This is a genomic window from Vibrio sp. Y20_XG_PY13 (genome assembly GCF_024181925.1).
Taxonomy (GTDB): domain Bacteria; phylum Pseudomonadota; class Gammaproteobacteria; order Enterobacterales; family Vibrionaceae; genus Vibrio; species Vibrio parahaemolyticus.
In genome coordinates this window covers 57,672-115,342 of sequence record NZ_JAMZAL010000008.1, presented here as the reverse complement: position 1 = coordinate 115,342, position 57,671 = coordinate 57,672, and the positions used below count along the sequence as shown (strand labels likewise).

Annotated in this window: 42 protein-coding genes and 1 other annotated feature (1 of these 43 only partly in view); of the genes, 24 read left to right on the top strand and 18 right to left on the bottom strand. The window is 45.1% G+C overall.

The genetic code is table 11. The features are described 5' to 3' along the window. From ftsA to lpxC, 3 genes are all read left to right on the top strand, one after another. Positions 1 to 739: the 3' portion of a cell division protein FtsA gene (ftsA, locus tag NL646_RS18065; RefSeq protein WP_005458184.1), read on the top strand. The gene continues 524 nt to the left of window position 1, outside the view; only the last 739 of its 1,263 coding nucleotides appear in the window; its start codon lies beyond the left edge, outside the window; the stop codon is at positions 737 to 739. A gap of 30 nt (positions 740 to 769) precedes the next feature. Continuing rightward, the gene (gene ftsZ, locus NL646_RS18060; RefSeq protein WP_005497096.1) at positions 770 to 1,999 is read left to right on the top strand and encodes a cell division protein FtsZ; all 1,230 of its coding nucleotides are present in this window, start codon (positions 770 to 772) and stop codon (positions 1,997 to 1,999) included. 101 nt (positions 2,000 to 2,100) lie between these two features. Further along, positions 2,101 to 3,018, top strand: a complete 918-nt coding sequence (gene lpxC / locus NL646_RS18055; protein WP_005461213.1) for a UDP-3-O-acyl-N-acetylglucosamine deacetylase — start codon at positions 2,101 to 2,103, stop codon at positions 3,016 to 3,018. A gap of 90 nt (positions 3,019 to 3,108) precedes the next feature. Here the strand turns inward: lpxC and NL646_RS18050 are convergent, their stop codons facing one another. Then, complete coding sequence (locus NL646_RS18050) at positions 3,109 to 3,564, bottom strand: DUF721 domain-containing protein (protein WP_005497100.1); 456 nt, start codon at positions 3,562 to 3,564, stop codon at positions 3,109 to 3,111. A gap of 412 nt (positions 3,565 to 3,976) precedes the next feature. Between NL646_RS18050 and secA the strand changes: the two genes are divergently transcribed. The 5 genes from secA to carB all read left to right on the top strand — a co-directional run bounded on the left by secA (position 3,977) and on the right by carB (position 12,967). Next, positions 3,977 to 6,703: a preprotein translocase subunit SecA gene (gene secA, locus NL646_RS18045; RefSeq protein ID WP_005461206.1), complete on the top strand. Its 2,727-nt coding sequence runs from the start codon at positions 3,977 to 3,979 to the stop codon at positions 6,701 to 6,703. A 75-nt stretch (positions 6,704 to 6,778) separates the two neighbouring features. After that, the gene (gene mutT / locus NL646_RS18040) at positions 6,779 to 7,177 is read left to right on the top strand and encodes an 8-oxo-dGTP diphosphatase MutT (protein WP_005461225.1); all 399 of its coding nucleotides are present in this window, start codon (positions 6,779 to 6,781) and stop codon (positions 7,175 to 7,177) included. 109 nt (positions 7,178 to 7,286) lie between these two features. After that, the gene (gene dapB / locus NL646_RS18035) at positions 7,287 to 8,096 is read left to right on the top strand and encodes a 4-hydroxy-tetrahydrodipicolinate reductase (RefSeq protein WP_015296233.1); all 810 of its coding nucleotides are present in this window, start codon (positions 7,287 to 7,289) and stop codon (positions 8,094 to 8,096) included. A 481-nt stretch (positions 8,097 to 8,577) separates the two neighbouring features. After that, a complete protein-coding gene (carA, locus tag NL646_RS18030; RefSeq protein WP_011105665.1) occupies positions 8,578 to 9,717 on the top strand; it encodes a glutamine-hydrolyzing carbamoyl-phosphate synthase small subunit in 1,140 nt (379 codons plus the stop codon). 16 nt (positions 9,718 to 9,733) lie between these two features. Beyond that, entirely contained in the window at positions 9,734 to 12,967 is a 3,234-nt protein-coding gene (gene carB / locus NL646_RS18025) for a carbamoyl-phosphate synthase large subunit (protein WP_253664505.1), read from the top strand. Between the two features lie 556 nt (positions 12,968 to 13,523). Here carB and NL646_RS18020 read toward each other — a convergent pair. After that, positions 13,524 to 13,946, bottom strand: coding sequence for a hypothetical protein (locus NL646_RS18020; RefSeq protein WP_140138313.1), 423 nt, complete (start codon positions 13,944 to 13,946; stop codon positions 13,524 to 13,526). A 1,011-nt stretch (positions 13,947 to 14,957) separates the two neighbouring features. On the opposite strand from NL646_RS18020, the gene NL646_RS18015 reads away from it, so the two are divergent. Continuing rightward, a complete protein-coding gene (locus NL646_RS18015) occupies positions 14,958 to 15,737 on the top strand; it encodes a TSUP family transporter (RefSeq protein WP_140344380.1) in 780 nt (259 codons plus the stop codon). On the opposite strand, the gene NL646_RS18010 is transcribed toward NL646_RS18015, so the two are convergent. From NL646_RS18010 to gltB (NL646_RS17965), 10 genes are all read right to left on the bottom strand, one after another. After that, the gene (locus NL646_RS18010) at positions 15,673 to 16,533 is read right to left on the bottom strand and encodes a LysR family transcriptional regulator (RefSeq protein WP_025637266.1); all 861 of its coding nucleotides are present in this window, start codon (positions 16,531 to 16,533) and stop codon (positions 15,673 to 15,675) included. The genes NL646_RS18015 and NL646_RS18010 overlap by 65 nt on opposite strands. Positions 16,534 to 16,665: 132 nt before the next feature. Continuing rightward, positions 16,666 to 17,286: a TRIC cation channel family protein gene (locus tag NL646_RS18005; protein ID WP_140344381.1), complete on the bottom strand. Its 621-nt coding sequence runs from the start codon at positions 17,284 to 17,286 to the stop codon at positions 16,666 to 16,668. Positions 17,287 to 17,357: 71 nt separating this feature from the next. After that, positions 17,358 to 18,182, bottom strand: a complete 825-nt coding sequence (gene btuF / locus NL646_RS18000) for a vitamin B12 ABC transporter substrate-binding protein BtuF (RefSeq protein WP_005497118.1) — start codon at positions 18,180 to 18,182, stop codon at positions 17,358 to 17,360. Beyond that, entirely contained in the window at positions 18,182 to 19,135 is a 954-nt protein-coding gene (locus tag NL646_RS17995; RefSeq protein WP_140344382.1) for a cobalamin biosynthesis family protein, read from the bottom strand. The genes btuF and NL646_RS17995 overlap by 1 nt, the downstream gene beginning before the upstream one ends. A gap of 12 nt (positions 19,136 to 19,147) precedes the next feature. Then, entirely contained in the window at positions 19,148 to 19,843 is a 696-nt protein-coding gene (gene mtnN, locus NL646_RS17990; protein ID WP_005461186.1) for a 5'-methylthioadenosine/S-adenosylhomocysteine nucleosidase, read from the bottom strand. Between the two features lie 62 nt (positions 19,844 to 19,905). Next, positions 19,906 to 20,334: a DUF1499 domain-containing protein gene (locus tag NL646_RS17985; protein ID WP_005480841.1), complete on the bottom strand. Its 429-nt coding sequence runs from the start codon at positions 20,332 to 20,334 to the stop codon at positions 19,906 to 19,908. Positions 20,335 to 20,425: 91 nt separating this feature from the next. Further along, positions 20,426 to 21,838, bottom strand: a complete 1,413-nt coding sequence (locus NL646_RS17980) for an FAD-dependent oxidoreductase (protein WP_025610599.1) — start codon at positions 21,836 to 21,838, stop codon at positions 20,426 to 20,428. A 21-nt stretch (positions 21,839 to 21,859) separates the two neighbouring features. Continuing rightward, positions 21,860 to 26,323 carry a glutamate synthase large subunit gene (gene gltB / locus NL646_RS17975; RefSeq protein WP_253664504.1) on the bottom strand — a complete coding sequence of 1,488 codons (4,464 nt, stop codon included), beginning with the start codon at positions 26,321 to 26,323 and terminating at the stop codon, positions 21,860 to 21,862. A gap of 451 nt (positions 26,324 to 26,774) precedes the next feature. Continuing rightward, on the bottom strand, positions 26,775 to 28,244 hold the full coding sequence (locus NL646_RS17970; protein WP_062851676.1) for a glutamate synthase subunit beta: 1,470 nt from the start codon (positions 28,242 to 28,244) through the stop codon (positions 26,775 to 26,777). Further along, the gene (gene gltB / locus NL646_RS17965; RefSeq protein ID WP_253664503.1) at positions 28,244 to 32,797 is read right to left on the bottom strand and encodes a glutamate synthase large subunit; all 4,554 of its coding nucleotides are present in this window, start codon (positions 32,795 to 32,797) and stop codon (positions 28,244 to 28,246) included. The genes NL646_RS17970 and gltB (NL646_RS17965) overlap by 1 nt, the downstream gene beginning before the upstream one ends. A gap of 551 nt (positions 32,798 to 33,348) precedes the next feature. Between gltB (NL646_RS17965) and NL646_RS17960 the strand changes: the two genes are divergently transcribed. From NL646_RS17960 to NL646_RS17945, 4 genes are all read left to right on the top strand, one after another. Continuing rightward, positions 33,349 to 34,308, top strand: a complete 960-nt coding sequence (locus NL646_RS17960; RefSeq protein ID WP_021450207.1) for a TIGR01212 family radical SAM protein — start codon at positions 33,349 to 33,351, stop codon at positions 34,306 to 34,308. A 34-nt stretch (positions 34,309 to 34,342) separates the two neighbouring features. Beyond that, a complete protein-coding gene (locus NL646_RS17955; protein WP_253664502.1) occupies positions 34,343 to 36,088 on the top strand; it encodes a diguanylate cyclase in 1,746 nt (581 codons plus the stop codon). A gap of 226 nt (positions 36,089 to 36,314) precedes the next feature. Further along, positions 36,315 to 38,666: an aerobic respiration two-component sensor histidine kinase ArcB gene (arcB, locus tag NL646_RS17950; RefSeq protein WP_017449171.1), complete on the top strand. Its 2,352-nt coding sequence runs from the start codon at positions 36,315 to 36,317 to the stop codon at positions 38,664 to 38,666. A 1-nt stretch (position 38,667) separates the two neighbouring features. Next, positions 38,668 to 39,132 carry a DNA polymerase III subunit beta gene (locus tag NL646_RS17945; protein ID WP_021453752.1) on the top strand — a complete coding sequence of 155 codons (465 nt, stop codon included), beginning with the start codon at positions 38,668 to 38,670 and terminating at the stop codon, positions 39,130 to 39,132. Between the two features lie 67 nt (positions 39,133 to 39,199). Here the strand turns inward: NL646_RS17945 and arcA are convergent, their stop codons facing one another. Then, positions 39,200 to 39,916: a two-component system response regulator ArcA gene (arcA, locus tag NL646_RS17940; RefSeq protein WP_005479585.1), complete on the bottom strand. Its 717-nt coding sequence runs from the start codon at positions 39,914 to 39,916 to the stop codon at positions 39,200 to 39,202. Positions 39,917 to 40,276: 360 nt separating this feature from the next. On the opposite strand from arcA, the gene NL646_RS17935 reads away from it, so the two are divergent. Beyond that, complete coding sequence (locus NL646_RS17935; protein WP_017449170.1) at positions 40,277 to 40,684, top strand: DUF3293 domain-containing protein; 408 nt, start codon at positions 40,277 to 40,279, stop codon at positions 40,682 to 40,684. 53 nt (positions 40,685 to 40,737) lie between these two features. Beyond that, positions 40,738 to 41,220 carry a putative 4-hydroxy-4-methyl-2-oxoglutarate aldolase gene (locus NL646_RS17930; protein ID WP_253664501.1) on the top strand — a complete coding sequence of 161 codons (483 nt, stop codon included), beginning with the start codon at positions 40,738 to 40,740 and terminating at the stop codon, positions 41,218 to 41,220. On the opposite strand, the gene NL646_RS17925 is transcribed toward NL646_RS17930, so the two are convergent. Next, positions 41,217 to 41,687 (bottom strand): hypothetical protein, encoded by a 471-nt coding sequence (locus NL646_RS17925; RefSeq protein ID WP_005486998.1) that lies wholly within the window; start codon positions 41,685 to 41,687, stop codon positions 41,217 to 41,219. The two genes, NL646_RS17930 and NL646_RS17925, sit on opposite strands and share 4 nt — an antisense overlap. Positions 41,688 to 42,126: 439 nt before the next feature. Then, positions 42,127 to 42,246, top strand: a sequence feature (Thr leader region). Between the two features lie 54 nt (positions 42,247 to 42,300). Here NL646_RS17925 and thrA point away from each other — a divergent pair. From thrA to thrC, 3 genes are read left to right on the top strand one after another with little or no spacing between them, the layout of a single operon-like run. After that, complete coding sequence (gene thrA, locus NL646_RS17920; protein ID WP_025526267.1) at positions 42,301 to 44,760, top strand: bifunctional aspartate kinase/homoserine dehydrogenase I; 2,460 nt, start codon at positions 42,301 to 42,303, stop codon at positions 44,758 to 44,760. Positions 44,761 to 44,780: 20 nt separating this feature from the next. Then, positions 44,781 to 45,737 (top strand): homoserine kinase, encoded by a 957-nt coding sequence (thrB, locus tag NL646_RS17915; RefSeq protein ID WP_005479586.1) that lies wholly within the window; start codon positions 44,781 to 44,783, stop codon positions 45,735 to 45,737. Continuing rightward, entirely contained in the window at positions 45,734 to 47,014 is a 1,281-nt protein-coding gene (gene thrC, locus NL646_RS17910; RefSeq protein ID WP_029823505.1) for a threonine synthase, read from the top strand. The genes thrB and thrC overlap by 4 nt, the downstream gene beginning before the upstream one ends. A gap of 140 nt (positions 47,015 to 47,154) precedes the next feature. On the opposite strand, the gene grcA is transcribed toward thrC, so the two are convergent. Beyond that, positions 47,155 to 47,532 carry an autonomous glycyl radical cofactor GrcA gene (gene grcA / locus NL646_RS17905; RefSeq protein WP_005459053.1) on the bottom strand — a complete coding sequence of 126 codons (378 nt, stop codon included), beginning with the start codon at positions 47,530 to 47,532 and terminating at the stop codon, positions 47,155 to 47,157. A 326-nt stretch (positions 47,533 to 47,858) separates the two neighbouring features. Between grcA and nfo the strand changes: the two genes are divergently transcribed. From nfo to NL646_RS17890, 3 genes are all read left to right on the top strand, one after another. Then, complete coding sequence (nfo, locus tag NL646_RS17900; protein WP_031828137.1) at positions 47,859 to 48,746, top strand: deoxyribonuclease IV; 888 nt, start codon at positions 47,859 to 47,861, stop codon at positions 48,744 to 48,746. Positions 48,747 to 49,029: 283 nt separating this feature from the next. Next, on the top strand, positions 49,030 to 49,710 hold the full coding sequence (ung, locus tag NL646_RS17895; RefSeq protein ID WP_005465920.1) for a uracil-DNA glycosylase: 681 nt from the start codon (positions 49,030 to 49,032) through the stop codon (positions 49,708 to 49,710). 112 nt (positions 49,711 to 49,822) lie between these two features. Continuing rightward, positions 49,823 to 50,374, top strand: coding sequence for a hemerythrin domain-containing protein (locus NL646_RS17890; RefSeq protein WP_005459058.1), 552 nt, complete (start codon positions 49,823 to 49,825; stop codon positions 50,372 to 50,374). Positions 50,375 to 50,604: 230 nt separating this feature from the next. Here the strand turns inward: NL646_RS17890 and NL646_RS17885 are convergent, their stop codons facing one another. Beyond that, positions 50,605 to 50,790: a DUF3545 family protein gene (locus tag NL646_RS17885; RefSeq protein ID WP_005459060.1), complete on the bottom strand. Its 186-nt coding sequence runs from the start codon at positions 50,788 to 50,790 to the stop codon at positions 50,605 to 50,607. 721 nt (positions 50,791 to 51,511) lie between these two features. Between NL646_RS17885 and NL646_RS17880 the strand changes: the two genes are divergently transcribed. Continuing rightward, complete coding sequence (locus tag NL646_RS17880) at positions 51,512 to 52,945, top strand: sodium:alanine symporter family protein (protein ID WP_005459389.1); 1,434 nt, start codon at positions 51,512 to 51,514, stop codon at positions 52,943 to 52,945. A 107-nt stretch (positions 52,946 to 53,052) separates the two neighbouring features. Continuing rightward, entirely contained in the window at positions 53,053 to 53,829 is a 777-nt protein-coding gene (yaaA, locus tag NL646_RS17875; protein WP_017449551.1) for a peroxide stress protein YaaA, read from the top strand. Between the two features lie 105 nt (positions 53,830 to 53,934). Here the strand turns inward: yaaA and srmB are convergent, their stop codons facing one another. Together srmB and NL646_RS17865 are read right to left on the bottom strand one after the other, a co-directional pair. Next, a complete protein-coding gene (gene srmB / locus NL646_RS17870; protein WP_005479730.1) occupies positions 53,935 to 55,158 on the bottom strand; it encodes an ATP-dependent RNA helicase SrmB in 1,224 nt (407 codons plus the stop codon). Between the two features lie 107 nt (positions 55,159 to 55,265). Continuing rightward, positions 55,266 to 55,985: a tRNA1(Val) (adenine(37)-N6)-methyltransferase gene (locus NL646_RS17865; protein WP_025622206.1), complete on the bottom strand. Its 720-nt coding sequence runs from the start codon at positions 55,983 to 55,985 to the stop codon at positions 55,266 to 55,268. 331 nt (positions 55,986 to 56,316) lie between these two features. On the opposite strand from NL646_RS17865, the gene brnQ reads away from it, so the two are divergent. After that, on the top strand, positions 56,317 to 57,630 hold the full coding sequence (gene brnQ / locus NL646_RS17860; protein WP_005459396.1) for a branched-chain amino acid transport system II carrier protein: 1,314 nt from the start codon (positions 56,317 to 56,319) through the stop codon (positions 57,628 to 57,630). Positions 57,631 to 57,671: the final 41 nt, after the last annotated feature.

Sequence of the window (57,671 nt, the reverse complement as noted above, 5' to 3'; positions counted from 1 at the left end):
AGAGCGCTGCGGCCTTAAAGTAGAGCAACTTGTGTTTTCAGGGCTTGCTGCAAGTAATGCGGTAATCACCGAGGATGAAAGAGAGCTCGGAGTTTGTGTGGTAGATATTGGCGCCGGCACGATGGATGTGGCTATCTGGACTGGTGGTGCGTTACGTCACACAGAAGTATTTTCGTACGCAGGAAATGCTGTAACGAGCGATATTGCTTTTGCTTTTGGTACGCCAGTGAGCGATGCTGAAGAGATAAAAGTCAAATATGGCTGTGCTTTGAGTGAACTGGTCAGTAAGGATGACACGGTTAATGTCCCAAGCGTAGGAGGACGTCCTTCACGTAGTCTGCAGCGTCAGACTCTATCTGAAGTGATCGAGCCACGGTACTCTGAGCTTATGGGATTAGTTAACCAAACTATCGACTCTGTACAAGCGAAACTGCGCGAAGAGGGCATTAAGCACCATCTTGCTGCGGGTGTAGTTTTAACCGGCGGTGCTGCGCAAATTGACGGAGTAGTAGAATGTGCGGAGCGCGTATTCCGCAATCAAGTAAGGGTCGGCAAACCGCTCGAAGTCAGCGGACTAACTGACTATGTAAAAGAGCCGTACCATTCTACGGCAGTTGGATTACTTCATTACGCAAGAGACATGCAGTCTAGCGACGATAGCGATTATAATGAACCTAAACGCTCATCTGTTACTGGCTTTTTCGATAAATTGCGTAATTGGATACAAAAAGAGTTTTAACCTGAGTTGCAGGATAAACGGAGACAACACATGTTTGAACCGATGATGGAAATGTCTGACGATGCAGTAATCAAGGTCGTTGGAGTTGGTGGCGGCGGTGGTAACGCCGTTGAACACATGGTGCGTGAATCCATCGAAGGTGTGGAATTCATCAGCGTCAACACTGATGCGCAAGCACTTCGTAAGACAAGCGTTGGCAATGTTATTCAGATTGGTGGTGATATCACTAAAGGTCTGGGTGCAGGTGCGAATCCACAAGTTGGCCGTGAGGCAGCTCTCGAAGACAGAGACAGAATTAAAGATTCCCTAACTGGTGCCGATATGGTGTTTATCGCAGCTGGTATGGGCGGTGGTACAGGTACTGGTGCAGCACCTGTTATTGCTGAAGTGGCGAAAGAGCTAGGTATTCTGACTGTAGCGGTTGTAACAAAACCGTTCAGCTTTGAAGGCAAAAAGCGTTTAGCGTTTGCTGAGCAAGGCATCGATGAGTTATCTAAGCACGTTGACTCGTTAATTACGATTCCAAACGAGAAGCTACTTAAAGTTCTTGGTCGTGGCGTAACGTTGCTTGAAGCATTTGCGAGTGCGAATGACGTTCTTAAGAATGCAGTTCAAGGTATCGCCGAGCTAATCACTCGCCCTGGTATGATCAACGTCGACTTTGCAGACGTACGTACAGTGATGTCTGAAATGGGTCACGCGATGATGGGTAGTGGTATTGCGAAAGGTGAAGACCGAGCCGAAGAAGCGGCTGAGATGGCAATTTCTAGCCCACTTCTAGAAGATATCGATCTTGCTGGTGCTCGCGGTGTTCTTGTTAACATCACTGCTGGTCTGGACATGCGTCTTGATGAGTTTGAGACAGTTGGTAACACAGTGAAGGCATTTGCATCTGACAATGCAACCGTGGTTATCGGTACTTCTCTAGACCCAGATATGACTGATGAAATCCGTGTGACAGTAGTTGCGACAGGTATTGGCAATGAAAGAAAGCCAGATATCACGCTAGTCGCTGGTGGTAAAGCGAAAGTAGCTTCGGCTCCTCAAGCTCAGCCACAACAAGTTGCGGCAACGCAAGCTGAAGAAAAGCCGGCACAAACTTTGCAGAATCAAGTGCAAGAGAAGCCACAGGTAACTCCTCAGCCGACAAACACAGTTTCTTCTTCTCCTGCCGCGGGCCAAAGCTCAGCAGCACCAAAGCAAGAGAAAGAAAGCGGTTACTTAGATATCCCGGCATTTTTACGTCGTCAGGCTGATTAATCTTTAACCCATAAATTTGACATGGCTCAAAATTATGGTAGCATTCACGGTCGACGTTACAGGCGGCCGTGTTTTGTAGCATATTTTAGAGAGGCAAGCAGATGATCAGACAACGTACTCTGAAAGAAATAGTGAAAACTACTGGTGTGGGTCTCCACTCTGGTCGTAAAGTCACGCTTACTCTGCGCCCGGCTGCTGCAAACACAGGTATTATTTACCGTCGTACAGATGTAAATCCACCTGTAGATTTTCCAGCTGATCCAGCTTCTGTTCGTGACACTATGCTTTGTACTGCATTAGTGAACGACGAAGGTGTGCGTATTTCAACGGTTGAACACTTGAACGCTGCACTTGCAGGTATGGGCATCGACAACATTATTGTTGAAGTTGACGCACCTGAAATCCCAATTATGGATGGTAGCGCAAGCCCGTTCGTTTACCTGCTTCAGCAAGCGGGTATCGAAATGCAAAACGTTCCTAAGCGTTTTATCCGCATTAAAAAGCCAGTTCGTTTTGAAGATGGCGATAAGTGGGCAGAATTTGTCCCATTTAACGGCTTCCGTATGGACTTCGAAATTGACTTTAACCACCCTGCGATTGAATCAGACGAGCAGCGCCTGCTGTTTGATTTCTCATCTCAAGGTTTCGTTCGCGAAATTTCTCGTGCACGTACGTTTGGCTTTATGCGTGATATCGAGTACCTACAATCTCAAAACCTAGTTTTGGGTGGTAGTTTCGACAATGCTATCGTATTGGACGATTACCGAATTCTGAACGAAGAAGGTCTGCGCTTTGAGAATGAGTTTGTTACTCACAAGGTGTTAGATGCAATTGGCGACCTTTACATGTGTGGTCATCCAATTATTGGTGAATTCCGTGCTTATAAATCAGGTCACGGTTTAAACAACCAACTTCTACGCGCAGTATTGGCGGATCAAGAAGCGTGGGAATGGACAACTTTCGAAGAAGAAGTCGGTTCTCCAGTCGCTTTTGCAGAGCCAAACATGGTGCTAGCATAAGTTAGTCAAAGAATATTAAAAACCAGGTTTCGACCTGGTTTTTTTCTATCTAAATTTTACCATCACTTGATGATGGTTGATGGTTGATGGTTATTGGCCAGATTTTTCTGCCATATCTGCGAGTCTTTTTAGTCGCTCTTGGATTTTTGGTGGGGCCATATCAGCGATGGTCATCAGTGATTGAGCTGCTGACTCAGTGAGCGGCGGGCGTTTGGGCCTATCGTCTTTCTCGTATCGATTACGATAAAGTGAAGGGTTGATCCGAACGTCGACACTTATCAATTTTGCATAACCTTGTGTGCGCAGTTTGTTTAAGATCATTAGACGATCGTAGTCGATCTTCATTTTGATGGCCGCGCTAGATACGTCTATCAGAAGATGGCCATTGCGAATATTTGCAACTCGGCAATGATCTGCCGTCCCTTTTGGTAAAATCGTTTGTAGAGCTTGGTTAAGCTGCAAGATTTCTCCGGCATGTTCTTGAATTTGCTTAAATTGAGACTCAGCAATTACATCCTCTGTCGAGGTTGGTCGATGATCACGCATAGGTAAAATCTAATTTTGTTGAGATATGACTATTCTAGAGCAGCTTTCTCACTAGGTATAGTTTACATTAACGTCTTTAGCCTCAGTTTTACAATGGAGATGGATTGAACGTGGTAAAGTCCTGTTTTTGCCAAGTTTCGTCGTGTAGCTGCTAATAATATTGGCTAATCCATCACCACTTTAACTAAAAATTTCAGAGTGCTTCAAACAAATACGTCTATTTATGGTTGTATCGATGAAAAATCCTTACACTAAGCCACATTGTTTCGAAACTTAGCCTTGAAATATGAATGTTTGAACTCAATATCTTTGATAAATGATTTATCTCAGTATTCTTAGTTCCAAACTGGCAGAGACTGAAGGCATTACGAGTAGATCGGGAACGGTCTGATTAAAGAGAGATTCACGAAAAATGATAACTAAGCTACTGACAAAAGTAATTGGCAGTCGCAACGACCGAACACTGCGCCGCCTTAGAAAAATTGTAAAAGAGATCAATAACTACGAACCAACATTTGAAGCACTTTCAGATGAAGAGCTTAAAGCGAAAACTGTTGAGTTCCGTGAGCGCCTAGAGCAAGGCGAAACTCTTGATAAGCTACTTCCAGAAGCTTTTGCTACTGTTCGTGAAGCGTCTAAACGTGTATACGGTATGCGTCACTTCGACGTGCAGCTCATCGGCGGTATGGTTCTAAATGCAGGCCAAATCGCAGAGATGCGCACGGGTGAAGGTAAAACTCTAACTGCAACTCTTCCTGCTTACCTAAATGCACTTCCTGGTAAAGGCGTACACGTTGTTACGGTCAACGACTACCTCGCTAAACGTGATGCGGAGACAAACCGTCCGCTATTTGAATTCCTAGGTATGACGGTTGGTGTTAACGTACCGAACATGCCTCCTCAAGCGAAAAAAGAAGCGTACCAAGCTGATATTCTATACGGAACAAACAACGAGTTTGGTTTCGATTACTTGCGCGACAACATGGCTTTCCGCAATGAAGACCGTGTTCAGCGCGAACGTTTCTTTGCTGTGGTCGATGAGGTGGACTCAATCCTTATCGATGAAGCACGTACTCCTTTGATCATCTCTGGCCCGGCAGAAGACAGTTCAGAACTTTACACTCGAATCAACCTGCTTATCCCACACCTACAGAAGCAAGATAAAGAAGATTCTGAAGAGTATCGTGGCGATGGTCACTACACTGTTGATGAAAAATCAAAACAAGTTCACTTGACTGAAACGGGTCAAGAATACGTAGAAGAGCTATTGGTTAAAAATGGTTTGATGGAAGAAGGTGATACATTGTACTCACCTGCGAACATCAGCTTGCTTCACCACGTAAATGCTGCTCTACGAGCACATGTGCTGTTTGAGCGTAATGTGGATTACATCGTTAACGATGACGGCGAAGTTGTGATCGTTGATGAACACACTGGTCGTACAATGCCAGGTCGTCGCTGGTCAGAAGGTCTTCACCAAGCTGTCGAAGCGAAAGAAGGCGTTAAGATCCAAAACGAAAACCAAACGCTAGCCTCTATCACATTCCAGAATTACTTCCGTCTATACGAGAAACTGTCTGGTATGACTGGTACAGCGGATACTGAAGCGTTTGAGTTCCAATCTATTTATGGCTTGGAAACTGTTGTTATCCCAACCAACAAACCAATGATTCGTAACGATATGCCGGATGTGGTGTACCGTACCGAAGCTGAGAAGTTTGCTGCAATCATTGAAGATATCAAAGAGCGCGTTGCGAAAGGTCAGCCAACATTGGTTGGTACAGTATCGATTGAAAAATCAGAACTACTCTCCAACGCTTTGAAGAAAGCGAAGATCAAACACAACGTTTTGAACGCTAAGTTCCATGAGAAAGAAGCGGAAATCGTTGCTGAAGCGGGTATGCCAGGTGCGGTAACTATCGCAACAAACATGGCAGGTCGTGGTACAGATATCGTGCTAGGTGGTAGCTGGCAAGCAAAAGTTGAATCACTACAAGATCCAACGAAAGAGCAAATCGACGCAATCAAAGCTGAGTGGAAAAAAGTTCACGATCAAGTTTTAGATGCTGGTGGTCTGCACATCATCGGTACTGAGCGTCATGAATCTCGTCGTATCGATAACCAGTTACGTGGCCGTTCTGGTCGTCAAGGTGATGCGGGTTCATCTCGTTTCTACCTATCGATGGAAGACTCACTGCTGCGTATCTTCACTTCAGATCGTATGGCAAGCTTGATTCAAAGCGGTATGGAAGAAGGTGAAGCAATCGAATCTAAGATGTTGTCTCGTTCTATTGAAAAAGCACAACGCAAAGTGGAAGGTCGCAACTTCGACATCCGTAAACAGCTTCTTGAATACGATGACGTGGCGAACGATCAACGTAAAGTGGTTTACGAACTGCGTGATGAGCTCATGAACGTTGACGATATCAGCGACATGATTGAACAAAACCGTGAAGATGTGCTCACAGCGATCATCGACGAATACATTCCACCACAATCTCTAGAAGACATGTGGGATGTGGAAGGTCTTCAAGAACGTTTGAAAGCAGATTTCGATCTAGACGCGCCAATCAAGCAATGGCTTGAGGAAGACGACAAACTGTACGAAGAAGCGCTGCGCGAGAAGATTATCAGCCTAGCCGTTGAAGTATACAAAGCGAAAGAAGAAGTTGTGGGTGCACAAGTGCTTCGTAACTTCGAAAAATCAGTGATGCTTCAAACACTCGATACGCTTTGGAAAGAGCATCTGGCGGCGATGGATCATCTGCGTCAAGGTATTCACCTACGTGGCTATGCACAAAAGAACCCGAAACAAGAGTACAAACGTGAATCGTTTGAATTGTTTGAAGGTTTACTTGAAGCGCTGAAGACTGACGTTATTACTGTTCTGTCTCGTGTTCGCGTTCAACAGCAAGAAGAGGTTGAGCGTATGGAAGAGCAACGTCGTGCACAAGCAGAAGAAGCTGCTCGTCGTGCGCAGGCTCAGCATGCAGCTGCGGAAAATCAGTTGGCTGATGGTGAAGAGTCTGAGGGCTCAAATCAACCTGTTGTTCGTGATGAGCGTAAAGTAGGTCGAAACGAACCTTGTCCATGTGGTAGTGGCAAGAAATACAAGCAGTGTCACGGTCAGATCAATTAATCTAACTTGATAACTTAATAAGAAAGAGTCGCTTAGGCGGCTCTTTTTGTATCGATAGATCCTAGGTAAATATCCATGAAAAGAATTCACATTGTTGCAGCGATCATTTTCAATCAAGATAAGTCGCAAATCTTTATTACTAAACGTCCTGATGATAAACACAAAGGTGGTTTTTGGGAGTTTCCGGGCGGTAAAGTCGAGCTAGGAGAAACAGTTGAACAAGCGATGGTTCGTGAGCTTGAAGAGGAAGTGGGGATTCGAGTGATTGAACAAGCACCGTTTGAACACCTTGAATACGATTACCCAGATAAGTCGCTAAAATTTGATTTTATTACCGTCTCTCAGTTCGAGAACGAACCTTATGGTCGAGAAGGCCAAGAAGGGCGCTGGGTCGCAGTTGGTGAATTAGGGGATTACACCTTCCCTGAAGCTAACGTGCCTATCTTACAACGTGTCGTAAAAGAGTTCGCTTAAGCCTAATGAACGTGCTTGTGGTTAACACAGTATGTTGTTAGTTTAAAAAGATTCAGCGAAACGAAAGAGAACGAGAAACCTCGTTATCCAGAGAAGGAGAGAAAGCGCAATGGTTCGTATTGCAATCGCAGGAGCTGCTGGCCGTATGGGTCGCAACCTAGTCAAAGCCTCGCACATAAACCCAGATGCATCTGTAACGGCAGGTTCAGAACGTCCAGAATCTTCGCTCGTCGGTGTTGATATCGGTGAACTTTGTGGTGAAGGAAAGTTCGATGTTTTCCTGACCGATGACCTAGAGAAAGAGGTCGACAATTTTGATGTTGTTATCGACTTTACCGCTCCAGTAAGTACGTTAGCGAACTTAGAGTTATGTAAACAGCATGGGAAGTCTATCGTAATTGGTACCACTGGCTTTAGTGAAGAAGAGCGAGCACTGATTGATGCAGTTGCGAAGCACGTACCTGTTGTGATGGCTCCTAACTACTCTGTTGGTGTGAACCTAGTATTTAAGTTGCTTGAGAAAGCTGCAAAAGTAATGGGTGATTACTGCGATGTCGAGATTGTCGAAGCTCATCACCGCCATAAAGTTGATGCTCCGTCAGGTACTGCGATTGGTATGGGTGAGGCGATTGCTGGCGCTATGGGCAACAAGTTAAGTGATGTTGCGGTGTATGCGCGTGAAGGCATTACTGGTGAGCGTACTAAAGATGAAATCGGTTTTGCAACCATTCGTGCAGGTGACATTGTCGGCGAGCACACAGCAATGTTTGCTGATATTGGTGAGCGAGTCGAAATAACGCACAAAGCGACGGACCGCATGACTTTTGCTAATGGTGCCGTGAAGGCTGCAGTGTGGCTACATTCCAAGCCGGCGGGCTTTTATACCATGACCGATGTGCTTGGTTTGAATGAGCTTTAAATACATAATTATTCGCCGGCGTAAGCCGGCTTTTTTGTATTTGAAGAAAGTTATGTAAATAAAATGAGTATTGTAGAGCGTCAGTTTTGAACTTGTTTGTGTGTATTTTTGCTGGCTTGGTTGCTTTATTTGTCTTAACTGCTTAAAAGTTGATGTTGTTTTGTTGTGATTAACGTTTGCGTGAAAATCTCATAAAAATTTGTGATCTATAAAAAGTTCAAATTTGTAAAATCTAAAAAAAGAACCATCTTCAAAGTTTGCAGGTGGTAGAAACTTGTGTTTTTGGGGCTTATTGCTAGTAAATGCTATTACTCTTTAGAAAAAGATAATTTATTTTTCATTGTGTGTTGACAGGTTTGCAGTCCATCTTTAGAATACCGCCAATTTGTCTGAAATACCTATTTATGTAGATTTTATAGGTAAAGGAAGGCATGATTGCAGTTTGATTTATTTTTTTTGCATTTTTATTCTGGAGGTTGTCTTGAGTAAATTAGCACTGTTAGTCCTAGAAGATGGGACAGTGTTCCGCGGAGTGTCCATTGGGGCAGATGGCGTTTCCGTCGGTGAAGTCGTTTTCAATACCTCGATGACGGGGTATCAAGAAATCCTCACTGATCCTTCCTATTCTCAGCAAATCGTTACTCTTACTTACCCTCACATTGGCAATACCGGAACCAATTCCGAAGACGAAGAATCCTCTTCCATTCATGCACAAGGCCTTGTGATTCGCGATCTCCCTCTTATCGCTTCTAACTTCCGTAATGAACAATCCCTTTCTGATTATCTTAAGTCGCAAAACATCGTCGGCATCGCAGACATCGACACGCGTAAGTTAACTCGTATCCTGCGTGAAAAAGGTGCTCAAAACGGTTGTATCGTAGCTGGTAACAATCTAGACGAAGCTTTGGCGCTAGCGAAAGCAAAAGAATTTCCTGGTTTGAAAGGTATGGATCTTGCGAAAGAGGTTACAACAAAAGAAGCGTATCAATGGAAACAAGGGTCGTGGACGCTTGAGAGTGGACTTCCAGAAGCGAAAGACGACAGCGAGTTGCCATACCACGTTGTTGCTTACGACTTCGGCGCAAAACGCAACATCTTACGAATGTTGGTTGACCGCGGCTGCCGCCTAACGGTTGTTCCTGCAGAAACTTCTGCTGAAGAAGTTCTGGCTCTGAATCCAGATGGCGTGTTCCTATCGAACGGCCCTGGTGACCCAGAACCATGTACCTACGCGATTGAAGCGACCAAAGTGTTCCTAGAAAAAGGCCTACCAATTTTTGGTATCTGTCTAGGTCACCAAATTCTGGCGCTAGCGTCGGGTGCGCAAACGGTGAAAATGAAGTTTGGTCACCACGGTGCGAACCACCCAGTAAAAGATTTAGAGCGTAACGTTGTGATGATCACTTCGCAAAACCACGGCTTTGCGGCAGATGAAGCAACATTACCGGAAAACTTACGTGCGACTCACGTATCACTATTTGACGGTTCTCTACAAGGTATTCACCGCACAGACAAGCCAGCATTTAGTTTCCAAGGTCACCCAGAAGCAAGCCCAGGTCCACACGACGCGGCACCTCTATTTGACCACTTTATCGAACTCATCAAAAAACACAGCGCTTAATTCGGAGTAGTAGATAATGCCAAAACGTACTGACATTCAAAGTATTCTAATTCTTGGTGCTGGTCCGATTGTTATCGGTCAGGCATGTGAGTTTGACTACTCTGGCGCACAAGCGTGTAAAGCTCTTCGTGAAGAAGGCTACCGAGTTATTCTAGTTAACTCTAACCCAGCAACCATCATGACAGACCCAGAAATGGCAGATGCAACATACATCGAGCCGATTCAATGGGAAGTTGTTCGCAAGATCATTGAGAAAGAACGCCCAGATGCAGTATTGCCAACAATGGGTGGTCAGACGGCGCTTAACTGTGCGTTAGACCTAGAGAAGCACGGCGTTCTTGCTGAGTTCGGCGTAGAGATGATTGGCGCAACTGCTGATGCGATTGATAAAGCAGAAGACCGTTCTCGCTTCGATAAAGCAATGAAGTCTATCGGCCTTGAGTGTCCTCGTGCTGATACGGCGAAGACGATGGAAGAAGCTTACAAAGTTTTAGACATGGTTGGCTTCCCTTGTATCATCCGTCCATCGTTCACCATGGGTGGTACGGGTGGCGGTATCGCGTACAACAAAGAAGAGTTTGAAGAAATCTGTCGTCGTGGTCTGGATCTTTCTCCGACTAACGAACTTCTTATCGATGAATCGCTAATCGGTTGGAAAGAGTACGAAATGGAAGTAGTTCGCGACAAAGCGGACAACTGTATCATCGTATGTTCAATCGAAAACTTCGACCCAATGGGCATCCACACTGGTGACTCAATCACGGTTGCTCCAGCGCAAACTCTGACTGACAAAGAATACCAGCTAATGCGTAACGCATCGCTAGCGGTTCTGCGTGAAATCGGTGTTGAGACAGGTGGTTCAAACGTACAGTTTGGCATCAACCCGAAAGATGGCCGTATGGTTATCATCGAGATGAACCCACGTGTATCCCGTTCTTCTGCTCTGGCATCAAAAGCAACAGGTTTCCCAATCGCTAAGATTGCGGCGAAACTGGCTGTTGGCTTTACTCTAGACGAGCTGCAAAACGACATTACAGGTGGTGCAACTCCGGCATCATTCGAACCTACTATCGACTACGTAGTGACCAAGATTCCTCGTTTTAACTTCGAGAAATTTGCTGGCGCTAACGATCGCCTGACTACTCAGATGAAGTCAGTTGGTGAGGTAATGGCGATTGGTCGTAACCAACAAGAATCTCTGCACAAAGCGCTGCGTGGCCTGGAAGTCGGCGCGACAGGATTTGATGAAATGGTTGACCTTGAAGCTCCTGACGCACTGACTAAGATTCGTCATGAGCTTAAAGAAGCAGGCGCAGAGCGTATCTGGTACATCGCTGACGCATTCCGTGCTGGCATGTCAGTAGATGGCGTGTTCAACCTAACTAACATCGATCGTTGGTTCCTGGTTCAAATCGAAGAACTAGTGAAGATGGAAGAGCAAGTGAAAGCGGGCGGTTACGCTGGCTTGACTAAAGATGTTCTTCGCCAGATGAAGCGTAAAGGTTTCTCTGACGCGCGTCTGTCTAAACTACTTGGTGTGGCTGAAAGTGAAATCCGCCGTGCTCGTGAGCAGTTCGACATTCACCCAGTTTACAAGCGTGTGGATACTTGTGCCGCTGAGTTCTCTTCTGATACGGCTTACATGTACTCATCTTACGATGAAGAGTGTGAAGCAAACCCGACAGACAAAGACAAGATCATGGTTCTTGGCGGCGGTCCAAACCGTATCGGTCAAGGCATTGAATTTGACTACTGCTGTGTACACGCATCACTAGCACTGCGCGAAGACGGTTACGAAACCATTATGGTTAACTGTAACCCAGAGACAGTATCTACGGACTACGACACGTCTGACCGTCTGTACTTCGAACCAGTAACTCTGGAAGATGTACTGTCTATCGCTCGTGTTGAAAAACCAAAAGGTGTGATTGTTCAGTACGGTGGTCAAACACCACTTAAACTGGCCCGTGCTCTGGAAGCTGCTGGTGTGCCAATCATCGGTACTAGCCCAGATGCTATCGACCGCGCAGAAGACCGTGAGCGTTTCCAAGCGGCAGTTGAGCGTCTAGGTCTGCTACAACCACAAAACGCAACAGTAACGGCGATGGAGCAAGCGGTAGAGAAGTCGAAAGAGATCGGTTTCCCATTGGTTGTTCGTCCATCTTACGTACTAGGCGGTCGTGCGATGGAAATCGTATACGACGAGCAAGACCTACGTCGCTACTTTAACGAAGCTGTAAGTGTATCGAATGAGTCTCCAGTACTACTGGACCGTTTCCTAGATGACGCGACTGAAGTTGATATCGACGCTATCTGTGATGGTGAGCGCGTGGTTATCGGCGGCATCATGGAGCACATTGAGCAAGCGGGCGTTCACTCTGGTGACTCTGCATGTTCGCTTCCTGCCTACACACTAAGCCAAGAAATCCAAGACAAGATGCGTGAGCAAGTTGAGAAGCTGGCGTTCGAACTTGGTGTTCGTGGTCTGATGAACACGCAGTTCGCAGTAAAAGACAACGAAGTTTACCTAATTGAAGTAAACCCTCGTGCTGCGCGTACGGTACCATTCGTATCGAAAGCGACAGGTGCACCACTAGCGAAAATCGCTGCACGTGTAATGGCGGGTCAATCTCTGGAATCACAAGGTTTCACTAAAGAGATTATTCCTCCTTACTACTCAGTCAAAGAAGTCGTTCTACCTTTCAATAAGTTCCCTGGCGTTGACCCTCTATTAGGTCCTGAAATGCGCTCAACAGGTGAAGTGATGGGTGTTGGTGCAACGTTTGCAGAAGCTTACGCAAAAGCAGAGCTTGGCTGTGGCAGTGTGTACCCTGAAGGTGGCCGTGCGCTACTTTCTGTTCGTGAAGGTGATAAGCAGCGTGTTGTTGACCTGGCTTCTAAGCTAGTAAAATTGGGTTACCAATTGGATGCGACTCACGGTACTGCTGTAATCCTTGGTGAAGCGGGTATTAACCCTCGCCTGGTAAACAAAGTACATGAAGGTCGTCCACACATTCTTGACCGCATCAAGAACAACGAATACACCTACATTGTGAACACGGCTGCAGGTCGTCAAGCTATTGAAGATTCGAAAGTTCTACGCCGCGGTGCTCTAGCAGAAAAAGTGAACTACACAACAACGCTAAACGCTGCGTTTGCAACGTGTATGTCTCACACTGCTGATGCAAAAGCGTCAGTAACTTCTGTTCAGGAGCTACACGCTAAAGTAAAAGCGAGTCTGGAAGCGTAATAGATAAAAATCAATAAGCCCGGTAACTAGGGCTTATATGACAACCTCATTGCCCGCTCATTTGAGCGGGCTTTTTTATTTTAGGCCTACCTAATTGAAGCGTGCTAAGAGCTTTTGATATCTAAGACTCTGTACAGCGCTAAACTTGTTATGGAAAATGATATGTTATAGAACCACTATTTTTTAATAAAATTGATACAACAAGTGAGAGGGGATTGATTTGGTGGTAATCCAGTGTATTTTCTCTGAAATGCGCCCCTCTTTTTTAAAGAATATTCGGAGGGGAAATGATAACTATGATTACGAATCATAATAGAAAGATATGCAATGAATTCTATTCATTGAATAAAATGGGCTTATTTATTTTAAATTATTATTTTATTTTCAGGTATGGTCTCAGTGTTAAATGTAAATATATACTCTTGATATGTTAATTATTTTAATGGATTTTCTGCGTTATTTTAAGTTTTCTTATGTGTGACTAAGTTTTATACCTTCCAAAAAGAAAAGTACTTTTTAATGTACCAAATACTCCGGTTTAAAATGTTGATACCAGTTACTTTTTAAAAATATAAACTCTATCTTGTAACCAAGACTTGTCTTCGTCAATCGAAAAAGAATAACCTTGTCTTATTAAGTGTTCTTTAGTAAGAAACATAAGTGCAGTTGGCGCTACAATTGTTATGATTGAAAAGGAAATTATAACCCTTACGAAAAGTGCTTCTTTTTTGTGTGATAACTTTCTTTTATTTAAAAATACAGTTATTAAAAAAATAAAACAAGATATAAATATCCAGCTTCCAAATAGTCCATAAAGTGCGCCATGAGAAATGACTATAACTTCATCTTTGTTATATATATATTTTACATAGTTAATTACATCGTTGTAAAAGAAGTAAATGCAAGATAAGCCTAATAAAAGAAATAACAATGATATCAACAGTGTTGATGTTAAATCCAAGTCATCTTCTTGTTTCATAAAAATACCCCATTCTTTATGTAACTTCTACCTATCACATCGTTGATTCTCATTTCTTCTTTTTTTAGTGATTCATTCAATGTTTTCTCTAGTGCTAGTTTGAATTTTTGTGTTATCTCATATTTATTATCAATGTGGTTTAAAATATTCCCGACAACCAAGCTTACACCTATAGCCAAAATAATGGGCCAGAAGTTAGAGCAAAAATAGTAGTCGCTCCAGAGATTCCTTTTACAGCAATTGCTGCTATTGCGGATGAAATTTCCAGTTTTATGATGTCACTAGTTATTGTTCCAAACAGACTTAATAGTGTGGTTTTATTATTTTCTGAAAAGAAATGTTCTAGTGCTCTGAAAGAACTAACTAACACTACCGTAATAATTGTCCCAACTTTTTATCGATTGAATTGCTTGTTTTGAACCAACAGCAAAGTTTGCGATTATTGGCGTTGGGGCACGAGAACCTAACACTCTTAGTTTTATTTTTAGTGCAGGAGTTCCTGTAAATACAAAATGTGCTTGGCCTGAATAATAATTGATATGGACTGGGTTTACAGCGCCGGTTAGGTTATTAGCTAATCTCGATAAAAATACAAGGTCATCTGCTGTTGCATAGTAATTGGCAGTATTATCAAATTTATCTTTTAGAATTGTCCATTTTGATACTATATCTTTCCTTTTGATGTTAATGCTAATTAAAGAGTCGAGTGTGTTAACTGATAATATATGTATTTCCTTTGGCGTTGCTCGTTTTGTCTTGTTGTATTACAGGATACATGTTTTTCTCCATGAATTCGTAATGATATTAGACCTGACTAGAATTTCATAGGCAATGAAAATACTATTTTTATGTATAATCTTGAGGCAAGCCTCCTTTTTTTATGAAAATATAAATGAAATTTTCGCAAAGGTGAAAATATGGAATAGGTTCATATCTCGACTTTCCTTTTTAGTTTGAGGTGTTAAGTGCTACCGTTTAGCTCTTTTCGTATTTTTGAGCAAGGAAGTGTAAGTGGAGCTTACTTTAGAAGTATTAATCGCGTTGTTTTTGGTTGCATCTGTGGCTGGTTTTATTGATGCAATGGCTGGTGGGGGAGGGCTCCTTACGCTCCCTGCGCTTTTGGCTGCGGGATTGAGCCCTACTCAAGCTCTAGCTACCAACAAGTTACAAAGTTCGTTTGGCAGCTTCTCGGCTAGCTGGTATTTCGTGCGTAACGGTATTGTCAGCCTAAAGGAAATGCGTTTCGCGATACTCTGTACTTTTATTGGTGCTGCAATCGGTGCCGAGGCTGTACAGTTTATTGATGCTAGCGTACTCACCAGTTTGATTCCTGTTCTTCTAATTGCGATTTCTCTTTATTTTTTACTCGCACCAAGTACTCGAAAAATCGATGGAGAACCAAAACTTGCCGAAGCGATGTTTGCTTTGTGTATCGGTGGTGGAGTTGGTTTCTACGATGGTTTCTTTGGCCCCGGTACGGGCTCGATTTTTACTGTGTGCTTTGTTGCTCTTGGACACTTTTCTCTCGTGGATGCAACAGCACGAACTAAGATTTTGAATTTCACTTCAAACATTGCTGCATTGTTGTTTTTCGTTCTAGCAGGGTTACCTGTATGGGAAATTGGTTTGACGATGGCGGTCGGTGGCTTTATTGGCGCTCAACTTGGCGCAAAAGTGGTGGTTACCAAAGGTCAAAAGTGGATTCGACCTCTAGTAATTACCATGTCTATGCTGATGGCAACAAAACTTCTTTGGCAACAACATCAGCAATGGCTTCTAACACTGTTTTAATTCGCTGATTGCGGTATGTGTTGTGGCGAAGACAGATGTGTATTGGGCGAATTAGAGGCTCTAGTTCTTCGAATTCAAAACAGAAATTTGATGCGATGTTGAGTGTTTTGATGATGGATTTAGGTATCAGTGCTGGTGCCATACCTTTTAAAGCTAATTGTGCTGCCGCAGTGTAGGAGTCCATTTCCATCAAAGGTTGGATCTCGTACTTGGACAAAATGGCTTGCTGATATGTATTGGCTGGGTTATTCAAATCGTTAGTTAAAATCGCTTTTGGTAATTGAGTTAGCGGGTACTTACTTATTATAGAGAAAGGCTCATCGGCGAGATGAACGCTCATCAAACCGTGATGAGAAGGTAAGTAACCAGCGCAGAATCCTAGGGTTGCTCGCCCTGATTTTACGTTTTCAACGATTCTCGGAGTGTGATTGGTAGAGATTCTGAGATAAGGATCGCGTGCCAGTTGCTCTTCCATAATCATACTCAGATAACCTGCGACGAGAGTTTCTGAGCAATCCATTTTTATTAATGACGTATCTTCGAGCTCTTGCTGATCGTAAATCTGTCCTCGTAACTCATTGAATGTGGGCTCTATCGTATTGATAAGGGCCAGAGCATCCGAGGTTAGTTTAATGTGTCTGCCGTTTGGCTCGATCAGTTTCTTTCCTAACTTTTTTTCTAAATTGGCGATACGTTTACTCACCGCAGATTGGCTGATGTACAGCTGACTACCAGTGCGGCTCATGGTTTTTTCTTTACTTAGTACAAGTAACGTTTCAATGCCTTCTAATAACATAGCAATTAATGAAAATTAGGAATGAGACGGATAATTTAACGAATTGCTGAGGGATAAGCGAATCGTGTTAATTAAAATGCGAAGAGCCGAGATAAAGTCGGCTCTTTAGATTGAAATCTTTACTTGAATTGCTTAGCGGTTGATGGCGAAAGTAGGTAAAGATAGGTGCCAACGAATCGCACCAAGGCGAATCACCAGTGTTGAGATAACACCTGCGAGCAGGGCTGTGGAATGATCGTAACCCATACTCACAGCCATCGTGTGGAAGATGCCACCAATGATACAGGCTGTGGCGTAGACTTCGCTTCTTAGCACCATAGGTACCTCTCGGGCCAAGACATCTCGGATTATGCCGCCACCGCAACCGGTGATTACACCCATGATCACGGCAACCATGCCTGAGGCGTTGTAGGCGAGCGCTTTTTCTACCCCAATTCCCACAAATACGGCCAGACCGATGGCGTCACACACGGGTAAAACCCACCAAGCTAACCGTTTTGGTCTGCGAACCAAGATCATAGTTAACAAACAGGTGGTGAAGATAACCCAAAGATAAGTGGTATCGGTAATCCAAAAGACGGGGGTCGCACCAAGTGCCATATCACGAATAGTGCCACCGCCAATGGCAGTCACGCTACCTAGGACGATAACACCGAAGGGATCCATTTTTAATCGGCCAGCGAGTAAAACACCAGACACAGCGAAGATTGCTGTACCGAATAAATCGATCATATAAAGCAGCATGGAATCCATGTTACTTGGTACCTATAAAAAGTGTGAGAACAAAAATGGGCGGAAATTGTACGGTATTTCCAACGAAAACGTTAGCGTTTTCGTCTAACGCTTTCAAAGTGTTCACACACTTCAATGATAGCGTTGAGTGTGCGTGGTGTTGGGCGATTTATCCAATCAGAATTGAGTGACCAAACATGATTGTTGCGCAGAGCTGGCAGTTCATTTTTCCATTGAGCCCACATTCCATCATCACTCATAGTATGACGAGAGGTGAAGAGTACTTCAGGTTGACGTGTTATCACTTGCTCGATACTGACTTGAGGATAGGGTGCTGCTGTATTGGCAAATACATTTTCACCACCACAGAAGTTAAATACTTCGCTCGGCCAGTTTTTACCTGCCACAGTAATGATCGGCTTTTCGCTGAGTTGATAAAAATAGCGGACTTTCTCTGTGGTGTTGTATTTCGCTTTGAGAGCAGTTAGCCCCTCTCTAAAGTCCCGCGCTGCTTTTTGACCCTTTGATGGATCATCACTGTATTGACTCAGCTGCTCAATATTATTTGCGATGTCTTCTAAAGTACCCGTGGTTGAGTAGTAGATAGGTACGCCAAATTGTTTTAACTTTTCGAGCTCTTTGGCGGGGTTACCCGCAGGCCAAGCAATGACGAGATCGGGCTGAAGGGCAATGATGCGTTCCAACTTTATGCCTTGGTAATTGGATACTTTCTCCAGTTCGCCAGCTTCCTTTGGATAATCACTCATCTCACTCACAGCGATCAGTTTGTCACCTAAGCCAGCAGCATAAGCTATCTCTGTGGCGTGAGGCGCTAAACTGATCACTCGTTCAACGGGTTCGTTCGCCATCGTAAAAGAGGAGAAGAAAAGGGGGAGGGATAGGAAAATTTTGTTCATCATAATCCTTGATAAATCAGTCCTAGAATAAAGCTTTGAATCACAATCCAAGCAAAGATGCGCCAAACCAGCAAAATTTGGATTTGTGCAAGATGAATAGCAGAAGGCACAATGCGTCCACCAATCTTGGTGCGTTCTGCTCTGACGCCTTGGTATAGAGCAGGGCCTCCTAACGAAAGCTGGAACTTATTGCCGATAGTACACAGCAACCAAGCTGGTCCTGGCAATGGCCAAGATTTCGCTTGTTGTTTGAGTCCATTAAGCACTGCGGACATATTGTGACCAGCAAGCAACAGTAGGGCAAATAATCTTAATGGAATGAATTCTAAAACGGCAACGATTTGAATGGCTGGTTTCCCAAATGGCGCATACTGACGACGGCTAGGAGACCAAGCTCGTGCTAGCTCCATGGTTAAGCGGTACATGAGCGCCCCAATCCCACCTGCGATGGCATACCAAAACAGTACACACACTACATTGCGACCAAAGCCCATAATGATGGTTTCAGATCCGGCTTTACCTATACCGACAAGCGATAACGTTTCGGTATCACGATTCACAAAAGGCTTGAGTAGCTCGCGACAGCGCGTTTTATCCTCACGCGACAAGGCGAGGGCAAGTTGTTTGGTGAGGGTTTCGCAACTTCGCCAATTTAACGCTAATAGTAACAGAGCAAGTTCGTACAGAGGCTCTTGCCAAACTAAGGGCCTTAGAGCGATTAAGAGCACCAAACACGGCAATGTCATCAAAATAAGAGCGAGGCTTCCTGAGAGAATGCTTTGTGAATAGCTATGGTGGTTATTTACTTTCTCTGCTAATTGTTCGGCTACCTTGCGCCATAAAGTCGCAGGGTGAGCGGAATGAGGAATAGGGAGGATAAGGTGAAACAGTAATGCGCCCCACATCACGAGGAGCGCACCGTTAGCATAGAATTGCTGAAAAATTTCTTCCATGAATGACTTGGATTACTTAACCAGTTCCAGCATCTTGAATACCATTTCTGAAGAGCTTTTTGCTGCTAGAGGGAGGAATTCTTCAAAGCTCATTGGCGATTCTTTATCAGCAACATCAGAGATAGCACGTACAACAACAAATGGTGTGTTGAACTGGTGGCAAGTCTGAGCAATAGCTGATGCTTCCATTTCAACCGCAATAACGGATGGGAAGTTTTCACGAATGAACGCTTGGCGCTCAGCCGTGCAAACAAACGCATCGCCCGTACAGATCAAACCGCGAACGGCATGTGTATTTGCCATTTGCTCGAGTGCTTTTTCCGCTAGGTCCATCAGTTTTTCATCAGCTTTGAATGCTGCTGGCTGACCTGCCATTTGACCTATTTCATAGCCAAAAGCGGTCACGTCTGCGTCGTGGTGGCGCACTTCTGTAGAAATCACTACGTCACCTAGATTTAGGCTTGAATCGAAACCACCAGCAGAACCTGTGTTGATAACCACATCTGGTTGGTATTCATCAAGAAGAATTGTTGTACCAACTGCCGCAGCAACTTTACCGATACCAGATTGTAGTAGCACTACATCTACATCGTTAATTTGACCAGAGAAAAACGTACAACCTGCTTTGTTTACGGTTTGGCAGTTTGTCATAGCTTCTTTCAGGATGGTCACTTCTTGTTCCATCGCCCCGATGATACCAACTTTCATAGCACTCTCTTTAGGTAAAATATTTAATCGGCGAGAGTATAGCACTCCCTGTCAGCAGTTTTCTATTTGATGAGTTCTGCTTTAGAAAGTTCGGTTCGTAATTGCTCGGCCCGTTTTCGATTGACGCCAAAGTCGGAATACCCTACGCGTGATTCTGAACGCACGATCAGAGTATTCCCGTCGATCTTTAATTCGAGATCATCCACGAAGCGCATGATTTTAGATGTGCATTCAATGCGCAGATAATTGCCATCTTTCTCTGCTGTTTTAGCCCCCGATAGTTGCAGTGCTGCTTGCTCAATTGCATCCAATGTGGCGGATTCGGTGAGAGTAAAAGGTTCGAGGTGGTGTTCTTCTCGTTGGTCTTGTGTTGAAACGCAGTTAGGTTTGTTTCCACATGGGGTTTGAGTTCTATCTGGCATCGAAGTGACTCCTTGGCTGCATGCGGTTAAGCCGAGAAAAGTGATGAGCATCAGAGCGGCTTTTTTCATGAGTTTTATTCCGTAACAGAGGAATTTAATTATATGTAATAAAAGAAAAAAGGATCCAATCTTTGGATCCTTTTTGAGTGTTGGGACGACGCTATACGTCTAAGTAATCAAGAATGCCTTCTGCTGCTTTTCGTCCTTCATCAATGGCGGTTACCACTAAATCAGAACCGCGAACCGCGTCTCCCCCTGCGAAGATCTTTTCATTGCTGGTCTGATATTGAAACTCTTGGTTGTTGGGTGCTTTGATTCGTCCCCATTGATCAAGTTCTACATTGAACGGAGTAAGCCAGTTCATTTGATGAGGTTGGAAACCAAATGCCATGATGACAGCATCGGCAGGCAGTACGTGTTCACTTCCTTCTACAGGTTCTGGGCGACGGCGACCTGCGTCATCAGGCTCGCCTAAAGCAGTTTTGACCACTTTCACGCCTGAAACTTTGCCATACGCATCAACCTCAATACCTAAAGGCTGAAGGTTAAACATGAACTTCACGCCCTCTTCTTTGGCATTTTTCACTTCTCGACGGGAGCCTGGCATGTTTTCTTCATCACGACGGTAGGCACAAATCACGTTAGATGCGCCTTGACGGATCGAAGTTCGCACGCAGTCCATCGCGGTATCACCACCACCAAGCACTACGACTTTTTTGCCAGCCATATCGATAAACGGTTGGTTATGTTCTAGCTCCATAACCTTATAGGTATTGGAAATCAAAAATGGTAGGGCGTCATAAACGTCCGGCGCGTCTTCATTTTCCAAACCGGCGCGCATGTATTTGTATGTGCCCACACCTAAGAAAACCGCATCGTATTCATCAAGCAGTTCTTGCATCTGCACATCTTGGCCGACTTCCACATTCATGCGGAACTCAACGCCCATTTCGGTAAATACCCGACGACGATTTTCCATGACCCCTTTTTCCAATTTGAAAGAAGGAATACCAAAGGTAAGTAGGCCACCAATCTCTGGGTAACGGTCAAATACCACAGGTTTTACACCGTTACGAACTAAGATGTCTGCTGCTGCCAGACCAGCAGGGCCAGCGCCGATGATTGCCACCTTTTTATCCGTCCACTCCACTTTGGACATGTCAGGTTTCCAGCCCATTTCAAAGGCTTTGTCGGTGATGTACTTTTCAATGTTGCCTATCGTGACAGCACCAAAATCATCATTTAGTGTGCACGACCCCTCACACAAACGGTCTTGCGGACACACACGGCCACACACTTCAGGCAAGCTGTTGGTTTGGTGTGAAAGTTCCACCGCTTCTAAAATTCGACCTTCATTCGCCAGTTTTAGCCACTGAGGAATGTAGTTATGGACGGGGCACTTCCATTCACAATATGGGTTACCGCAATCCAAACAGCGATCGGCTTGCGCCGTTGCTTGTTGTTTCGTGAACGGCTCGTAGATTTCAACAAACTCAATCTTACGAATCTTAATTGGTTTTTTCGCCGGATCTACGCGTTGAACATCGATAAATTGGTAAACGTTCTGACTCATGATTCAAACATCCTCCATGATTTATTGGGCTTGAACGCGCAGTTCAGCAGCGCTGCGGCTTTGGTGACCAAGTAGCGTGTTTAAGTCAGCCGCTTGAGGTTTCACCAAGTAGAACTTCGGAATCCATTCGTCAAAGTTCGCCAAAATATGTTCTGCATGGCTAGAGCCAGTCTCTTCGAGATGCTCCGCAATTAGGCCGCGCAAGTGCTCTTGGTGGATGTATAGATCCGACAGTGAAATGGCTTCCACTGATTCGTTGTTTACACGACCTTGGAAGTCTTGATTTTCATCCAACACGTAAGCAAAACCGCCCGTCATACCAGCGCCGAAGTTCACTCCTGTGGCGCCAAGAATAGCCACAATGCCGCCAGTCATGTATTCACAAGCGTTATCACCCGCGCCTTCTATGACAGCGATGGTGCCAGAGTTACGAACACCAAAACGCTCTCCCGCTTTACCCGCAGCAAACAGTTTGCCTCCTGTCGCGCCGTACAAACATGTGTTACCGATAATGGTGGCTTCGTTACATTTAAATGCAGTGCCTAGGTGAGGTTTAATCGCGATTTTACCGCCTGCCATGCCTTTGCCTACGTAGTCGTTCGCATCACCAGTGAGGTAAAGCTCTACGCCGCCCGCATTCCAAACACCAAACGACTGGCCAGCCGTACCATCAAGATAGATTTTGATTGGCGAAGCTGCCAAACCTTGGTTGCCATAGCGTTTTGCTATCTCACCAGATAAACGCGCGCCAACAGAACGGTCGGTGTTGATGACGTTGTAGAAGAAACTTGCTGATTGGCTGTTTTCGACAGCATTCAAGGCATCATCAACGATTTTTTGGTTGAGTTCGGCTTTATCAAACGGTTTGTTTGGCTCCGTCCAAAATAGTGGATGACCTTCGGCTGAAATAGGAGCTTCTAAGATGTTTGATAGATCCAACTTGGTTTGCTTCGCAGTGAATCCCTCGACGGCTTCAAGTAAATCAGTACGACCAATTAAGTCTGTCAGTTTCTCTACGCCAAGTTCTGCGAGTAACTCACGTACTTCATCGGCAAGGCCAGTAAAATAGTTCATTACCATTTCTGGTAAGCCTTTAAAGTACTCTTTACGAAGGGTTTCATCTTGAGTTGCCACACCCGTTGCACAGTTGTTCAAGTGGCAAATACGTAAGAATTTACAACCCATAGCAACCATTGGTGCGGTACCAAATCCGAAGCTTTCCGCACCAAGAATCGCGGCCTTAACAACATCTAGCCCTGTTTTTAACCCGCCATCTACTTGAAGACGAATCTTATGGCGAAGGCCATTTGCAACCAGTGCTTGTTGGGTTTCTGCGAGGCCAAGTTCCCAAGGACTACCTGCGTATTTCACCGAAGTCAGTGGACTTGCGGCCGTACCGCCATCGTAACCTGAGATAGTGATGAGGTCGGCGTAAGCTTTTGCGACCCCTGTGGCTATGGTGCCAACACCAGGCTCGGAGACGAGTTTCACCGAAACCAGGGCATTCGGGTTGACTTGTTTTAGGTCGAAGATCAGCTGGGCTAAATCCTCGATCGAATAAATATCGTGATGTGGAGGAGGGGAGATTAACGTCACCCCTTGCACCGAGTAACGCAGCTTGGCGATTTCTGCCGTGACTTTGTGCCCTGGTAGCTGACCACCTTCACCAGGTTTAGCTCCTTGCGCAACCTTGATTTGCAGTACATCTGCATTGGTTAAGTAATGAGGCGTAACCCCAAAACGGCCTGATGCGATCTGCTTGATTCGCGAGTTACGCTCGGTGCCAAAACGACGAGGATCTTCACCACCTTCGCCAGAGTTAGAGTAACCACCAAGACGGTTCATCGCCGTTGCAAGTGCTTCGTGTGCCTCTGGGCTCAACGCTCCGATAGACATGGCGGCAGAATCAAAACGTTTGAACAATTTTGTTTTAGGTTCGATTCGTTCAAGTGGCAATGGCGAGTCAGATTTTTTCAGTGCCATTAGGTCACGCAACATCGCGACAGGGCGCTCGTTTACTTGTTTGGCAAAACTTTTATAATCGTTACTTTCACCAGATTTTACCGCTTTTTGCAGTGTGCCTACCACATCAGGGTTGTAGGCATGGTACTCACCGCCATGTACGTATTTGAGTAATCCACCATGTTCAATCGATTTACGTTTTGCCCACGCCTTGCGGGACAAGTTGGTTAAATCTTGTTGGAAATCATCAAAGTTTGCGCCTTCGATGCGAGTGGTTACGCCTTTAAAGCACAAGTCGACCACTTCTCGGCTCAACCCAACAGCTTCGAACAATTGTGAGCAACGGTAGGAGGCGATGGTCGAAATACCCATCTTCGACATGATTTTGTACAAGCCTTTGTTGATGCCGTACTGATAGTTTTGCATAACATCACGGTAGTCTTTATCTAGGGCACCATCGTCAATCAATTTGCCTAACGCTTCATAAGCTAGATACGGATAAACCGCCGTAGCGCCAAAACCTAGCAATACGGCAAATTGATGAGGGTCACGTGCGGTTGCGGTTTCCGCGACGATGTTGGCATCACAGCGAAGGTTGGCTGTAACTAAGCGAGTTTGCACGGCGCCGACAGCCATGGCGGCTGGAATTGGCAATTTGCCTTTAACTAATGCGCGGTCGGAAAGAACCACTAAGACGGTACCTTCTCGCACCACTTGTTCAGCTTGATCACATAAGTCATCGATCGCTTGTTTGAGATCTTTCTCTTGTGGATCGTAGTTTATGTCGAGAATGGTATTGCGGTAGTGATCGTCACCCAGCTCAAGCAACTGCTGCATGTCAGAGTAAAGTAGCACTGGAGAATCAAATGTCACTCGATGCGCGTGGCCGTCGGTTTCACAGAAGACGTTCATCTCCTGACCTATACTGGTAGCTAACGACATAACATGCTTTTCACGTAGTGGATCGATAGGCGGGTTGGTGACCTGAGCAAACTTCTGGCGGAAGTAATCGGTAACCAAACGCTCTTTCGAAGACAGTACTGCCATCGGCGTGTCATCGCCCATAGAGCCTACGGCTTCTTGACCCATATCGCCAAGTACGCGCAGAACCTGATCCACTTCTTCATTGGTCATGGCGAACTGCTTTTGATAGGTCTTAAGCAAATCTTCATCGAAGCTTCGCTCACCCACTTGATCTTCAGGTAGCTGAGAGAATGGCGTTAGTTTGCGAACGTTGTTTTCCATCCATTCGCGGTATGGGTGACGAGATTTGAGATCGTTATCGATCTCGCTTGATTGCCACAGTTTACCTTTACGAGTATCGACAACTAACAACTCACCAGGGCCAACACGACCTTTTTTCGCAACTTCGTCTGGTGCGTAATCCCAAATACCGATTTCAGAAGCCAGCGTGATCAACTTGTCTTTTGTGATCACGTAGCGAGCTGGGCGCAGACCGTTTCGGTCGAGGTTACATGCTGCGTAGCGGCCATCGGAAAGTACGATCCCTGCTGGGCCATCCCAAGGCTCCATGTGTTTGGAGTTGAAATCGTAGAAGGCTCGTAGATCGGGATCCATATCTGGGTGATTTTGCCATGCTGGTGGAACAAGCATTCGCATGGCTCGGAAGATATCCATGCCGCCGGCCAAGAAAAGATCCAACATGTTATCCAGACTTGAAGAATCCGAACCAGTCTCATTTACAAACGGAGCTGCGGTTTGTAAATCGGGCAGCAATGGGGAAGAGAATTTATAAGCACGCGCTCGGGCCCATTGGCGGTTGCCTTCAATGGTATTGATCTCACCGTTGTGAGCAAGATAACGGAACGGCTGCGCCAGTGGCCAGCGAGGTTGAGTGTTGGTTGAAAAACGCTGGTGGAACAGGCAGATAGCGGATTCCATGCGTAGATCAGCAAGATCAAGGTAGAAGCGAGGCAAATCTGCAGGCATGCACAAACCTTTGTACACCAGCACTTGCGTCGATAAGCTACAGATGTAGAAATCAGGATCCTCGGTGATCTGTTTTTCAATACGGCGACGGGCAATATAGAGACGACGTTCAATGTCGCGTTCACGCCAGCCCGCAGGAGCTGAGATAAAGACTTGCTGAATATTGGGCAGTGAGTTGGCCGCAATCGGGCCGAGTACTGCAGAATTTGTTGGAACTTCGCGCCAACCCGCAACCGTTAAGGTTTCTTGAGCGAGTTCTTTATTGACGATGTCTTTAGATAATTGAGCTTTAACCGGATCTTGGCTGAAGAAAAGTATCCCTACGGCATATTGTTTGCCTAGGTTGAAACCATTCTCTTCGGCGATAAGGCGTAAATAGGAATCGGGCTTTTGTAAAAGAAGACCACAACCATCACCTGTTTTACCATCGGCGGCAATACCACCACGGTGGGTCATTCGGTCAAGTGCAGAAATTGCTGTACGAACCAGCTTATGGCTTTGCTCGCCTTCCATATGTGCGATCAAGCCAAATCCACAGTTGTCTTTCTCAAGACTTGGATCATAAAGAGCCATTGCAATTCTCCCTTTGCTTATCTGTCATCCCGACAGATACATCAACACTGCTTACGTTGATAGTGATGACTAACTATGCGTCACTTTTATATTTTTGTGTGTATTTATTCAGTTAATTTAGAAAAATATTTAACAAAATTTGTGTGTTTTATTTTCATCAACTTCACAAGCTATAGCTTATTGTAAAAAAGGTCAAGTTATTAGTGGATAATCACGTGAATATGCGATTTACCGTTTAATTACCTAAAATAGTATAATAATTTCAATGAGATAGAAAATTGATTGTTACAAAAAAGTAACATTTGATGCTGGGAGGAATAAAAAAGACCAGCATAAAATGCTGGTCAAAAGATAAAGATTGGAAGGAATTGTTTTCTTTCTTGGTCTTTAGCCATCGATATCGCTGATGGCTAAGTGATGACTTTGAAAGAAGGAAGCGTGAATGCCCCCTTTATGCTGAAAGCATTAGCGAATTTGCTTTTGCTTCAAGGTTAGTGCCACCCATCAGGTATTCATCAATAGCACGAGCACATTCGCGACCTTCGTTGATACAACGAACCACCAAAGATTGGCCAGTACGCATATCACCTGCGGCGAATACGCCTTCTTGATTCGTCGCGAAACCTTGTGTTGCAACGTTGCCGCGATCATCGAGTGCGATATCCAGTTGAGCAAGCACGCCAGTTGGTTCTGGGTGCAGGAAGCCCATCGCTAGGAAAGCCATGTCACATGGGATCACGCGCTCGCTGCCTTCTACTTCTTTAAAGCTTGGGCGCTCGCCTGGTTTCGCATCTTCCCAAACGATATCTGCAAGACGAAGACCTGTAACTTCACCTTTGTCGTTACCGATGAACTCTTTGGTCAAGATGTTCCAGTGACGATCGACACCTTCTTCATGAGAAGTCGAAGTACGTAGGATCATTGGGTATTGAGGCCAAGGCATATTGGCTGGGCGCTTCTCTGGTGGAATCGGCATGATTTCAACTTGAGTTATGCTTGCTGCGCCGTGACGGTTTGATGTACCCACACAGTCAGAACCAGTATCACCACCACCGATTACGACAACATGTTTTCCTGCTGCGTGAATTTCTTCACCTTTTAGATCCATGTTGTTTGCTCGGCGATTGTTTTGTCCGAGGAACTGCATTGCAAAGTACACGCCTTTTAGATCGCGTCCCGGAACAGGAAGATCGCGAGGAACGGTTGAGCCACCAGTCAGCAGTACCACATCGTACTCTTGACGCAGTTGTTGCGCGTTTACACCGACACCAACGTGTTGATTTACTCTAAACTCAACGCCAGCTTCTGCCATTAGATTGATCTTACGATCAATGACTTCCATGCTCAGTTTGAAATCTGGAATACCGAAACGCAGCAGACCACCCACTTTCTCGTCACGCTCGAATACGGTCACGGTATGGCCTGCGCTGTTTAGCTGCTCGGCAGCCGCAAGACCCGCAGGGCCAGAACCAATAATAGCGACTGTTTTACCAGTGCGAGAACGCGGAGTTTTTGGTTTGGCGTATCCTTCACGGTACGCCGTTTCCACGATGGTTTTCTCGATATTACAGATAGTGATTGGGTCTTGGTTAATGCCAAGCACACATGCACTTTCACAAGGAGCGGGACAAACTCGACCAGTAAACTCCGGGAAGTTGTTGGTTGAACTTAGAATGTTCCATGCTTCTTCCCAGCTATCACGATAAACCGCATCGTTAAATTCTGGGATGATGTTGCCGATAGGGCAGCCGTTATGACAAAACGGCACACCACAATCCATACAACGAGAAGCCTGAGTATTGATTTTGCTACCAAACTCCTCGTTCAGAACGAACTCTTTGTTGTTCTTGATACGTTCAGCCGGATCGATCTTCTGTGGTAGTTCACGACCATGCTCTAAAAATCCAGTAGGCTTACCCATTACACTGCCTCCGCTTGAGTTTCATTTCCTTGAGACTGAGCCTCCTCAGCTTTACGCTTTTGAAGTACCGCTTTGTAATCGCGCGGCATCACCTTAACCATAGAGGCTAGGCTTGCTTCAAAATTGTCTAGGAAAGACTGAGCGACTTCACTTCCTGTGAATTGGACATGCTTAGTCAGCATGTCGAGTAACAGATCTCTGTCTTCTTGCTCGATTGGGTCTAGGTCAACGAGCTCTGGGTTCAGTTTTGACTCAAAGTCACCCGATTTATCCCACACGTAGGCTACGCCGCCACTCATACCTGCAGCAAAGTTACGACCTGTTGAACCAAGGATGATGGCTGCACCGCCCGTCATGTATTCACAACCGTGGTCACCGACACCTTCTACAACCACTTTCGCGCCTGAGTTACGAACACAGAAACGCTCACCTGCCATACCGCGAATGAAAGACTCACCCGAAGTTGCACCGTAGAAACATACGTTACCAACTACGATGTTGTCTTCTGCGACAATGCTCGATTTCGCGTCAGGGTAGAGCACCAAGGTACCACCAGATAAGCCTTTACCCCAGTAGTCGTTCGCGTCGCCTTCCACTTCGAACTTCACGCCCTTAGCGAGGAACGCGCCGAAAGATTGGCCCGCAGAGCCTTTGAATTTGACATTCATTGGTTGAGGTAGACCTTGGTCTTTGTACACTTTCGAAATTTCGTTAGACAGCATGGTTCCGACAGAGCGGTCTGTGTTAACGATAGGGAAGTCAGCACTTACTGCTTCACCTTTTTCTAGAGCTGGAATTGCGGCTTGAATCAGCTTACGGTCTAGTACTGCTTCAAGGTTGTGGTTCTGCTGCGCTTGGTTAAACACGCCATCAGCTTCGCGAGGCTGTTCAACATGAAGTACAGGGGATAGATCCAGGTTCTTGTATTTCCAATGAGAAACGTCTTGGCGAACTTTCAGTTTTTGACCTTGCCCTACCATCTCATCGATAGTGCGGAAGCCAAGTTCAGCCATGATTTCTCGCAGACCTTGGGCCATGTATTGGAAGAAGGTTACGACGTCTTCTACGCGACCATCAAAGCGCTCGCGAAGTGTTTTGTTCTGAGTCGCGATACCAACAGGACAGGTGTTCTTATGACACTTACGCATCATGATACAGCCTTCAACCACCAATGCGGCGGTTGCTACGCCCCATTCTTCTGCACCTAGTAGTGTTGCGACTGCAAGGTCACGAGGTGTCTTCATCTGACCATCTGCTTGAACAACGATACGGTTACGTAGGCCGTTCTTCAGTAGCGTTTGGTGGGTTTCTGCCAAGCCCAGTTCCCAAGGAAGACCAGTATGACGGATTGAAGACATTGGGGACGCACCCGTACCGCCATCGAAACCTGCGATAAGCACTACGTCCGCTTTTGCTTTCGCAACACCAGAAGCGATCGTACCTACGCCCGCTTCCGATACCAGTTTCACGTTTACACGACCCGCGCGGTTGGCGTTCTTCAAGTCGTAGATCAGCTGAGCCAAATCTTCGATTGAGTAGATATCGTGGTGTGGCGGTGGTGAGATCAGACCGACGCCTGGAGTCGAGTGACGAGTGGCACCGATCCAGTCATCCACTTTATCACCAGGTAGCTGACCACCTTCACCCGGTTTCGCACCTTGAGCCATCTTGATTTGAAGTTCTTCAGCGTTAGTCAGGTAGTAAGACGTCACACCGAAACGACCAGAAGCCACCTGTTTGATTGCAGAGCGTTCCCAATCACCATTTTCTTTGCGCTCAAAGCGCATTGGGTCTTCACCACCTTCACCTGAGTTGGACTTCGCGCCTAAGCGGTTCATCGCAACTGCCAGTGTTGAGTGCGCTTCATAAGAGATCGAACCAAACGACATTGCACCTGTCGCGAAGCGTTTCACGATGCTTTCGATTGGTTCTACTTCATCGATAGAGATAGAGCCCGCAGGGTTCTTGATGAATTCCAGTTGGCTACGTAGCGTTACCGCGTTGTCACCTTGTTTATCGACGGCACTCGCATACTGCTTGAACTGCTCGTAATCTTTGTTGCGAGTTGATTGCTGGAGTAGAGAGATGGTTTCTGGGTTAAATAGGTGTTTCTCACCACGTTGTTTCCACTGGTAAACACCGCCCACATCCAGCATTTGAATTGGGATTTCGCGTTGTGGGTAACCTATGCGGTGGCGGATCAACACTTCTTTCGCGATGTCATCCAGAGTCAAACCTTGGATGCGAGAAACCGTACCAGTGAAGTATTTGTCTACCACTGACTTGTGGATACCCAATGCTTCGAAGATTTGCGCACCATGGTACGACTGCAGAGTTGAGATACCCATCTTCGAGAAGATCTTCAGAAGACCGCCATTGATCGCTTTACGGTAGTTGTTGAACAGATCGCGAGGGTTCGCTTCTGGATCCAACTTCTTAGTGCGTTGAAGTTCAATGATGGTTTCAATCACTAGGTAAGGGTTAACCGCATTTGCACCGTAACCAAGTAGCGTTGCAAAGTGGTGCGTTTCACGCGCGTCACCAGTTTCAACCACGATGTCACACTTCGCACGTAGACCTTTACGGATCAAATGGTGATGTACTGCACCAACTGCCAGCATTGCTGGGATCGCTGCGTGGTTTGAGTTCACTGCACGGTCAGTTAGAAGGATGATTGAGTAACCATCGATAACCGCATCTTCGGCGTATTGGCAGATACGTTTTAGCGCGCGCTCAAGTTTGCCTTGGTCTTCACTGGCTTGGAATACGATATCCAGCGTTTTGGCTTGCAGGTGCTCGTTATCGATCGCACGCAGCTTTTCAAGCTCAGAGTTAGCCAGAACTGGCGATTCCAATTCCACTTTCTGACAGTGAAGTGGCGTTTCAGTCAGAAGGTTTTGGTCTTTACCCAAGTAAGTATTCAGCGACATTACCATACGCTCACGGATCGGGTCGATCGGTGGGTTGGTTACCTGCGCAAACAACTGCTTGAAGTAGTTTGAAAGATGTTGCGACTGGTGTGACAGCACGGCCAGCGGCCAGTCAGCACCCATTGCAGATAGCGGTTCTTTACCTTCATTTGCCATTGGAACGATGATTTCGTTCACTTCTTCAGTACTTACGCCAAACGCTTGTTGACGGTGTAGAAGATGTTCTGGCTTAGGTTGGCTGAACTGGTTGCTCGCATCAGGCAGCTTCTTCAAGCTCAGTAGGTTTTCTTCTACCCACTTCTCGTAAGGTTGTGCCGTTGCGATGGTGTCTTTCACTTCTTCATCAGAAATGATGCGACCTTGCTCTAGATCCGCAACGAAGATACGACCTGGTTGCAGACGACCACGGAACTCTACGTTCTCTGGTGCAATATCCACTACGCCAGATTCTGATGCCATGACTAGGAAGTTATCTTTGGTCACTGTGTAGCGAGAAGGGCGTAGACCGTTGCGGTCGAGCGTTGCACCTACTTGAACACCATCGGTAAAACAGACAGATGCCGGGCCATCCCACGGTTCCATAATGTTTGCGTGGTACTGGTAAAACGCGCGACGCTTAGGATCCATGTTTTTATTTTCTTGCCATGCTTCAGGGATCATCATCATTAAGGCATGTGGCAGACTACGACCAGAAAGAACTAGGAGCTCAAGTGCCATATCAAAGTTTGATGAATCCGAGCTGCCTTCCTGACAGATAGGAAGAAGCATGTCGATTTCAGCCTGAGTAAACAGATCTGATTCTAGGATCGCTTCACGGGCTTTCATCCAGTTCAAGTTACCGCGAACTGTGTTGATTTCACCGTTGTGAGCGATGTAACGGAAAGGCTGTGCAAGACGCCATTTCGGGAAGGTATTGGTAGAGAAACGAGAGTGTACCAGTGCCAGAGCGGTCACCATGGTCGGGTTTTGCAGATCAAGGAAGTACTGAGGCACTTGCTCGGTCGTTAACTGACCTTTGTACACCAATGTCTTGTAAGACATTGAGTTAATGTAGAAGTCGTCACTAATGTTCGAAACGCTTTCTAGGCAAACGCGTACGGTGTAATTACGAAGTACGTAAAGTTTGCGTTCTAGCTCTTCAGGTGTGATGCCAGGACCGCCGGAGATAAACACGTGCTCAAATTGAGGCTCTGTGCTTAGAGGGTCGGCACCAATCATGGAGTTGTCGGTTGGTAATACGCGGTAGCCGATGACTTCGAGATCTAAGCGTTTGGCATTACGCTCTAAAATGTCACGGCATTGTTCGCGTTTGTATTCGTCTTTTGGGAAAAGAACGACACCAACGCCATACTTTTCAAACGAAGGCAGTTTAATGCCTAGTTTAACGGCCTCTTCTAATAGGAATTCATGAGGTTTTTGCAACAAAATACCCGCACCGTCACCGCTGCATGGGTCACAACCTTGACCGCCACGGTGTTCCATGCGAGCCAGCATATCCAATGCTTGAGTCACAACTTCATGAGATTTACGGTTTTTAAGGTGAGCAACAAAACCGATACCACAAGCGTCATGCTCCAATTCCGGAGTGTATAGACCCTGTGAATTTTGCTCTCTATCTACCATAGATACATCCTTCCAGTTCAATGCGACGCAAAGGTACGAGGCAGACCGAAGTTGCCTTGTGACACATGATGCGTCTTGTCCTTTATATTTATTATCGCCACCAGTCGAGGTTGACTGGTCTTGATTCCTTTCCGTATCTCGCAGGAAAAGTATTGCGAGAAAAACAATCCTTGGTGATATCCCTTTATTTATTCTCACTATTTAGTGATTTATATAGGTGGGAGTGGGATAACACCGACAATTCCCGCTGTGCGTGCTGTAATAAAAGTCACAAAAAATGCGGGGTTGTGTAAGTATCCTACAATTTTGTTACTTCGGATTGCAATGAAAAGTCGCCTCTGTGACCCAATTTTTTCGTTTAAATATGCATTTTTAGTTTAACATTTACGCAACATGACGCTTTTTTGTCTGTATTTATGCAAGTTTATTGATTTCACACCGATTGGGCGTTGTTTGAATTGAGTAATATTGTTTGTTTTTTCTTGCAGGGATGTAATTTAGTTACATAAATCGTAGTGAGATTTATTACGGTTTACTATTGGTGAGAATCTATGCAGTTACATGAGTTGGTCAATACACTAGGCCAAGATCTTCAGCGTCGTTACGGCGAAAAAGTCCATAAGCTGACTTTACATGGTGGCTTTAGTTGCCCAAACCGCGACGGCACGATTGGCCGAGGTGGTTGTACATTTTGCAATGTGGCTTCGTTTGCTGACGAAGAAGTACAAATCAAAAGTATTCATGAACAGTTGAAAGATCGTGCTGGGGAAATCCATCGAGCGAAGAAATATCTGGCGTATTTTCAGGCTTACACCAGTACTTATGCAGAAGTACAAGTACTGAAAAATATGTATGAAGAAGCGCTCAAAGCTGCTGATATTGTGGGTTTGTGTGTGGGAACTCGCCCAGACTGTGTGCCTGACTCGGTATTGGATTTGCTGTCAGATTATGTAAACCAAGGTTATGAAATTTGGCTCGAGCTAGGTCTTCAAACTGCAAATAACGATACGCTCAAACGAATCAACCGCGGACATGATTTTGAATGTTATGCGGAGATCACTCAGCGAGCTCGAGCCTTAGGGATCAAAGTTTGTACTCATTTGATTGTTGGATTACCGAAAGAAACCCGCGACGATAATATTGAAACGCTGCAAAAAGTGTTGGCCGTGGGCACTGATGGCATCAAGTTACATGGCCTGCATATTGTGGAAGGCAGTACGATGGCGAAAGCTTGGAGAGCTGGTAGATTAGAAGCTCCTGAATTGGAAGAATATGTTGCGATTGCCAGTGAAATGATTCGTATGACGCCCGCTGATGTTGTGTTTCATCGTGTCTCTTCCGCAGCTCGTCGCCCAACGTTGTTGTCCCCGCTTTGGTGTGAAAACCGTTGGTTAGCCATGACTGAAATTGGTCGCGCATTAAATAAAGATGGCGCTCAAGGCAGCTTAATAGGAAAGCCTTTTATCTACACGAAGCCGGAATTAAAAGCAGATTGCTCAATAAATAACTGATATATTTTTAGCAGTTTGCTTTATAGGTGGAAAAATGGATCAGTTACTTAATTGGCTTTGGAATGGGCAGGAGAGTTATGGATATATTGTCCTGCTATCGATAGTCAGTGCGATTGCGATAGCACTTATCTACTTTCGTTTCCAAAACGCACTTAAGCAGCTTATTACTGATTCGCCTTATCCAGTGCTGGTGCTAGATGCCAGCCATGGACAAATCCTTCTTTCGAATCAAGCAGCGATGCAGTTGCTTGGCATTCGCTCACTGGGTACAGGCTTTTTGTACCCAGCCTTGTTTGAGCTTCACAAACTCTCTTCGTTGTTTGATAGCTTTTCCAGTCGCTATTTCCGTCACCAAGTCTTTGATTGGCGTTTATCTGAAAACGAATCCATTAAGGTTGAATTGTCCGGCCGAAAGAGTTTGCTACGTGGTCATCGTGTTTGGATCATGTACGCGCAACCTTATCAAGTCACTTTACAAGAGCAGCAGCAAGAGTTGGCGCAGTTAGAGATGGCTCGCTCAGCGCTAGATTCGCTGTCCGAGTTGATCTGCTTGCAAGATTGCCAAGGTAACTTATTGACGACGAATCGTGCCTTTGACCAGTTTTGGGAGGGGCGACGAGAAGAAGCCATCACTGCAACGGCGAGCCGAGTCGCTACCCGTAAAAGTGAACGCAAATGGACGACGGACACGCAAGGTCGCAGCTGCTTGCTTGAAGTGAATTTAAGCTCGTTAGTATCGCCAAGTGGTGAGCTACTCGGAACGTTGTCTATTAGTCACGATGTGACGGAATGGCATAAGATTCAGCAGAACTTACGTGATGAAATGGAACGTCGAAAAGATACTGAAGTCGCCTTGGCTCAGCGTGACACCATTCTTCAAACAATCTTAGATGCAAGCCCTGACTCTATCGGTATTTTTAATGAGAACATGGTGTACCAAGCGTGCAATAAGCCATTTGTAAACGCTTTAGGTATATCTGAAGTTTCTGATTTGATTGGTAAGCGTCTTCAAGATGTCATTCCCGTTGAAATGTACACGCGGTTGGAAACGAGCGACCTACACGCTCTACGACAAGCCGAACCGGTAAGGTACATCGATAAGGTCGTGAGTAGTGATGGCCATATTACGTGGTTTGATGTGGTGAAATCGCCGTTTAAAGACAAGGCATCGGGTACGAATGGCGTTCTTATCATGGCGCGTGATATTTCAGAGCGTTATCTCGCCGAGCAAAAACTTGAACAAGCGAACCTTGAACTTGAGAAATTGAGCTTTATGGACAGCTTGACGCAAGTGGCAAATAGACGCCGATTTGATGAACGTCTTCATGTACTTTGGTATCACCATATTCGTGAAAAATTGCCTTTGACTATCATGTTGTGCGACATCGACTTCTTTAAAGATTACAACGACTGTTACGGGCACCAACAAGGCGACGAGGCGTTGATTCGTGTCGCGGCGGTCTTCAAGCAAGTGGTCAACCGTTCTTCAGACTGCGTGGCTCGATACGGTGGTGAAGAATTTGGTTTTATCTTGCCAAACACGACAACAGAAGGCGCAGAGCAAGTCGCTCAACGCATTCATCAACAGATTAGACAGCTTGATATGGAGCACGGTAGTTCGGAAGCTTCAGAACACCTCAGTGTGAGTATCGGCTTTGTTTCTTACGTTCCTCAGCATGGTGATGAGCCTGAAATGGGCATCGCTATGGCCGACAGTGCGCTATACCAGGCCAAAGCCGATGGCCGTAATCGCACCTGCATCCACCCTAGTTCCTTCTAGCGCTTTGTGACCGCTTGCTCTAAGTTGATAGCAAGCGGTTTAAATCACCGTATTAAACACGTTAAACTGCTTATACCTTGTGTTCTCGTCTGTGATCCTATGATTCTCGCCAGTTCATCAAGGTGAATGCCTCAAAATCAAACAGACCTAAATTGCGTTAGGCCTTGTACATCTGCCCGTTTTCAATATGTCGGGTTGATAGCTTGCTTGTGCCATGGAGTAGTGAATGAAGCCCATGAAAAATCTCGCCCAGTACTATGTAGACTTACTGGTGAAACTAGGGATTGTCCGTTTTTCAATTTTGTTAGCCCTAGCGCTGGTGGCACTTGCTGTCGTCGTACAGGTTGGTATCACTTTGGCTCTCAAAGGGCGCGTCGATGATATCGACATCGTACGTTCCGTTTTCTTTGGTTTGTTAATCACGCCTTGGGCCGTTTACTTCCTATCTGTGGTGGTAGATCAGTTAGAAGAGTCTCGTCAACGATTGACGAAGCTGGTTTCTAAATTGAAAGACATGCGTTCACGTGACCAAGAACTGAACTTCCAACTACAGCAGAACATCGAAAAGCTCAATCTAGAGATTGAAGAGCGGATTAAAGCGGAAGAAGCGCGTGAAGAGGCGATGCAGGATCTAGAAAATGAGGTTTTCCAGCGTGAGCGAACGCAATTAGAGTTAGCAGAGCGTACCGCTTTATTACGTTCATTCATCGATGCGTCACCTGATTTGATTTATTACCGTAATGCTGATGGCGTCTTCTCCGGTTGTAACCGAGCGATGGAAGAGTTAACGGGCAAGAAGGAGCATCAACTTGTCGGCTTGAGCCCGTGGGATGTCTACAGTAAAGAAATTGCGCAGCCAATCGTAGATACCGACCAAAAAGTCTTTAGCGACAACCAAGCGATCACTTACGAGCAATGGTTGGAATACCCTGATGGGCGGAAACACTATTTTGAATTGCGCAAAGTACCATTTTATAGCAAAGACGGTCGCCACTTGGGGTTGGTTGGTTTTGGGCGAGACATCACTGAGCGTAAGCGTCACGAAGAATCTCTAGAAAAAGCCAGCCGAGATAAAACGACGTTTATCTCCACAATTAGCCATGAACTTCGCACACCGTTAAACGGCATTGTTGGCTTGAGTCGAATGTTGCTTGATAGCCCGCTGACGGAAGAGCAGCGTAAGCACATGCAGACGATCAACGTGAGTGCGATTACGTTGGGGAATATCTTCAATGACATCATCGATATGGACAAATTCGATCGTCGCAAGCTTGAACTGTTACCTGCGCCATTGAACTTTGAAGACTTTGTCGCCGAGATAGAGAGTATTTCGGCGCTCATGGCGGAACAAAAAGGACTGCGTTTCGACTTAGAACGTTTGAGTGACTTACCAAAAGCGATCGAGGTGGATGCGACCCGTTTACGCCAGGTGATTTGGAACCTAGTGAGCAACGCGATGAAGTTCACCAAAGAAGGTGGCGTTGTAATGACAGTCAGCGCTGATGTCGAAGAAGACTTCGCGACCATTATTATGGAAGTCGAAGACACCGGCATCGGTATTCCTGAAGCTGAACTGGATAAGATTTTTGCTATGTATTATCAAGTTAAGTCGGGCAAAGACAACTTGCATGCGGTAGGTACAGGCATTGGGTTAGCGGTTTCGAAACAACTGATCAATATGATGGATGGGGACATTACGGTCACAAGTGAAGAAGGCTTTGGTAGTACTTTTACTGTGTCGATTCACGTTCCTATTGTTGAACTCGAAGAGCCGGTAATCGATGCGAAGCGCGACAATGTGCATCTCAACATCTTTATGGTTGAAGACATTGAACTTAACGTGACGGTGGCTAAGTCGCTGCTAGAAAGTTTGGGGCATTCCGTGACGGTCGCGATGACTGGGGAAGAAGCGTTAGTCAACTTTGTGCCGGACCAATACGACCTTGCGCTGTTGGACATTCAACTGCCAGACATGACAGGGTTTGATGTGGCGAAGTACTACCGTGAGCATTATGACCACTTGCCTCCGTTGGTGGCGTTAACGGCGAACGTGATGAAAGATCGTCGAGAGTACTTAGAAAATGGAATGGATGACGCAATCAGTAAACCATTAGCTGTGCATGCTATTCAGTCAGTGATAGATAAGTTCTTTGTTGATCGAGTCGATAAACCCGCGGTGATTGTTAAGCCTGAAGTCAAGGAAGAAGCGGCGCCTTCTCCTGTGATTGAGACACATCTACTGGATCTGGATATGCTAGAGTCTTATGTGGATATTGTCGGCGTTAAACCCGTGTACGACAGCATCAAGATGTTTGAAGACATGATGCCAGATTACATTGAGGTATTAGACTCAAACATGACCGCAAAAGATCAGGATGGCATTGTTTCTGAAGCGCATAAAATCAAAGGTGCGGCAGGATCTATTGGTCTTAAACGTATCCAAAGCGTTGCTCAAAAAGCGCAATCCCCGGATATGCCGGCATGGTGGGAAAATATTTCTGACTGGGTCGAAGAGATAAAGAATGAATACCAAAACGATATTCAGGTACTCAAAAGTTGGTTAGATCAAAGGAAATAACATGAAGAAACTTGCACCCGTAGCCTTACTTATTGCATCGCTCGTAGGTTGTAGTTCTGTTCCTCAAGTGAACTGGCAACAAGGCAGCCAAATTACGATGAATCAGGTGAATATTGAACTAAAGAGCAATCTTTGGGTGAACTTAATGCCTGCGATTGAGGAAGAACCTGTGCAAGACGTTCAAGAGTTGAGTATTCAAGGTGCTTTGTATCTGGAAGGCGACAAACAGCTGCCTGCGAATTTGACTGCTGAGGCTCTGATTATAAAGCAGGGTACTACCGAGTGGATGATTGATGGTGGGGACTTGGAAACTCGCACTCACAGCGAAAATCAGTGGGAAGTGACGTTTACTTGGCAAGTTGAAGCCGATACAGATAAATCCGTCGATTTGGCGTTGCTGCTTGATGATGCGGGTAAACAACGTTGGCTTGTTGAAAAGCACGTGAAGATAAACAAGGTTTATTAGTTTTTTTCTCGCATAGAAAAAGGGCTTGCTCCAATGAGCAAGCCCTTCGTATTTCTAGCAGACTGAATTAGTCTTCTAAGTCACCACAGAAGCGGTAGCCTTCACCGTGGATAGTCGCGATGATTTCTGGCGTACCAGATACTGATTCGAAGTGTTTACGAATACGGCGAATCGTTACGTCGACAGTACGGTCATGTGGTTTAAGCTCACGGCCAGTCATCTTCTTAAGAAGATCAGCACGTGTTTGGATCTTACCTGGGTTCTCACAGAAGTGCAGAAGTGCACGGAATTCAGAACGAGGCAGCTTGTAGCTATCGCCAGCAGGGCTCACTAGTGAGCGGCTGTTAATATCTAGCACCCAACCGTTGAATTCGTATTTTTCTACTGAGCGCTTTTCTTCTTGAACTGCGTTAGTGCTCATTGAGCGGCTTAGCAGGTTGCGCGCACGAATAGTCAATTCACGTGGGTTGAATGGTTTTGTGATGTAGTCATCAGCACCAATTTCAAGACCTAGGATCTTGTCTACTTCATTGTCGCGGCCTGTCAGGAACATCAGAGCGATGTTCGCTTGCTCACGTAGTTCACGTGCTAACAGTAGACCATTCTTGCCTGGAAGATTAATGTCCATAATGACCAAGTTGATAGAGTTGTCAGACAACACTTGGTGCATCTCTTCACCGTCACTGGCTTCAAAAACAGCGTATCCCTCTGCTTCAAAAATACTCTTAAGAGTGTTACGAGTTACTTGCTCATCTTCTACGATAAGAATCTGCGGGGTTTGCATTGGCGGTACCTAAATTTGTGACAAAATTGTGCTAATAGAATAAATTCTAGGCAAAAATATAACATACAGGTAATGTGATTTTGATAATAAATCAAGTTGATCAAAAAAACACTTCTTTCAGCTATCCGCCTTCCTTGGAATTTTGCCAACTCACCAGTATCCAATGGCGACGTTTATTCTATAGGGCTTGTTTACCTTTCAGTTCCTTGCTTTGCAGGGCATGAAACGTAAACACCCTAAGATATGGAGCGGATTTTATATTGTTAACAGCATGCTAACAATGCTCAAATGTTAATTCCATTCAGTTTGTTGATTTACATCAATTGATGAAATGTAACTGTTATTAATCGTTTAAGAGTTATGATAGAAAAAAGTAATACGAACATAGATGTATCGTTATGGAATGCTTATTCAGAATCTTTTTTTCATTTTGAAGCTGAATGGCATACGTCAAGTTATGCGGTGATAACTGCTTGGAACCCCTACAGTAATTTGCGGTCAAAGAAAGAGAACTGCATAAGTAATCAAGAGTTGGAAAAACAACTTAAACACGCGAATTACGTGCTCGTTAACGTAGGTGATCGCAGCTTTGAATGGTGCGAAGAGAGTTTTGCGGCGGATATATCATTAGAAGAGGCTGTGCGATTGGCAAAAGCGTTTCAACAAAATGCCATTTACTATGTGATAGATGGTGATCTTTACTTAGTTGCGTGCGCGGCACCGAGCAAAAAACATTGGCTAGGAAAAATTAACGACAGGCTCGTATAACAGGATATCTCTCGTTGGGGTTATGCCCGAGCGAGCAAATTCACGGAGGAAATATGAGAGACATAACACCAGATATTTGTGATCAATTTGAAGACCAAGTGACGTTGCTAAATTTACCGCTACAGAACTTTGGTCAACGTACCGCCTTTCATGGCGAAATTGTCACAGTGCGTTGCTATCACGATAATTCTAAAGTACGTGAAGTTCTAGAACAGGATGGCACTGGCAAAGTCTTGATTGTTGATGGACACGCTTCCTGCCAAAAAGCGCTGCTTGGTGACCAGCTGGCGATACTCGGTATCGAAAATGGTTGGGAAGGTATCATCGTGTACGGAGCAGTGCGTGATGTGGCACAAATGTCGCAAATGGACATAGGAGTGCAAGCGCTGGGTACATGCCCGTTTAAAACGGAAAAGCGTGGTGTGGGTGAAGTCAACGTGACGTTAACGATGCTGAACCAAATTGTTCAACCAAAACATCATGTTTATGCCGATTGGAATGGGGTGTTGATTTCAAAAGAAGCACTCGATTTTTAGAATCGGAAACCTAAACCTACCTCAAAGCCTTGTTGCCAATCTTGGTAATCCAACGTCGCGTGAATGTCTAACTTATCGGTAATTTTCACGCGGCTAGAAAGTTCAGCAGCGAGGCTACTGTCTTCGGTTTGAATGCCGTTGCTATTCTCAGATTTGTAAGATCTTACGGTACTTTTTACGGTGACACGATCATTGAAGTGGTAGCTGATCCCGCTGAGAAAGCCGCTTTGGTTTTGAGTCGGAGAGTTATTGACTCGCGCGCCTACATAAAGGTCAACAGAATCAAAAAGTTCATAGGCGTAGCCACCATCAATATTCCATACATCAAAGCTGTCGGTTTGGTAACTTTCGCTTGAGATAAACAGTTTGTGAGGAGACGCGCTTGTTTTCCCTGGAAGGGGAGGGAGATCGTTAGCAAAAGAAACGCCAGACACTGAAAACAGTAACAGAAAAAGCCATTTTTTCATGTCCACCACTCCTTGTGTCTAACTTTTTTATTAGTATCTGCTAAAAGCTTCTCACTATTAAAGCATAGAATATGAAAGCCAACACATCTATTTTCTAAATAATTCGATCCTAGGAACATTGATCACAGTTAAGTTGTTGTTAACTAGAAACAACACCGTCTAAATGTTTGATCTTGCGCTTTATGAGAAAGATCCGCTTACCTATGGCTCCTAATCACCCTTCGTTTAATGGCATTAACTCCTGAAGTTAGAAAACAAGGATGTTTTTCTTAAAATCAAGCGTAAGTAATTATACTTATATATCAATGACATTACGCAGAATAAACCTCTGGAAGACTGGAAAATAAACAATTTTTTGTTGACTCTGAATAGGAAACTCGGTAAACGTAGATATAAGCAAACACGATTAACGTTGAATATTTATTTATGCCATCTAACAGCCTAGTAGTAATGACCACGACCATTATTATTACCGACACGACAAATGTTGGGGCAGGCTGCTGAGCGAAAGAAATTCACAAAAAAGGCCTGTATCCAACAAGATACAGGCCTTTTTTTATGCGTTTTTAGACAGAATTTAGACAAAAATTAAGAAAATACATCGGAGGAAGGGATGCGAGTATTGAAGTTTGGCGGTTCATCACTAGCGGATGCAGATCGCTTTTTAAGAGCGGCAGATATCATTGCCAATAACGCTCAACAAGAAGAAGTGGCCGTTGTACTTTCGGCGCCGGGTAAAACGACGAACAAGTTAGTAGCAGTCATTGAAGGTGCACTTCGCAATGGTGAAGCTGAGCTGCAAATCAATGAGTTGGAAGAGTCGTTTAAAACGCTTTTTGCTGATATCCAAGCGGTATTGCCTAACCTAGAAGGTGCGGCGTTCGATAACCAAGTTAAAACCTCTCTTTCTCAACTGCGTCAGTTTGTGCACGGCATCAACTTACTTGGTATGTGTCCAAACAACGTCAATGCTCGCATCATCAGTAAAGGTGAGCGAGTTTCGATTCAATTGATGAAGGCGGTACTGGAAGCCAAAGGGCAAAAAGCGAACCTCATTGATCCTGTTGAATATCTGTATGCGAAAGGCGATCACCTAGAAGCCATGGTGGATGTTGATGTATCGACACAGAACTTCCGTCAAAATCCTCTTCCTAAAGATCATGTGAACATCATGCCGGGCTTTACTGCGGGTAATGAAAAAGGCGAATTGGTGACGCTGGGTCGTAACGGTTCTGACTATTCAGCGGCAGTATTAGCGGCTTGTTTACGTGCTGATTGTTGTGAAATCTGGACGGACGTGGATGGCGTTTACAACTGCGATCCTCGATTGGTTGAAGATGCACGACTGCTTAAGTCACTCAGCTATCAAGAAGCAATGGAGCTTTCTTACTTCGGTGCATCCGTTCTGCATCCGAAGACCATTGCTCCTATCGCGCAATTCCACATTCCATGTCTGATCAAAAACAGCTTTAACCCTCAAGGCGCGGGTACGCTTATCGGCCAAGATACTGGAGAAGATAATCTTGCGATCAAAGGTATTACAACGCTTAACGACCTAACCATGGTTAACGTATCAGGCCCAGGTATGAAGGGGATGGTAGGCATGGCGAGCCGAGTATTTGGTGCGATGTCTTCTGCTGGTGTCTCTATTGTATTAATTACTCAATCATCGTCTGAGTACAGCATCAGCTTCTGTATCGAGGCTGATGATAAGCTGAAAGCTCAACAAGTTCTGGCGGATGCGTTTGAGCTTGAACTAAAAGACGGTCTATTGGAACCGGTTGATTTTATCGATGATGTTTCTATCGTTACCTTGGTTGGTGACGGCATGCGTACATCCCGTGGTGTTGCTTCACGTTTCTTCTCTTCTCTTGCGGAAGTGAATGTTAATATCGTCGCGATTGCGCAGGGTTCTTCAGAGCGTGCTATCTCTGCGGTAATTCCGGAAGACAAAATTTCTGAGGCGATCAAAGCGTGTCACGAAAACCTATTTAACTCGAAATACTTCCTCGATGTGTTTGTTGTTGGTGTTGGCGGTGTTGGCGGTGAGCTGGTGGATCAGATCCAACGTCAACAATCCAAACTGGCGGAAAAAGGTATCGTGATTCGAGTTTGTGGTTTAGCAAATAGCAAAGGCTTGCTACTCGATAGTGAAGGCTTACCACTAGAACACTGGCGCGACCGCATGTCTGCGGCAACAGAAGAATTCAGTCTAGCTCGTTTAATCGCGTTAGTTCAGCGCAATCACATCATCAACCCTGTACTTGTGGATTGTACGTCTAGTGAAGACATTGCAAATCAATATGCAGACTTTCTAGCAGCAGGTTTCCACGTGGTCACGCCAAACAAAAAAGCAAACACAGCAAGCATGGCGTACTACCATCAGCTTCGAGATGTCGCTCGTAGCTCGCGTCGCAAGTTGATGTACGAAACAACCGTAGGGGCAGGCCTACCGGTTATCGAAAACTTACAAAACCTGATTGCAGCAGGCGATGAGCTTGAACGATTTAGTGGCATTTTGTCAGGTTCACTGTCTTACATCTTCGGTAAACTTGACGAGGGTATGAGCCTGAGCGAGGCGACGAATATTGCGAAAGAAAATGGCTTCACTGAGCCAGATCCTCGTGATGACCTTTCTGGTATGGACGTTGCGCGTAAGCTGCTCATCCTAGCTCGCGAAGCAGGTATGTCATTAGAGCTTGAAGATGTGGTCGTTGACCAAGCGCTACCACCAGGCTTTGATGATTCAGGCAGTGTTGATGAATTTATGGCTCGTTTGCCAGAAGCGGACGCGTACTTCAAAGAGTTATCTGCGAAAGCGACAGAAGAAGGCAAAGTGCTACGTTATGTTGGTGAAATTAATGATGGCAAGTGCACAGTGAGCATGGCCGCTGTCGATGAAAATGATCCAATGTTCAAAATTAAAGACGGTGAAAACGCGTTGGCGTTTTATAGTCGCTACTACCAGCCAATTCCTTTAGTGCTGCGTGGTTACGGTGCCGGTACAGAAGTGACGGCAGCAGGCGTATTCTCGGATGTAATGCGTACTTTAGGTTGGAAACTAGGGGTATAACAAGAATGAGTTCAAGTGATATGGGCGTGGTGGTTTATGCCCCAGCTTCAATTGGTAATGTTAGCGTAGGTTTTGACGTGCTGGGGGCGGCAGTGTCCCCAGTTGACGGCACTTTGTTGGGTGATCGAGTTCAAGTAAAAGCAGGGACTGAGCCGTTCAGTCTAAACACTGCTGGGCACTTTGTTTCGAAGTTACCAACCGATCCAAAAGAGAACATCGTTTACGATTGTTGGGTGGTGTTTGCTCGTGAACTGGATAAAAAAGGCATTGAGCTAAAACCACTTGAAATGACGCTAGAGAAAAACATGCCTATTGGTTCTGGTTTGGGCTCAAGTGCTTGTTCTATTGTGGCAGCGTTAGACGCGCTAAACCGATTCCACGACCAGCCTTTGAATGAAACGGAATTACTGGCTTTAATGGGTGAAATGGAAGGTAAAATTTCGGGTGGTATTCACTACGACAATGTTGCTCCATGTTACCTTGGTGGTGTCCAGTTGATGCTTGAAGAGCTGGGCATCATCAGCCAAGAAGTCCCTTGCTTTGACGAGTGGTATTGGGTGATGGCGTATCCGGGCATTAAAGTGTCGACGGCTGAAGCGCGTGAAATCCTACCATCTCAATATCGTCGACAAGATATCATTGCCCATGGCCGTCACCTTGCGGGCTTTATTCATGCATGTCACTCTGGTCAGCCAGAGCTCGCTGCAAAAATGATCAAAGACGTGATCGCAGAACCGTATCGTGAGAAACTGCTTCCGGGCTTTGCGAATGCGCGTCAGTACGCAGCATCAGCAGGTGCGTTAGCAACTGGTATTTCTGGCAGTGGTCCGACACTGTTCAGTATTTGCAAACAGAAAGATGTCGCTGAGCGAGTTGCTCGCTGGCTAGAACAAAATTACGTACAAAACGAAGAAGGATTCGTCCACGTTTGTCGTTTAGATAAGCAGGGTTCGAAAGTAACAGGAAGTGAGCTATGAAGCTTTACAATATAAAAGAAAATGATGAACAAGTTTCCTTTGGCCAAGCCGTTCGCCAAGGATTAGGTCGTAATCAAGGCCTATTTTTCCCATCGGAATTACCAAAATTTGAAGACGTTGATGCGTTGCTAGCAGAAGATTTTGTCTCTCGTAGCACCAAGATCCTATCAGCACTGATTGGTGATGAACTGGCGGAAGAGCAAGTTAACGCAATGGTTGATGCTGCATTCCAATTCCCAGCACCAATCAACCAAGTAAAAGAAGGCGTTTACGCGCTAGAACTTTTCCATGGCCCGACGTTAGCATTTAAAGATTTCGGTGGCCGCTTCATGGCGCAATCCCTTGCGGCAGTTTCTAATGGCGGCAAGATCACCATTTTGACCGCAACGTCAGGCGATACTGGCGCGGCTGTTGCGCACGCTTTCTACGGAATGGAAGACATTAATGTGGTGATCCTTTACCCGAAAGGTAAGATCAGCCCACTGCAAGAGAAGTTATTCTGTACGCTTGGTAAGAACATTCACACCGTAGCGATCGATGGCGACTTCGATGCTTGTCAGGCTCTTGTTAAGCAAGCCTTTGATGATGCTGCACTGCGCGAAGAGATCGGTCTTAACTCTGCAAACTCAATTAACATTAGCCGTTTGATGGCGCAAATCTGTTACTACTTTGAAGCTGCGGCGCAAATGAGTAAGCAAGAGCGTGAAAACCTCGTGGTTTCTGTACCAAGCGGTAACTTTGGTAACCTAACAGCAGGTCTATTAGCAAAAGCGCTAGGTTTACCTATCAAACGTTTTATTGCTGCTACCAACGCGAATGACACGGTGCCTCGTTACCTCGAAACGGGCAAATGGGAGCCAAAACCAACGGTTGCAACCACTTCAAATGCGATGGACGTAAGCCAACCGAACAACTGGCCGCGTATCGAAGAGCTATGCCGTGTGAAAGAGTGGGGCCTTGAGACACTAGGTAAAGGCGCAGTTTCTGATGAGCAAAGCGCACAATCAGTAAAAGACTTGTACGCATTAGGCTACCTATGTGAGCCACACGGTGCGATTGCTTACCGCGTATTGGAAGAGCAACTGCAAGAAGGTGAAACGGGTCTGTTCTTGTGTACTGCGCACCCAGCGAAGTTCAAAGAGGTTGTAGATGATATTCTTCAGACGGATATCGAACTGCCTGCACCACTAGCTAAACATGCTGCGATGGAGTTGTTGTCTGAAGATCTTGATGCGGATTTTGATGCACTAAAAACAGTATTACGCCGCGTTCAGTAACCAAAACTGAATATGCGATAAAAAGGTGGGGCATTGTCTCCGCCTTTTTGTTTTTATAGGGTTGGTCTCGGGCAGAAATCGAACATAAAAAAACGGCGCTCATTGAGCGCCGTTTTTAAAACTTACCTGAGCGTACTCTATTATAGAGTCTCAGTAAATGTACGAGCGATAACATCACGTTGTTGTTCTGGCGTTAGCGAGTTGAAGCGTACTGCGTAACCAGAAACACGGATTGTTAGCTGTGGGTATTTTTCTGGGTGAGCAACTGCATCTTCTAGCGTTTCACGTTTAAGAACGTTCACGTTTAGGTGTTGACCACCTTCGATGCGAGGTGCAGTTTCGATAGCTACTTCGCGGCTTTCGTATTCACCTAGGTCGCTGATTGCGATAACTTGGTCTGCTTCGTAACCAGTTGCTGCAGCAACACAACGTGCTTCATTCTTCTCGCTATCTAGTAGCCAGATTGAGTTTAGTAGTTCGTCGTTTGCTGCTTTAGTAATTTGGATACCTTGGATCATCACTATCTCCTAGACCACTTACGTGGTGATTATTGGTGTTAATTTTCGAATTTTTGTTGAGCTGAGTATTATATAGCTAATATCCACTATTTTAATATTGATTTAAGTCAAAAAACAACCAAAAACATTATTTTTATTAAGGTGATTTTGTTGAGTTAAATCAATAAAACCTTTGAAAACATACTAATTACAATTTATTTGATAATATAAAAAATATTTAATAACTCAATTTGTTGTAAATTTACTACAAATTGAGCTTAGAATTTAAACTGATTAACGCAACTATCTGTATTTGGGTAGCGATACTGAAAGTCTAAAGTGATTAAATGACAAACATGAAAAACAAGTTTGGTAATAAACTCATAGGTGCACATGTCTCTGCTGCTGGTGGGGTCGATCAAGCGCCGTTGAGAGCTCGCGAAATTGGCGCGAATGCGTTCGCACTATTTACAAAAAACCAACGCCAGTGGGTGGCGAAGCCTTTAGAAGCAAAAACCATCAGTGCATTTAAAGCGAACTGTAAAATGCTGGGTTTCGGCGCAGAACATATTCTCCCGCACGACTCATACCTGATTAACTTAGGTGCTCCAGAAGCGGACAAGTTGGATAAGTCACGCGCTGCATTCATCGATGAAATGGAGCGTTGTAATCAGTTGGGACTGACTTTGCTTAACTTCCACCCGGGTAGTCACCTAAAGAAAGTCTCTGAACAGGAATGCTTGGCAACGATTGCTGAGTCAATCAACTTAGCGCACAAAACTGTACCGGATGTGGTAGCGGTGATTGAGAATACTGCGGGGCAGGGCACAAATCTTGGCTGGAAGTTTGAGCACTTAGCTGAAATCATCGAGCAAGTGGAAGATAAAGATCGTGTCGGTGTTTGTATTGATACCTGCCATACCTTTACGGCTGGTTATGACTTGCGTACAAAAGAAGATTGCGAACGCACTTTTGCTGAATTTGACCGTATTGTTGGTATGCACTATTTGCGAGCAATGCATCTAAATGATTCAAAAGTAGAGTTTGCTAGCAAAGTGGATCGCCACCATTCTTTAGGTAAAGGAGAGATCGGGTGGGATTGTTTCGAGTACATTGCGAAAGACTCTCGTTTTGATGGTATCCCTCTGATTTTAGAAACAATTGATCCGGACATCTGGCAGCAAGAGATCAACACACTGCGCCAGTTTCATTTAGCCGCTATTAACAACCAATAATGTAATCGCAAAGTTGGCACCTTTCTTTCTTAGTCGTTTAAGTCAATTTGAATTAAGAAAGAAGGATGCCACTATGTCTCGACCACTCTCTTTTGCTCCCTATGCTTACAGTCGCCGCGTACTGCGTCTGCCGATGCCTAATCGCCACATTACTGGGCAAGGTCATTTTAGAACGCCGCAGAAGCATTAGTCTTTTATTGCTGTTCTCAGGTTCGTGGTAAGTTTTTGTTTGTTTGGGTTTCGCTCGTTAGAATAGAAGCAAAATTTAGGACAGGAACTTTCCATGAATCAGTCACCCACTTGGCACGATGTGATCGGCGAAGAGAAAAAGCAGAGCTACTTTGTAGACACGTTGAATTTTGTTGAAGCAGAACGAGCAGCAGGCAAAGCGATTTACCCGCCAGCAAAAGATGTTTTTAACGCATTTCGTTTCACGGAGTTTAACGATGTGAAAGTGGTGATCTTAGGACAAGACCCATACCACGGTCCAAATCAGGCGCATGGTTTGTGCTTCTCTGTGCTTCCTGGAATCAAAACGCCACCGTCGCTCGTGAACATGTATAAAGAATTGGCTCAAGATATCGAAGGATTCCAGATCCCTCAGCACGGATTCTTGCAAAGCTGGGCAGAGCAAGGCGTATTGTTGCTCAATACGGTTTTGACGGTTGAGCAAGGCAAAGCGCACTCACACTCTAAAACAGGGTGGGAAACATTCACAGACCGAGTGATTGAAGCGATAAACCAGCATCAGCATGGGGTCGTGTTCCTTTTATGGGGATCTCACGCTCAGAAGAAAGGGCGTTTCATCGACCGCTCGAAGCACCATGTATTAGCCGCGCCGCATCCATCGCCATTGTCTGCTCATCGAGGATTCTTGGGTTGTAAGCATTTCTCCCAAGCAAACCAATTACTTGCTTCGCAAGGAAAAGAGCCAATCAACTGGCATTTACCGTTAACGGTATAAAAGAAGAGACAGCGATCATGGTGCAATGATCGCTGTTTTTTTGAGCATGCTCGAAGCTGGTGGCGAATTTCTCATGTACACTTATTGAAAGTAGGTGTTAAGGAGAGACGCTATGATGATCGAAAGAATTCGACGCGAACACGGCTACATGGTTCGCCTGCTGGCCATATTGCGCCATAAACTCAACGAAATTAAAGAAGAAAACGCCATTAATTACTCGCTAGTAAGCGAGATTGTTGATTACCTCTCAAACCATTCGGAAAAAATTCATCATCCGAAAGAAGATATTCTCTACCATCATTTCCTCAAGCATTACGGTAAGCAACAAACCATGGAAAACTTGGAGAAAGAGCACCAAGAGCTCGCCGAGAAGACCAAAGAGTTTTCGATGCTCATTGAGATGATTTTGCAAGATGCGGTTGTTCCTCAAGACATCTTTATTGCTCAGCTAGAAGATTTCATTGAGTCGCAAAAGCGTCACCTTGAGCTCGAAGAGAGAAAAATCCTGCCATTAATTGAAGAGCTTTTTACTACTGAAGACTGGCAACACGTTGAAAGTCTGTGGACAGAGAGCGAAGACGACCCTGTATTTGGTGACACGATTGCGGATCGCTACAAACAGCTTGCCGAGCGCGTTCGTCAAAGCGATATGGAGTTTGTTTAACTTACTCAAAGCCCGAGTCTCTATAAATCTTGCTCGGGTTTATTTGTGGTAATTCTTATTGTTTGAGAATTGAATGGAAATTCAACATAACCAATTCTCGATAAAAAGAACGGCTAATTCTCATTGAGTAAGAATTCCGTCAACGTAAACATTTAGACGTAGAGAATCAGAACATGTAACCCTGCTCTATACAAAAACAAAAGGCACCGTTAGGGTGCCTTTTGTTCAAATTAGAGTTTGATGTCGTCTAAGCTGTAGTCGTTGCAAACATCAAGTTCACGTAGTTCTTTAAGTAAGTTACGTCTGTCGTTCATCTCTTCTATTTCACGCCACTTTCTTTTTACTGGTTTAGCGCGAGATCTTGTTGTTGAGGTAGTATCCAGATTGAAAATCTCATCTAGTTGAAAGCCTTCCATAAGCCACCTTTACCCTTCTTTATCTAAACTGTTGTAACCAGTCCTTGTGGAGTTTTTTAAGTACCACAATAGGTGTGAGAATAACCATGATATATTTCGCATTTGTGTCGGTAACATGACATTTTCGTGCAAAAGTTCTCTCAAAATCACATTTTGCTTCGTGAACTATTGAATAAAAAATGTACAAACGAGAAAGGGAAAACGATTTAATGAAGAGATTTTCAATGTTAATTTGATGCGTTCAATTAGAGTACTAAGCAAAGGTTGAAGTTGCATAAAATGTGTTTGATGAAATAGTGTTCGATTACCTCTCTGGCGGCAAAGATAAATTTATGTAACACCTTGTGAATACTAGCTTGGTTCGTTTTTTATGGAGTGCTGTTCTATTAATGTCGGTGTAATTATTTATGTTGGATGTTGGTAATTGAAATGTTGCGCGTTTGGGGTGTTAAGTCCTATTTTTATGTTATTTTTTGGTGACTTTATAGTGAAAAATAACAACGTTATTATAGCGGTTGCATATTGATTTTTGCGTTCCTAGGTTGCATTATCCGCCCGTCAAAAAATACGCTGGTACGTAAAATGGATGCATGAAGCGACGTTTACGATTCTAGATTGCGCATAAACATTATTCAAAAAGCTAAGCACACTTTGACACTTAGCAGGCAATCTGGTGGATGGCTCGGACGCACAGACTGGCGCAACTCACTTTGAGGTACACATGACAGACTTAATCAATTTGATGAACGATCTCCTTTGGGGTTCGATTCTGGTTTATCTTCTTGTAGGTGTAGGAATCTACTTCACCGTTCGATTGGGATTCATCCAATTCCGCCACTTCGGCCACATGTTCTCTGTTCTTAAGAACAGCCGTAAAGCAGACAAAGCTGGTATTTCTTCTTTCCAAGCGCTTTGTACTAGTCTTGCTGCACGTGTAGGTACCGGTAACATGGCGGGTGTTGCAGTTGCATTGACTGCAGGTGGCCCTGGCGCGATCTTCTGGATGTGGCTGATCGCAATGCTTGGTATGGCAACGTCGTTTGCAGAGAGTACTCTGGCGCAGCTATACAAAACCAAAGATGATGATGGCAACTACCGTGGTGGTCCTGCTTACTACATGGAAAAAGGCTTGGGCATGCGTTGGATGGGCGTGTTGTTCTCTGTTTTCCTAATCATCGCTTTTGGTTTGGTATTCAACGCCGTACAAGCGAACTCAATTGCAAACGCAATGAGCAACGCATTTGGTTGGAATGACCTATACGTTGGTATTGCTGTTGTTGCACTGTCAGCTGTAGTTATCTTCGGTGGTATCAAGCGTATCGCGAAAGTAGCTGAGCTGATCGTTCCTATCATGGCACTGCTATACCTAGTACTTGCATTGTTCGTTGTATTCTCAAACCTAGAGAAACTACCAGATGTATTGATGCTGATCTTCAAGAGCGCATTCGGTCTGCAAGAAGCAGCAGCGGGTGGTCTTGGTTATGCGATTGCACAAGCAATGATCAACGGTATCAAACGTGGTCTATTCTCGAACGAAGCGGGTATGGGTTCTGCGCCTAACGCGGCAGCGTCGGCAACGCCTTACCCACCGCACCCAGCATCTCAAGGTTACGTTCAGATGCTAGGCGTATTCATGGATACGATTGTTATCTGTTCTGCAACAGTAGCGATTATCCTGATGTCGGGCGAGTATGTAGGTCAGGCAACGGAAGTTACTGGTATTGAGCTAACTCAGCGTGCATTGAGCTCGCAAGTTGGTGATTGGGGCGGCATCTTTGTTGCAGTTGCAATCTTCTTCTTCGCGTTTACTTCAATCATCGCGAACTACTCTTACGCAGAAACGAACCTGATCTTCTTGGAGCACAACCATAAAGCTGGTCTAAGCATCTTCCGCGTTGTGGTTCTGGGCATGGTAATGTTTGGTGCGCTAGCGTCTCTTCCTGTGGTTTGGTCGTTGGCTGACGTTTCGATGGGTCTGATGGCGATTGTTAACTTGGTAGCGATTCTGTTGCTATCGGGTATCGTGATCAAACTGGCGAAAGACTACAACCGCCAGCTAGGCGAAGGTAAAGTACCAACGTTCGATGCGAACGATTTCCCTGAGCTTAAGTCTCAGCTAGAAGACGGTATTTGGGACAACACTAAGAAAGACTAAGTGTTCTCCTATCGTTAAAAGCTATTAAGACGATTCGTAAAGCCATGCAGACAATGCATGGCTTTTTTTGTACCCTAATAAAAAACAAAATTAGGGAAGTGAAAGTCATGCTTATCGTAGTTTCTCCAGCGAAGACCCTCGATTACGAGTCTCCGTTAGCGACAGAAAAATTTACTCAACCAGAGTTAATTGAATATTCAAAAGAATTGATCGACGTTTGCCGCAAACTGACGCCTGCTGATGTTGCCTCTTTAATGAAAGTGAGTGACAAAATAGCCGATCTGAACGTCGGGCGATTCCAAGAGTGGAGCGAAACGTTCACAACGGAAAACTCGCGTCAGGCCATTTTGGCGTTTAAAGGTGATGTGTACACGGGCTTGGAAGCTGAAACACTATCAGATGCGGACTTCGAATACGCGCAAAAACACTTACGCATGCTATCTGGTCTGTACGGTCTGCTCAAACCGCTCGACTTAATGCAACCATACCGTCTGGAGATGGGAACAAAACTGGCGAACGATAAAGGTAGCAACCTGTACCAGTTCTGGGGCAATGTGATTACCGACAAGCTCAATGAAGCGATTGCTGAGCAAGGCGACAATGTTTTGATTAATCTTGCGTCGAATGAGTATTTTAAAGCAGTGAAGCCAAAGAGCTTGGATGCACAAGTGATTACGCCAATTTTCAAAGACTGTAAGAATGGCCAATACAAGGTGATCAGTTTTTATGCGAAGAAAGCGCGTGGCATGATGGCGCGTTACATCATCGAAAATCGCATTGAGAGCGTGGCGGATTTAACGAAGTTTGATACCGCTGGCTACTACTTCGTTGAGGAAGAGTCGACACCAACAGACTTGGTATTTAAACGTGAAGAGCAAAACTGATTGAAGCGCAATACGCGTTATTAATTGAAAGCTACACAAACGAAAAAGGGTTGGCACTGCCAACCCTTTGTTATTTCTATTTGGGCTTTTTAAGCCTCAACAAGATTACTTCTTCTTAGCGGTTTTCTTTTTCGCTGTTTTCTTCTTGTCTTCTTTTTTCTTTTTCTTCTTAAACACAGGTTTCTTGTGCTTAGGACGCATCTCTTTAATGAAACGCTCTTTGATGTCTTCTTTCACGTAACGTGCTACGCGATCCATCATTGGCTGGTCGTGCGCTTCTACGATTGAGATTGCGTTACCTTTCTTACCTGCACGAGCTGTACGGCCGATACGGTGAAGGTATACGTCAGCCGTGCGAGGCATGTCGTAGTTGATAACGTGAGAAACATCAGGAAGGTCGATACCACGCGCCGCAACGTCAGTTGCTAGTAGCACGTTCACAGTACCGTCACGGAAACGTGCAATGGCATTATTACGACGATCTTGAGGCATTTCACCTTGAATCCACGAACACGGGATTTGTGCGCTCTCAAGTTGTGCACGTAGCTCTGCCAAGCGTTCACGAGTTTTTAAGAACACGATAGTGCGCTCAGCTTGCTCTGTGATGATATGTTTCAGCAGAGCCAGTTTGTGTTCTGCGCTATCAGCACGGTGATACCATTGAGCAATCTTCTTACGCTCACGCAGTGGCGATTTTGCGTCGATCTCTGCTGGCTCGTTCAGTAGGTCAGCTGTGAAGCCTTCTACGCCTTTACCTTCTAGTGTTGCTGAGAACAGAAGGGTTTGCTTACGCCAGCGACATTCATTCGACAGACGGTCAACCGTTGGAGCAAAGCCCATGTCCAGCATGCGGTCTGCTTCATCGAGAACCAGCCATTCGATAGCACGACAATCAAAACGTTCTGCATCAATGTACTCACGTAGACGGCCTGGTGTTGCAACTACGATGTCTTGCGTAGTTGCTAGGATGTCTGCGTGTTCTTGGTATTGAACGCCGCCTGTGATCGTGAAAATGTTCAGCTTAGTGTTCTTTGCCAAAGCACGAGCTTGGTCGGCAACCTGCATAGCTAGTTCGCGAGTTGGCGTAAGGATCAAAATACGCGCTGGCCCAGGTTTACGACGAGGGAAATCTTGCAAGTATTGCAATGCTGGCAGAACGAAGGCTGCAGTTTTACCAGTACCCGTTGGCGCTGACGCTAGAATGTCACGACCATCCAACGCTTGTGGAATCGCTTCTGCCTGAATTTTAGTTGGGCGTTCGTAGCCCATCTCTTCAATGGCTTCAAGTAGGTTTTGGTCTAGATCAAGTTCAGCAAAGGTTCTGATCACAATGAGTTCTCCACAAGCAAAGCTTGGTTAATGGTTCGCCAAAGCAGCATAGAATATAAAAAGGTCGCACATTATAAAGTGATTGGTGATAAGGATCACATGTTATTTCACATCTTAAGATAAAACTCGTGGGTTAAGCGGACAAAATCATCGCTGTAACCGTCTGATGAGTGAATGATCAAATGTGACTCTTGAGTATCGCAAGGTTGCTTTGCCAGTTCAAACAGCAAACGGTGCACGGGTTTCTTTTCCGATGGTTGCACGCGGCACAGTCGAGATAGAGCCCAACCCTGGGTTAATGCTAGTTCAATAAATAGCTCCCCTTCGGTGATTGGCAGCACAAAGCTGGCTTTTCCTTCTGTATCTAGCAACTGATAACAACACTTAAGCAACGCATCATGGCGTAGGGAGTCGGTATGCCTTGCGGTTGCTCGCTGGCTTTGTTTAGCTTGCTCACCAGTGTTGAAATAGGGTGGGTTGCAAACAATGCGTTGAAAGCGTTGCGGCGGCGAAAAACTCAAAACATCGGTATGCTGAACTGAGAGTCGGTCGTGCCACGGCGAGTGCGAAAAATTGTGGCTTGCGGCTTCAACCGCTGTGGTTTCGATGTCAACGGCGGTAATTTTTGCGTCAGGAAAGCGTTGAGCACACATCAAAGCGAGTAACCCTGTTCCTGTCCCGATATCCAAGATATGGGCAGGGCTCGGACTTTCCATCCACGCGCCAAGCATCACGCCGTCGGTACTCACCGGCATGCCACTTTCGCCTCCTTCGATACAAAACTGCTTAAACTTGAAGCCTTTAGTTTGAAATTTTCCGCTCTTCATGATTGTTTTTTATCTGCTCAATATTTAAGTGAAATTCTCTATTGTTTCTTATTTGTATAGATTGTTGTTTTGTTGGTTATTAAATTGTATGGTTAATTGATCGAGATAAAGAACTGTACGGTTCTTTTGATCTAGTTAGATACACTGCTTTTAAGTTTAAAAACTAAATTAATATGGTGTTTTTTTCTTAAAGGTTGCCAAATGATGAGTCTTTCGTCATTATGCGGCGAAAATTTTATAGATTGAACCACAGATACTCATTAACTTTTGGGTATACAAAAAAGTGGTCGATGCATACACAACATTCATTAAATAAAGAAAAGGGTTATCTGTGAAGCAGACGTTAAAACTAACAGATATTGTCGCAGTAGGCTTTATGCTATTTGCGTTCTTTTTAGGTGCAGGCAACATCATCTTTCCACCTCTAGCGGGTCAGCTCGCGGGTGAAAACCTATTGCCAGCGATGTTCGGTTTCTTGCTAACAGCGGTAGGTCTACCTCTTATTACTATCGTTGCTATTGCTGTAGCAGGTGGATCATGGGATCACTTGACTCAAGATCTTCCGAAAAAAGCAGCAGTATTGATGGCAGCACTTATCTTCATCATTATTGGTCCTGCGTTTGCAGCGCCTCGTACAGGTCTAGTAGCTTACGAGATGGCCGTGAAGCCATTCTTTGTTGAAGCTTCTCAAGCGCACCTTACCGCGTTCTCTGTGATCTTTTTTGCGGTTGCAATGCTGTTTTCTTGGTTCCAAGGCCGTCTTATCGACTTGATCGGTAAAGTGCTGACTCCAGCGCTGTTTGTCGGTTTGATCATTCTTGCTGTTGCAGTATTCCTAGATCCTCAAGGCGATATGATCGGTGCACGCGGTGAGTACCTAACTCAGCCACTAACCAAAGGCTTCCTTGAAGGCTACAACACCATGGATACTTTCGCATCGCTGATGTTTGGTATGTTGATGGTGGATGCACTGCGCGGCAAAGGTATTACGGAGCGTTCTGCGACGACTAAGTACCTGATTTTTGCAGGTTGTATCGCGGCGGCTGGTCTAGCATTTGTTTACATTTCGCTATTCTACCTAGGCGCTACCAGCGCAACAGTTGCTGCGGGTGCAGACAACGGTGGTCTGATTTTAAGCCAGTACGTTCAAGCGTTGTTTGGCCCTTACGGTCAAATCGTTCTTTCTGTGATTGTATTGCTAGCGTGTCTGACAACGGCTATCGGTCTGATTTCAGCATGTTCTGATTTCTTCAGCTCGAAGACATCACTGTCATACAAGCAGTGGGTTCTAATCAACGGTGCAGTATGTGCGCTAGTTGCTAACGTTGGTCTAGCGCAATTGATTTCGCTCTCTGTACCTGTACTGTTTGCCCTTTACCCAGTGGCGATTGCTTTGGTTGCTCTTACCTTTGTTCGTAGCAAGCTGCCAAATCCTCGCTTTGCATACCGTGCGGTACTGCTAGTATCACTATTGTTCGCACTTGTTGATGCAGCGAAAGTTGCTGGTTTGGATGTATCTGCGTTCAACGTACTACCGCTGTTTGAAGTGGGCATGGGTTGGGTTCTTCCTACTCTGGCAGCTATCATCTGCATGTTCTTCATCTCTAAATCTGTTCAACCAGAACTACGAGAAGAAGCGGCGTAAAGACGCTAGAAATTGAATAATGAAAAAGCCCGATGAAGTGA

Bases quoted from the DNA above. Each gene is read 5' to 3' on its own strand.
- NL646_RS17925 (WP_005486998.1), bottom strand. From the start codon at position 41,687: ATGAAAAAATGGCTTTTTCTGTTACTGTTTTCAGTGTCTGGCGTTTCT.
- secA (WP_005461206.1), top strand. From the start codon at position 3,977: ATGATAACTAAGCTACTGACAAAAGTAATTGGCAGTCGCAACGACCGA.
- dapB (WP_015296233.1), top strand. From the start codon at position 7,287: ATGGTTCGTATTGCAATCGCAGGAGCTGCTGGCCGTATGGGTCGCAAC.
- thrA (WP_025526267.1), top strand. From the start codon at position 42,301: ATGCGAGTATTGAAGTTTGGCGGTTCATCACTAGCGGATGCAGATCGC.
- NL646_RS18050 (WP_005497100.1), bottom strand. From the start codon at position 3,564: ATGCGTGATCATCGACCAACCTCGACAGAGGATGTAATTGCTGAGTCT.
- mtnN (WP_005461186.1), bottom strand. From the start codon at position 19,843: ATGAAAGTTGGTATCATCGGGGCGATGGAACAAGAAGTGACCATCCTG.
- carB (WP_253664505.1), top strand. From the start codon at position 9,734: ATGCCAAAACGTACTGACATTCAAAGTATTCTAATTCTTGGTGCTGGT.
- NL646_RS17930 (WP_253664501.1), top strand. From the start codon at position 40,738: ATGAGAGACATAACACCAGATATTTGTGATCAATTTGAAGACCAAGTG.
- NL646_RS17960 (WP_021450207.1), top strand. From the start codon at position 33,349: ATGCAGTTACATGAGTTGGTCAATACACTAGGCCAAGATCTTCAGCGT.
- arcA (WP_005479585.1), bottom strand. From the start codon at position 39,916: ATGCAAACCCCGCAGATTCTTATCGTAGAAGATGAGCAAGTAACTCGT.
- nfo (WP_031828137.1), top strand. From the start codon at position 47,859: ATGACAAACATGAAAAACAAGTTTGGTAATAAACTCATAGGTGCACAT.
- ftsZ (WP_005497096.1), top strand. From the start codon at position 770: ATGTTTGAACCGATGATGGAAATGTCTGACGATGCAGTAATCAAGGTC.
- NL646_RS17955 (WP_253664502.1), top strand. From the start codon at position 34,343: ATGGATCAGTTACTTAATTGGCTTTGGAATGGGCAGGAGAGTTATGGA.
- gltB (WP_253664503.1), bottom strand. From the start codon at position 32,797: ATGGTAGATAGAGAGCAAAATTCACAGGGTCTATACACTCCGGAATTG.
- lpxC (WP_005461213.1), top strand. From the start codon at position 2,101: ATGATCAGACAACGTACTCTGAAAGAAATAGTGAAAACTACTGGTGTG.
- NL646_RS18010 (WP_025637266.1), bottom strand. From the start codon at position 16,533: ATGTTATTAGAAGGCATTGAAACGTTACTTGTACTAAGTAAAGAAAAA.
- thrB (WP_005479586.1), top strand. From the start codon at position 44,781: ATGGGCGTGGTGGTTTATGCCCCAGCTTCAATTGGTAATGTTAGCGTA.
- NL646_RS17885 (WP_005459060.1), bottom strand. From the start codon at position 50,790: ATGGAAGGCTTTCAACTAGATGAGATTTTCAATCTGGATACTACCTCA.
- arcB (WP_017449171.1), top strand. From the start codon at position 36,315: ATGAAGCCCATGAAAAATCTCGCCCAGTACTATGTAGACTTACTGGTG.
- btuF (WP_005497118.1), bottom strand. From the start codon at position 18,182: ATGAACAAAATTTTCCTATCCCTCCCCCTTTTCTTCTCCTCTTTTACG.
- NL646_RS17935 (WP_017449170.1), top strand. From the start codon at position 40,277: ATGATAGAAAAAAGTAATACGAACATAGATGTATCGTTATGGAATGCT.
- NL646_RS17880 (WP_005459389.1), top strand. From the start codon at position 51,512: ATGACAGACTTAATCAATTTGATGAACGATCTCCTTTGGGGTTCGATT.
- NL646_RS17985 (WP_005480841.1), bottom strand. From the start codon at position 20,334: ATGAAAAAAGCCGCTCTGATGCTCATCACTTTTCTCGGCTTAACCGCA.
- NL646_RS18020 (WP_140138313.1), bottom strand. From the start codon at position 13,946: ATGAAACAAGAAGATGACTTGGATTTAACATCAACACTGTTGATATCA.
- ung (WP_005465920.1), top strand. From the start codon at position 49,030: ATGAATCAGTCACCCACTTGGCACGATGTGATCGGCGAAGAGAAAAAG.
- yaaA (WP_017449551.1), top strand. From the start codon at position 53,053: ATGCTTATCGTAGTTTCTCCAGCGAAGACCCTCGATTACGAGTCTCCG.
- NL646_RS17890 (WP_005459058.1), top strand. From the start codon at position 49,823: ATGATGATCGAAAGAATTCGACGCGAACACGGCTACATGGTTCGCCTG.
- NL646_RS17945 (WP_021453752.1), top strand. From the start codon at position 38,668: ATGAAGAAACTTGCACCCGTAGCCTTACTTATTGCATCGCTCGTAGGT.
- NL646_RS17995 (WP_140344382.1), bottom strand. From the start codon at position 19,135: ATGGAAGAAATTTTTCAGCAATTCTATGCTAACGGTGCGCTCCTCGTG.
- mutT (WP_005461225.1), top strand. From the start codon at position 6,779: ATGAAAAGAATTCACATTGTTGCAGCGATCATTTTCAATCAAGATAAG.
- NL646_RS18005 (WP_140344381.1), bottom strand. From the start codon at position 17,286: ATGGATTCCATGCTGCTTTATATGATCGATTTATTCGGTACAGCAATC.
- NL646_RS17865 (WP_025622206.1), bottom strand. From the start codon at position 55,985: ATGAAGAGCGGAAAATTTCAAACTAAAGGCTTCAAGTTTAAGCAGTTT.
- thrC (WP_029823505.1), top strand. From the start codon at position 45,734: ATGAAGCTTTACAATATAAAAGAAAATGATGAACAAGTTTCCTTTGGC.
- NL646_RS17980 (WP_025610599.1), bottom strand. From the start codon at position 21,838: ATGAGTCAGAACGTTTACCAATTTATCGATGTTCAACGCGTAGATCCG.
- gltB (WP_253664504.1), bottom strand. From the start codon at position 26,323: ATGGCTCTTTATGATCCAAGTCTTGAGAAAGACAACTGTGGATTTGGC.
- grcA (WP_005459053.1), bottom strand. From the start codon at position 47,532: ATGATCCAAGGTATCCAAATTACTAAAGCAGCAAACGACGAACTACTA.
- NL646_RS17970 (WP_062851676.1), bottom strand. From the start codon at position 28,244: ATGGGTAAGCCTACTGGATTTTTAGAGCATGGTCGTGAACTACCACAG.